A 57,671-nucleotide genomic window follows, 5' to 3' on the forward strand; every position below is an offset into this window, starting at 1 on the left:
ATCTAAAAATCCGTCGTTTGATTGCGCCCATTTTAGAATAATAAATGGTCTTTTTTTTCTATGAAAGGTGAAAAATCTTTTGTTTAATTCTTCACATTCTTGTTCTAAAATTCCGGAAACGACTTCAATTTTGGCGTCTTCTAAAATTTTTTTGCCTTTTCCGTTGACTTTGTCGTGAGAGTCCATTGCGCCAATTACGACTTTTTTAAAATCAATTTCTCTTAATTTTAGCGCGCAAGGTGGCGTTTTACCGAAATGCGCGCAAGGTTCTAATGATACATAAATGGTAGAATCGGGGAGAAGTTCTTTGTTTTTTACAGAATTTATCGCATTTATTTCAGCGTGATTTTCGCCGGCTTTTTGGTGAAAACCTTCACCTATAATTTTACCATTGTGGACTATTACTGCACCAACCAAAGGATTTGGATATGTTTTTCCAAGTGCTTTTTTTGCTAATTCGATGCAGCGCTGGATATAGAATTCATCGGTCATATTTAGTTTTTTTACCATAAAATTTTTATGGATTTTAAAAGGTTGAATAATTGCTTTTTAAAGTCTTAAAAAGGAGAATGTTTTTCAGCACCACTCACAAAAATATTCTTAAAAAATAAAACCCTGAAGTTAGAATTTTGAATATTTAAGAAAAAATATCAAAATTATGTGCGATTAATTTTTTGTTTCATCTGTTGTTGCCAAAGAAATTACAGGTATTTGAAAATCTATAAGTAAACCCATTAATTTGTTGCGCTCTTTACTTAAAGACTTTGCGGCGTATTTCACATCGCCATAACTTCTTTTGATGTACGAGAAAATAATAAAGGATTTTTTGGCGCCATTGGTCATTTTTTTAAATCTATAAATTCCGTATTCTGCGTAAGGATTTCCGTTTTTAGGGGTTTCTGTTAAAATTCCATCTACAATAAATTGCGTTCCATCTGGGCTTTCTGTAACTTGAACGTTAGAATATTTATCACTTTTTTCTCTGTTTTGAAAACTTTCTACTTTTTGCCGCACGGCATCGTCTAAATCTATTTCTTTGTCAAAATAGGAAATATTTATAAGCTGTGTAAAGGTTTTAATTGTTTCATCTCGCGGTAAATATTGCTGTAAATAAAGAGTTGCAGATTTCTGTTTGCTCCAATCTAATAAAAATTCGGTACCATCAATTTCTAAAGGACCAGGAATATTGAGATAATCTTTGGCATTTTGAGCATTAAAACCAAAACCTATAAAGCCTATAATTAGCAGTAAATATTTTTTCATAAAAATTCATTTATTGTTTTCAAAAGTTACTTGCAATCGCCAAATTTTTGAGGTTTTGTTTGTAAACTTGCCCATTGCATTTTATAGTAAACTGAAATTATTCTCCGCTAATGATTTGGTGCAAAGTCACGCGCAAACTTTCTAATTGCGCTTTTTTCTCGTCAATTTTGGCGTAAGTGTCCTTTAAAAGTGGATTACTTCTAGAAGAATCTGCAAAGAAACCCAAGTTGTTTTCCATTTTAACCACTTCAGATTCCATATCAGAAATTTGGTTTTTAATTTTTCTGGCTTTATCTGAAAGTTGCGATTCTGAAAGGCCTTCTTCTTTTAAATCAAACTCATTAATTTTGTTTAATTTCAATTTTTCGCGCAAGGTTTTATTAAATTCTGTGTTTATACCTAGATTTTCACGGGGTACTTTTCCAACTTTGTTCCAGTTATTTTTTAATTCTTCAATTTTCTCAATGCTTCCTTCTTCGTTTGAAATGGTTTTTAATTGTGATAAAATTTCATTTTTTTGTTTTAAATTTTCTTTCCAATTATCAGAAGCCACATCATTTTTCTTACGAAAGTTTTCGAAGAATGTGTTGCAGGCCGCCCGAAAATCCGTCCATACTTTATCTGCTTGGCTTCGTGGAACGTGCCCAATTTTTTTCCATTCATTTTGCAAATTTTTAAATAATGGAACTGCTGTTTCCCAATCTTCGTTGTTCATATTATCGGTCGCAGTTTGGATGAGGCTCAATTTTTTATCTAAATTATCTTGTTGGGAATGTTTTAGACTTTTATAGAATTCGTTCTTTTTGTTATTAAATTGTTTTAAAACTTCTTTAAATTCTGCCCAATTTTGGTTGGATAGTTTTTTCGGAACACTTCCTAATTTTAAAAATTCGCTTCGCAGATCTTCTATCTTTTTGATGGATTGCTGCCAATAATTGTGATTTACCTCTTTTTCTGGCGTTACAATTATTTTCATTTTTGCGATAATCTCGTTTTTCTTCACAAGATTTTCTGCTTGTTCTCCTTCGATTTGTGAAAATAGTTCGGCTTTTCTATCGTGTATTTTATTAGAAATTTCTTTAAATTCTAGCCAAGTTGGTTCTCGAAATTCTTCTGCAACAGGAACGGCTTCTTCTTTCCAAAGTTTGTGTAGAAATTGCAATTCATTTAAGGCTTTTTGTACAGATTTTTCTTCTAAAAGTTCTTTGGCACGGGCGATTATATGTTGTCTCTTTTCCAAATTATGCTCATATTCTTGGCTAAGAAATTCCTTATTCATATCGAGCATTTCGTAGAATTGCGTGAGATGAAAATAGTAATTATTGTTTAATAATTTGAATTCGTTTTTCGCAACTTGCCCCGCGTTTCCCCATTCTTGCTTTATTTCTCGAATTTCTTTAAAAAGATTGGTGCCTGCTTCAGAATTGGTATATAGATTTTTCAGGCGATCAATTATCGCTTGGCGTGTTTTTAGATTTTCATCCTGCGCCATTTCCATTTTTTTATGATAATCATTTTGTTTTTCTCGGTACGTTTGCAGCAATTCGTTGAATTTTGCCGTAAGTGGATGTTTGTAAAATTCTTGCTCTTCTTCCGCAAGTTTACTTTTAGCAAAATCACTTTCTTTGCTAATAACAGTTTGAAGTTGTTCTTTTATTTCGTTGAATTCTTTGTATTGAGAACCGCCATCTTTGGCAAGCGCAATTTGTTCAAGTTTATTTAAAAGTTCTGATGCAGAATTGTTTTTTTCTTGTTTAGAATGCTTTTCTTCTTCGATTATTTCTTCTAATACAGCGTCAGTTTTAATGTTTTCGTCTTTTGGGAAATCTTTTTCCGCAGAGATTTCTTCTATATTTAAAGACTCAACGGTAGTTTGTTGGATCGGATTATCAACCTTGCTAGATGGATTTTCATCAAGATGATTATCATTGTCCGAATTTTTTGAATTTTCTTCCTTTTTTGAAGGTATTTCAGTTTTTTCTTCGGAATTTTCAACTTCTATTTCAGTGGAAGTAGTTTCTTTTAAAGGTTCAAAATCCTTTTCGTTGTGGTCAGAAATTTCATTTTCTGTAGTCATAGCAAATCTTTTTGGTTAAAATAACGCCTTTTAAAAATAATAAAAAATAAATTTATTAAAATAATTTCATTTAAGAGGAAGTTTTTAAGATGATTTCCAAATTTCCCAAGCTTTTTCTGCTTGTTGCTCTAGCATAAAATAGCCGTTGATGGTTTTTGCATGATAAGAGGCAGCATTTTTTATAAATTGGGTGTAAGTTGGATTGTAAATTAAATCTATAATTAAATGTCGATTGCTCAAACCCTTAAATGGGAAATTTAGGCAATCTTGCTCGTTTGGAAAAGTGCCAACTGGCGTGGTTTGGATGATCAATTGGTGATTTTGAACGTCAGTTTCTGTGAGATTTTCAAAGTTGAAATCGGTATTTCTTGCTACAACTTTAAAGGGAATATTCAATTTATTTAAAACAAATTTCACGGCTTTTGCTGCGCCGCCGTTTCCTAGAATAAGTGCACTTTTGTGAAAATCTTTTAGATGAAGTTGAAGTGTTTTTTCGAAACCAAAAGCATCTGTATTATAGCCGATTTTCTTTCCATTTTTTAATTTAATGCAATTTATAGCACCGATTTTTTGGGCTTCTTCACTTAATTCATCGAGAAAGGGAATTATTTGTTCTTTATAAGGAATGGTTACGTTTAAGCCTTTAATTTCAGGGTTGGAAAATAGATTTTCAACCTGATTAATTTCGGGCAAGTCGAAAATTTCGTATTGATTATCGGATAAATGTAGTTTATTAAATTTATCTGTAAAATATTTTTTAGAAAAGGAATAAGAAATATTTTTTCCTATTAATCCAAAAATTTGCTTTCGATTCATACATCAAAAATAAAAAAAAGACCGTTATAAAACGGTCTTTTAGTCATTAATTTGTAATAATAATTAATCTACAATAAATTTAGCAGAAAGATCACCTGCTTTTAGAAGGTAAACGCCTTTGTTTAAATTATGTAATTTTATAACTGTAGAATTCTTAAAAGGTTTTTCAATACTTTGAACCATTTTACCTGTAAAATCAAAAATTTGTGCTTGTGAAATTTCAGATAAGTTTTTTCCGCTTACATTTAATTCTCTGTTTTTAACTGGATTAGGATAGATAATTAGAGAATTTTTCTTGGTATTCGTTTCTTTGGTTGCTGCAGTTGTGTAGCAAGTCCATTTCATATCATCGATAGAAACTCTGTTTTTTGTAATTTCTTTGTTTACAAGCATTATTTCTACATCTCCGGTAACATTCAAATCTGTAACTGTAGTTGTAGTTGGTGTTGCGCTGTAAGGAATTGATTTCCCAGTATCAACACCATTAATGTAGATTTCTAAAACATTATTAGAAACATCAGCCGCAGCAGAATATTGCAATTGCGTTGTAACGGTTAAACTTCCTATACCGTTCGGCGCTGATAGTGCAGTTAAAGAACCGTGTCTAATGGTAATTGCTCGGCCGTTAATGGTTAAATCTGTTCTAGAATCTTCAGAAGTCCAAGAAATACCGTTACTCGTCCAGTTATAGGTGGAATAATTTGACGAAGCAGGTGGAATGGTTTCAAAATTTTCATTGCCGCAGTCTGTCCCAATTGCTAAAGTGGTTCCCATAACGACGTTGCTTTTTGGCGAAGCATTTCCAGCCGCGTCTTTTGCAACTACGTAAATGTTATAGGTAGTGTTTGGGTCTAAATTGGCGATATTAGAATCTGTAGAATCGGACGATCCAAATAACGCATCGTTTACATAAATTTCGTAAGATGTTACTTCTACATTGTCAGTTGCTGCTGTCCATTGTATGGCGATATTATTACTACCGATTGAAGTGATAGTTAAATTTGTAGCAGCAGTTGGTGGTGTAATATCTACTAAGGTTGTTCCCGTAGCGGTGTTGCTTTGCCCCGAAACATTTCCTGCAGCATCTACAGCGACTACATTAAAGTTAAAAGTTGTTCCTTGCGCTAAACCAGAAACCGTTGCAGTAGTGCTAGAAGAGTTGGTTTTAAAGACACCATCTACAAAAATTTTGTAGTAAGCCACGCCAACATTATCAGTAGAAGCCGTCCAAGTTAAATTTGCTGTAGCGCTTGTAGTAGATGTAACAGCTAGATTTGTAGGGGTAGAAGGAACTTCATTATCCACAACTTGTGTGCCCCAGATCTGTTGTACCCATTCTGGATGGTCAATAAATGGGTTTCTGTTACCTTGAAAGACATAGGCGGCATTATTTCTTTCAATTTCACTTGGTGAAACTGGATCTTGTGCAGCCCAAGCTAGTAAAACATCTCTTTCCCAAACTGTTAAACCAGGATAAGTTGTATTTCCTAACATATCGCCACTTGAAAAAGTGGAAAGTTTAGATTCGTATCTTGTTACAAAATAAAAAATCATTCTAGCGATATCACCTTTAAACTCATTTATGGGTTCACATGCTGAACCAGAATAACCTTTGGAGGAACTAGGGCCTACTTTTGTGCCATTTTTTGAGGTAAATGAAGGGCTTGAAACTAATGCATAAGGATAATTACTTCTCATACCATTCACCTTTCCATCAGTGGGACGGATGAAATTTATATCTGACACCATCGGAGAGTTGGAGCCAAATAAACTTTGTGGCACCACGTGTTCTCTATTGTAGCAATCACCTTCTTTGCTATAATTTCCACATTTTTTTGTGCCATGTGTATAATTATATGGATCAGGGCCAGTTGGATTTTCGGAATACATATCTAAAACAGAACCATCATTTTCATAAAAATGATCAGAATCAGTAGTAGGATAACCATTATATAAACCATTATAACCGTTGTCTCTGGATCCGTTTGTGATGATTTGGCTTAATTTTGTTTTTAATGCAGCACCAGTTAATCCTGCCGTTCCATCATAATATCCTGCTGGAGCTTGGGCATTGGCAAAACTTAAAAGTAAAGTAATTGTAAATAGAGTAAAAAGTTTTTTCATAAAAAAGAATTATTTTTTTCGGGCGATAAAGGTAAAAATTAATTTCCGATCAAAATCAATTATTTAAAAATTAACACTATTGTAATACTAAAAACGTCTGTATATTTTAGTTATTGATGATATTTCGTTTATTGATTTTAGAAAAAATGAGGGAAACTAATATTCCGAAAAAACCTGCGGTTAAACTAACAATAAGATAATTTTGCCATATAATTTTCACGGGAAAAGGTAGCGTTGCGCCTGCTTTGAAGAAACCAGTTTCAATTTGTAAAAAAGAAACCAAAGTTCCAAGAATTAAACCAGCAATAATTCCGAATAACACGATTAGTAAACCTGTGTAGAAATAAACCATTCTCAAACTTCTCACTGGGAAACCTAAGGAAATTAAAGATTTTGCCTGCTCTTTTTTGTCTAATTGCAAAATAATAATTGCACCTGCCAAATTAAATGTAGTAATAAAAATAACGAGCGCAAAAATTAAATATATGAAGAATTTCTCCGTATTTATCATTTTCCAAAAAGCAGCATTTTCTTCTTTTTGAGTTTTTATCACCACTTTATTTCCTAATGAATTTTGCAAATCATTTTTAATTTGATCGGCTTGTGATGCGTCTTGTAATTTTATTACAATACTATAGGCCGAATTTTTGGGTAAGGACAAAAGCTCTTGCGCTAATTCTAGAGGTGAAATAATATAATTGTTGAGTTGGTCATTTCCGGGGAAAATCCCTGTTACATAAATATCTTTTTTATTAAAAATATCCGCTTCTTTGCTAATCATGCCAACACCAGATTTTGGCATCATCAAAGTTGCGGATGCGTTTTTAGAATTTACTGGGATTTCTAATCGGTCGTCTAACTGGCTTTCCATCAGCACTTCGTTCACATATTTAAAACTAGGATATGTGCCATAAAAAATACTTTTATTGATAGGATTAACAGAAGTGTAGGCCGAATCTACGCCGCGCAAATAGGCAATTTCTCCTACATCGTTATAATCAATATAGACTTTTTCATCTATCACTTTAGAAAAGTGAGCGATATTTTTATTGGCAGCAAGTTTTTTGGTAATAGTTGCTAAATCAGGTAAAGTTTTTCCAGTTTTACTTGTTATAGTAAGGTCTGCATGAAGGTTTGAAATTAAATCTTGGTTTAAAACTTCGAGGCCAGAAAATACAGAAACGATAATAAACATTGAGGCCACAGCAACCATCATTGCACAGGCAGAAAGCCAAGTTATAAACGTTACTGCTGTACTTCCTTTTTTGGAAAGCAAATATCTGGATGCTATGTAGAACGCTGTGTTTTTCAATTTTTTTTAAAGAATCGGATTGTCGCCTTCACCTTTTAATTCACGTTCTATAGCTTCTACATCATCCAAAGAAGTATCTAGAAAAAATGTAAGTTGCGGAATAATGCGCACTTGCTTGGCCATTTTTTGGCCGATATAATTGCGGTATGTTGCTTTTTGCTCTTCAATTTCGTTCATTACCGCTTTTCTATTTTCTGGAGGGAAAATACTTAAATATATTTTTGCTACACCCAAATCTGCAGAAATTTTCACATCAGAAACACTCACTAAAATCGTTTGCTTACTTTCTGCGGCTTGTTTTCTAAATAATTCTGCTAAATCCTCTTGTAAGATTTGCGCTATTTTTCGTTGTCTGTTACTTTCCATAATGCTGCAAATTTACTAAATTTGTGGGGATGTTTTTAAGGTAAAAGCAAAAAGTAGAAAGGAAAAAGTAAATCTTAAAAAGAAATTGTTTTTAGACATTTGAAAGCAATAGCACATTAAAATAAACAAAAATAAATAAAAACCACACAATTGTGAAACTAGAACATATAGGAATCGCAGTAAAATCTTTAGAAACATCAGACCAATTATTTTCTAGATTACTCGGAAAAGACTTTTATAAGCAAGAAAGTGTGGAAAGAGAAGGCGTAAAAACCAGTTTCTACAAAGTAGGAGAGAGTAAAATAGAACTTTTAGAAGCCCAAAATAATGAAAGTGCCATTGCGAAATATTTAGATAAAAATAGGGAAGGCGTGCATCATTTGGCTTTTGGTGTAGAAAATATTTTAGAAGAAATTAAGCGTTTAGAAAATGCTGGCTTCCAGTTTATTTCTAAAGAGCCTAAAGTAGGGGCAGATAATAAACTCGTCGTTTTTCTACATCCAAAAACTACCAACGGCGTCTTGGTAGAAATTTGCCAAGAAAAAAACTAAAAAATTTTTATTATTTCACAAAAAATATTAGATTTGCACACCAATAAAAACAGAAGCATAACTACTTCGCGTTTTAGGTCCTATAGCTCAGTTGGTTAGAGCACCTGACTCATAATCAGGTGGTCCCTGGTTCGAGCCCAGGTGGGACCACAGCCTAAAAACCTTCGCTTTTTGCGAAGGTTTTTTGTTTTAAAATCAATTTTATTGTTTAGATTATGCTTTGCTGTATTTTTTTAATAAAAAGCCAGTGAAAGAAAATTATTGATTTAAAGCAAAATCGCTTTATTTCGAAACTAATTATTTATAAACCAGAAATAATGTGTTTTTTTTTAGAGATTTAAAATTGCTGAAAAATCAAATCTTTATTTGTAATGGTATGAAAATGTTATTCAATATTATATTTCGTTAAAAAAACCAGCAAATTTTCCTTTTAATTCGCAAAATTTCATTTCAAAAAAAAGTAGTACTTTTGCAACTTGAAAAAACAGTTATGGAATTAAATTATTTAAATCATTTAAGCCCATCATTGAAAGATGGTGTAAAAAATTATTTGATAGATATAGACGGCACAATTACAGATGATGTACCAAATGAAGAGCCAGAAAGAATGGTGGATTGTGAGCCCTATTTAGATGCGCTTCATACTATAAACAAGTGGTACGACGAAGGTCATCAAATTTGTTTTTTTACCTCTCGAACTGAAGATTTAAAGCAAATTACAATAGATTGGTTAGACAAAAATGGCTTTAAATACCACAGTGTTTTATGTGGAAAACCAAGAGGTGGAAATTACCACTGGATTGATAATCATTTGGTAAAAGCGACCCGATACAAAGGGAAATTTACCGATTTGGTAGAAAAAAATGTAAGCATCGAAGTATTTAAAGATTAATAATCTTACTATAATATTTAATAAAGAAATACAGAAAATTAATGAAAATATTAGCAAATGATGGCATCAATCAATCTGGTATTGACGCTTTAGAAAAAGAAGGATTTGATGTAATTACGACAAAAGTTCCGCAAGAATTTTTAGCAGATTTCATTAATAAGGAAGGTATAAAAACGCTGCTCGTTAGAAGTGCCACTAAAGTTCGAAAGGAATTAATTGATATTTGTCCAGGTTTAGAAATCATCGGTCGTGGCGGCGTTGGTATGGATAATATAGATGTAGATTATGCCCGCTCAAAAGGGCTTCACGTCATCAATACGCCTTCGTCTTCATCAGAATCTGTAGCAGAATTGGTTTTTGCGCATTTATTTACGGGTGCTCGTTTTTTACAGCAATCAAACCGAGAAATGCCATTAAAAGGAAACACAGAATTTGCAAAACTTAAAAAATCTTTCGAAGCCGGCACAGAACTTCGCGGCAAAACTATTGGTATTATTGGTATGGGCAGAATTGGCCAAGAAGTAGCGAAAATTGCGCTGGGCCTTGGTATGAAAGTGATTGCCGCAGATAACCAAGTAGGAAGAGCAAGTATAAAGTTGAAATTTTATAATGGGCAATTCATTAATGTTGATATCGAAACTGAGCCATTGCAAGGCATTTTTAAACATGCAGATTTTATCACTTTGCACGTTCCAGCACAAAAAAATGGTTTTATGATTGGTGCACAAGAATTTGCTTTAATGAAAGATGGTGCAGCAATTATAAACTGTTCTAGAGGTGGCGTGATAGACGAAGATGCACTTTTAGATGCTTTAGATTCTGAGAAAATTTCCTTTGCAGGTTTAGATGTTTTTATAAATGAACCAACGCCAAATGAGAAAATTTTAAATCATCCAAGAATTTCGCTTACACCACACACAGGTGCTTCAACTTTAGAAGCGCAAGATAGAATTGGTATTTCTTTAGCCAAGCAAATTGCCAGTATTCTGCAAAATCAGAACCATTAAGTAAACAAATATTCAAAAAAAAACTCGTCTCAAATATGTTTGAGACGAGTTTTTTTTTTTCAATTCAAAAGCAGAAATTATTTTTTTAATAAATCTCTTATCTCCATTAATAATTCTTCCTCTTTGGTTGGGCCTGCTGGAGCCGCTTCTACTTCCGGTTTTTTAGTTTTATTAACCGCTTTTATCACCAAAAATAAAACAATGGCTACTAAAAGAAAACTAATTACTGCGGAAAGAAAATTACCATACATCACACCGTGCCAAGAAAGCAACTCTATTTTGTCTGCACCTGCCGCTTTCAAAGCCGGATTTAGCAATAGCGGTGTAATAACATCTGCCACTAAAGAACTAATTATCTTCCCAAAAGCAGCACCAATAATCACGGCAACAGCCAAATCTACAACGTTCCCTTTAAACGCAAATTCTTTAAATTCTTTTACTAATCCCATAATGTTTTTTTTGTTTTAATGTTATTTGTAACAAATGTATTAATTTATATTAATAATTGAAAAAAATATCAAATTTATCCTATAGAACGCTCCAAAAGAACCATCATCAATAAACTTAAAACCACCAAAGATTCATCATTTTCTGGTATATTGCTAATTTTACTAAGTTGAAACCTACGCCCAAATAAAGAAGGCATCTTTTTTAAGCGAAAAAGAATCTTATCATTATTATCTTTTACCAAATAAGACGGATTTAGAAAATAACCTGTAAACATGCCAATTATAGGGATTTCACCAACCATTCCATCGAACATTTTTATCCATGGGTTTTCTTCTGTAATTTTATAAACTTCATTTTTGTTTGTATCAAAAACATTATAAGTCGCGCGCCAAAAAGATTTCATCCCTTTTCGAGATACACTTCCCAAATTGGTTCCTGAATTTTCTTTAATTGAATAAGATGCATTAAAATCTATCCATTGGTTCGCATTAATATTATATAAAATTTCCGATTTTTTCTCATCCCGGTACACTTGTACATCATCTTTTAATTTAAAAATTTTCGAGCGCACATAAGCCAGATGTTGTCCTTTGCTATCAGTCATGTTAAAATCACTGGCAAGCGTGGTGATTTTAAATTTTAAATCTAAAGGATAGTTTAAGTTTTTCATAGTTTTTTTTTTTTGATTTTAAAACGTTTATACAATCGCCAAAATTCATGCGTGAATATCTCTGAACTATTTTATTATAATCAGAATCGGTGATTTTTCAATTGTTTGCAAACTTGCCAAATGCGATTTTATAATTTATGTTTTGTTTTGAATTAAAAATTGAAAGTACAAAAAATGTGTGAAATCGTAGAGATTTATTTTTTGCCTAAATTTGTCTTAAACCCTTTTATTTTTATGAAACTATTAAACGCCAACCAAATAAAATCTGCTGACAAATTCACACTTGAAGAACAAAAAATATCGTCACTTCAATTAATGGAGCGCGCAGCAGAAACGGCGGTTGAGTATTTAATTTCTAAAATTAGAAACACGCAGAAATTTTGCATTTTTTGTGGAAAAGGAAACAATGGTGGCGACGGTTTTGCGATTGCGAGATTGCTTTATCAAAAATCGTATGATGTTGAGGTTTTTACAGATTTATCAAACATAAATTTTTCTGATGAAGCCAAAACTAACTTTCAGAAAGTGAAAAGCATTTCTGGCATTGATTTAAATGATTTTTCTGAGGTTGAAAATATGAGGTTTAAGGCAAATTCAATTATTTTGGATTGTATTTTTGGAATTGGATTAAATCGGAAAATTGAAGGCAAAATTGAACGTTTGATTCAGGTTTTAAATACCATTAATTTAAAAAAAATTTCTATTGATATTCCATCTGGCTTACTTTCGGATGGCTTCACTCCGAACGACTTTACCGTATTAAAAGCCGATGAAACTTTGAGTTTTCAGTTTTGGAAAAAGGCTTTTTTTTATCCTGAAACTGGCAGATTTTGTGGAAAAATTCAAATTTTAAATATTGGTATTTCAGAAAATTTTATTGCAAGTTCGGAAAGTACGGAATATATTATTGATGAGCATTTAATTAAAAATATTTATCAACCAAGAGAAGATTTTGTAAACAAAGGAACTTTCGGCAAAACGGTAATGATTGCCGGAAGTTATGGCAAAATTGGCGCTGCAGTTTTAGCAACAAAAGCGGCTTTAAAATCTGGAAGTGGTCTCACTTTTTGCGCCGCACCAAAATGTGGCTACAATGTTTTGCAAAATTCTGCGCCCGAAGCAATGTTTATAGAATCGGGTGAAAATTTTATAGAATTTTTAGATTTGCCGGAAGATGGTGTTTTGGGAATTGGCCCAGGTTTGGGAACTGAAGCAGACACAGAAAAAGTGGTTTTAAATTTAATTAAAAATCAAAAAATGCCAATGGTGATCGATGCTGATGCTTTAAATATTTTATCTAAAAATAAAGATTTTTTAAAATATATTCCAACAAACTCCATTATTACGCCACATCCAAAAGAGTTTGAACGATTATTTGGTGCAAGTAAAAATGCTTTTGAACGAACAGAATTGGCCAAGCGAAAAGCAAAGGAACTAAATATTTTTATAGTTTTAAAAGGCCATCACACGCAAATTATTTCGCCAGAAAAAGAAGTTTTTTATAACATCACCGGCAACAGTGGCATGGCAAAAGGTGGTAGCGGCGATGCTTTGACGGGAATTATCACTTCATTTTTAAGTCAGAATTATTCCCCAAAAAACGCCGCAATTTTTGGTGTTTGGCTACATGGAAAAGCCGGTGATTTTGCCGCCGAAAAATATTCTAAAGAATCTATTTTGCCTTCTGATTTAATAGAAAATATAGCTGAAGTTTTTAAGGATTTACAGCCTTAATTTTTAGAAAAAATCATTCAGGTTTTGCAGATTCTTCAGGTGTAATTTTGTTGAATTTTGAATAATACATAATTACAAAACCCGCTATCATAAAGGGAATTGAAAGAACTTGCCCGGTATTTAAACCATCGAAATGTATAAATTCATTACCTTGTGGTTCTTTTAAAAATTCTACAAAAAACCGTATCGCCCAAAGTAGGATGAAAAATAAACCAAAAAGCCAACCTTGTTGGTATTTTTTGTCGGTTTTGCGGTATAAAATCCATAATAAAAGTGCGAGTAAAAGATAGCCAGCCGCTTCAAATAATTGAGTTGGATATCTTGGGACAACCGGTCCGTATTCCGAACTTTGTTGCGGAAAAAGAACCGCGAAAGCAGATCCAGCCGGCGTTGGTTTCCCGATAATTTCAGAGTTAAAAAAATTTCCAATTCTTACGAACGCGCCGCCAAGAGCAACTACAATTCCGATTCTATCATAAACCCAAAACGGATTTTTTTTAATTATTTTGTAGGAATACCAAAGTGTGGTGAAAATAAGCGCAATGGTTGCACCGTGACTTGCCAAGCCAGAAAAACCAGTAAATTCAAAAGTTGGTTTTGTGCGGATTGGTAAAAATACAGACCAAAAATCTTGTTTAAACAATTCTGGCTGGTAAAAAATAACATGGCCCATTCTCGCGCCAAATATCGTCCCAATAAGTGTCCAAGTAAATAATGGTTCTACATATTTTTCGTTTACGTTATCTATTTTATAAATTTTTGTCATTAAAATATAACCCAAACCAAAGGCGATAATGAACATTAAACTATAAAAATGTAGCGTAACAGGACCAAGGTGAATGCCAGTGGATGGATCCCATGTGAAAACTAAAAATTTGATCATTTGAAATTTATTTTTTTAAATTATATTTCGGAGGAACAGGATCATAACCACTTCCGCCCCAAGGATGACATTTTAAAATCCTTTTTACACCCAAATAAAAACCATAAAATAAACCATGAACACGCAGAGATTCAACCATATAATGACTGCAAGTAGGCTCATATCGGCAATTTTTTGGTAACCATGGTGAAATCGCCAACTGATAGAATTTTATTAAAACTACCAGAGGAAAAGTTAAGATTTTATTAAAGGTCACTTTCAAAACAGTGCAAAAATAGTTTAAATTATATTAAATTTGATTTTTTACAATTACTTTTAACTTAATTTTATAATCTTCATAGACTTCCGCGAATGAATTCTAGCACGCCACTTGCCGAACAATTGCGCCCAAAAAATTTAGATCAGGTTTTAGGGCAAGAGCATCTTACCGGAAAAACCGGAACGATTAGGAAAATGTTGGAAAACGACGCCCTAAACTCTCTCATTTTTTGGGGACCGCCGGGAACTGGCAAAACGACTTTAGCAGAAATCATTTCAGAGCATTCTGGGCGAAAATTTTATAAGTTATCTGCCGTTTCTTCTGGTGTAAAAGATGTGCGCGATGTGATTGAAGATGCCAAAAAACAGAATCTTTTTTCGGGTAAATCGCCTATTTTATTTATTGATGAAATTCACCGTTTTAATAAATCTCAACAAGATTCTCTTCTTCACGCTGTAGAAAAAGGTTGGATTGTTTTAATTGGTGCGACGACGGAAAACCCCAGTTTTGAAGTGGTTTCAGCGCTGTTATCCAGAAGTCAGGTTTATGTTTTAAAATCTCTTTCTTATGAAAAATTAGAAGAGTTGGCAGAAATTTCTTTAAATAAATTTAATGAAATTCATCAGAAAAAATTTATTTTAAAAGACAAAGAAGCCTTTATACAATATTCTGGCGGCGATGCAAGAAAATTAATTAATTCGGTTGAATTGGTTTTAAGTCAATTTTTAAATTCAAAAAAGATAGAAATAAAGAATGAAGATGTGCTTTCGGTTTTGCAAGAAACGATGGCGATTTATGATAAAAATGGCGAGCAACATTATGATATTATTTCCGCTTTTATCAAATCAATTCGTGGCAGTGATCCCAATGCGGCCGTTTATTGGCTAGCGAGAATGCTTGTGGGCGGCGAGGATGTGAAATTTATTGCACGGCGCTTGTTGATTTTAGCAGCAGAAGATGTGGGTTTGGCCAATCCAAATGCTTTGCAAATTGCCAATAATTGTTTCCAAGCGGTAAATGTGATTGGAAACCCAGAATCTAGAATTATTTTGAGTGAATGCGCTGTTTATCTTGCTGTTTCGCCGAAAAGTAATTCCACATACAAAGCGATTGATGAAGCGATTTCTTTGGTTAAAAAATCGGGAAATTTGCCCGTGCCACTTCATTTGCGAAATGCGCCAACAAAACTGATGAAGAATTTAGATTATGGCAAAGATTACCAATATGCGCATTCCTACGAAGGAAATTTCGTTCAAGCCGAGTTTTTGCCCGAAGACATTTCAGGAACAAAATTTTATAATCCCGGAAATAATTCTACTGAGAAAAAAATTAAAGAAGATTTAGAAAAAAAATGGAAAGGGAAGTACTTGTAGGAACGCGCCTCTAGGCACGCATAAACGATTAATAAATAGTTTTAATCTTTAATTTTCATCCCAGAAGATATTCCTCATAATGCCCAAGAAGTCGAACTTCTGCGCCAATTGATTTTAATTCTTCCAAGGCATTTTCAGATATTGTTGGGTGCCATTCGCTTGCCACATTAATGTAGAAAAAATAATTTCCTAAACCGGTTTTTAGTGTTCGGCTTTCAATTTTAGATAAATTCATTTTTCGCCACGCAAATACAGATAAAACCTGATGTAATCCTCCGGCGTGATCTTCTGGCAAAGTAACCATCAGCGAAGTTTTTTCTCCCAAAATTTTATGTTTTAATTTTAAAGAATTTTTCACCAAAGAAATTACAATAAAACGGGTGTGATTATGCTCAAAATCGTGAATGTTTTTCTTTAAAATTTTTAAATCATACAATTTAGCAGCGTAAGAATTTGCAATAGCAGCGATTTTTTTTTCTGGATGTTCTGCCACATGTTTCGCAGCCGCAGCGGTGGAAGAGAAATCTTTGCGCGCGCTATTTTTATAATTTTTTTCTAAAGTATGAAAGCATTGCGCCAACGCTTGCGGATGAGAAATAATCATATCAAAGTCAGAATTATTTTTATTCAGCAAAAGATGGTGGGCAATTGGCATGACGACTTCGGCTTCAATCGAAATATTTTTAAAATCATACAAATAATCTAAAGTCATAGAAACTGTGCCTTCTATAGAATTTTCTAAAGGAACGACTGCTTTTGCTACGTCACCATTTTTTACGGCTGTGAAACAATCCAAAATGCTGGATTTCGGAATTAATTTTTCATCATTAAAAATTTGTGACGTGGCAAGTTGGGTAAAACTGGCTTCTGGGCCGAGATATGCAATTTTCATAAAACAAAAATAAAAAAAGCCGCTTAATAAACGGCTTTTAATTAATTTTTATTTAAAACTTTATTTCATTTTGCCAATGTCGGCTTTCACTTTATTGATGGCTTTTAATTGTTCCATAATTTTGCTAACTTCATCCGGATGCGCCACCATAATTGGCACGCTTACTTTCGTTGTATCCCACATAAATATAAGATTTAATGATGTGTCCGTTAAATCATCTAAATCAATTTTAAACCATTCTTGCTTATTTGCCATTTTTATTACTGGCACTTTCGTTTCTACCACATTTTTTTTAGCATCAAAATTATACGCGCCCCATTGCTCAGAATCGCTGTTTAAAATAACCGTCCAATCCGTCGCTGTTGGTAGCACAAAAAGGCCGTAAGTACCTGCTTTTACTAATTTTCCACCAAACATAAAATCTTGCCCAAAAGTAATTTTTGTACAAGAATTTGCGCCCGCACGCCAAACCTCGTTAAACGGAACTAATTTCCCGAAAATTTCGCGACCTTTCATTGCAGGTCTGCCATAATCTACTTTAATGTTTGAAATTGAAATTTGTTGTTCTACAGATTGCCGCGGACTTGCCACTGGAAGAGAATAATTTTGCGCTGTTAAAGATAAACCCGTTGCAAAAAGTAGCGAAAATAGTAATTTTTTCATATTTTAAATTTGGTTAAAGATAAGTATTTTTAGGTAAAAAGTAAAACGTAAAAAGTAGAAAGTAAAATTTCGACTTTAATTGGTTTTTTCTCTTTAATTATTTAATTGAGCGTTCGATAAAAAACCCATCGCAAAAGCGCATCCATAACCAAAATGCCAAGTGCAATTAATAGAAAAATTCTAAAATATTCCGTATAATTATAAAGTTTAGAGGTTTTGATATCCGATTTTTCTAATTGATTTATTTCATTATAAACCTGCGCCAAATTATCTGTAGAAGTGGCTCTGAAATATTTTCCACCGGTCATATTTGCAATATCACGCAATGCAGATTCATCTATTTGTACGGGTTCCTCGGTGAAAATGAGTTCTCCAAAAATATCTCTTTGCGTCGGGAAAAGCGCATAGCCATTAGTACCAATACCAATTGTGTACACTTTTATATTGTTGTTTTTTGCGATTTCGGCGGCAACTTGCGGCGGCATTGCATTTTGCACATTACTCACGCCATCCGTCATTAAAATAATAATTTTACTTTTTGCTTTGCTTTTTAATAAATGATTGACGGCCACAGAAAGTCCGGTTCCAATCGCCGTTCCTTGGGTGAGGTCTGCGCCATTCAAATCATTTATTTCTTGTTTCACCACGTTATGATCGGTTGTAAGCGGCACTTTCGTAAATGCGTCTGCTGCATATTCCACCAAACCAATTCTATCATTTGGTCGTTTATCTACAAAATCTATGGCGATTTTTTTTAACGCAGAAAGGCGATCGGGTTGCAAATCTTTAGCCAACATACTATAAGAAACGTCCACAGAAAGCATAATATCAATGCCTTTGCTCTCATCTCTGTCTTGGGAAATGGTGAAAGTTCTGGGCCTTGCGATGGCGATTATTAAACAAGATAAAATTAAATATTTTGAAATTTTTAGGAAAAACAAAACAGGCTTTATGCTTTGGTTGCCTTTCATATTTTTAATGGAAGGCACATTTACACCGATTTGCTTTTTCTTACTTAAATCCCGAATTAATAGTGGAATAAATAATAAAAACAATAGCAGCAGCCATGGACTGTAAAATTCGAAATTAAGGTTAAACATCGCTTCTCAAATTTTCAAATTCTATATCTTTCGTCGAGCGTTTTACAACCTCTTTTATATTTTTAAAATCGCTTTCCATTGCCTGTTGATCTGGGAAAGTTTTCGCAAATTTCACCAAATCGCCGCGTAAAAACACATCTTCAATCACCGTTTCATTTTCAGGTGAAATGGTATTGTTTTTTTTCATAAAATCAATAAGATCATCGGTCAATAAAACATCTGCGGGAATTCTATATTGTGTCGTTATAAAATCTCTGCTGATGTCTAATAATTCTACATAAAAAGCCCGATAATTGCCGTTTTCAATGTACTTTTTCTTTTTTAATAATTCTAAATCTTTCAGAGTTTTATTGCTGATAACTTTCGGCGTGTTTTTATCGCGTTTGCTGTAACGAATAAAATAATAAATAATAATAATTAATGCGATTAATGCAATTGCTCCAAGAACATAAAATTTATACAACAGCCAATAGTCTTTAAATCCCAAATCAACAGTTTTATTATTCATAATGTCGCTAATTTGATCGTCTTTCTTCGCCGTATTCACCACTTCCACTTCATAAGGAATGGTTTTAAAAACTTTATCGCCAATTTTAAATTCAAGTTCGGGTATCTTAAAAGTGCCCTCGTCAAAAATCGCAAATTCTACCGTTCGGGAGTAAGAATCTGCTTGTTTGTTAATATCATCTTTTATCACATCAAAATGAAATGGCAACAATTCATTTTTAGGCGAAGATTTCACATCTTTTCCTTGCAAATTATCAATCGTTATTTTCAGAACTGCAGGTTCACCTAAAGCTAAAGTAGATTTATTTAAAGTAGATGAAAGGATTTGAGAAAACCCCAAAACCCCGATTAATAGAACGAATAAAAAGACTATTTTTTTCAATGGATTTACTTTCTTTGGAAATATTGGTATAAAATTTTAGAATAATCTTCAGAAGTATTGATGCTTAAAAAAGCAGCCGAAGCATTCTCGAAATTCTCTTTAATATGTCGTATTTTTTGTTTTTGTTTCTCTGCAAAATCATAGCGCCAGCGCGCGCTCGATGTATTTACCCAAATTTTTTCGCCCGTTTCTACATCGCTAAAATGTGCAAAACCAACATCTGGAATTTGCTCATCTTTTTCGTCGTAAATGCGCAACGCCAAGAGTTGATTTTTCTTTGCAGCCACTTTTAAAATCTTTTCGTTGTATGCGTCTTCAAAATCTGAAAACAAAAAAACAAGCGTTTTTTTCTTAAAAACATTCATCAGATAATCCAGCGCAACATCTATTTTACTTTCTGATGCAATATATTCTTCGCTAAAAATAGAACTTAAAATCGCCAAAATATGTTTTCTGCCTTTCTTTGGCGGAATTACTTTATACACTTTATCGGCAAATAAAATTAAACCCACTTTATCATTATTTCCGGCGGCCGAAAATCCCAAACTCGCTGCAATTTCTGTTACAAATTCTTTCTTCAAGGCATTTTTGGTTCCATAATTCATAGAAGCCGAAATATCCACCAAAATCATCATCGTCAGTTCCCGTTCTTCTTCCATCACTTTCACGAAAGGTTCTCGGAAACGCGCAGTTTTATTCCAATCCATTCTGCGGATTTCGTCGCCATCTTGGTAAGGTCGCACTTCAGAAAACGTCATTCCTTGGCCTTTAAAAGCGCTGTGATATTGCCCCATAAGCGTTGCTTCCGTTCGCCGCCGCGTCCGGATTTCAATTTGCTTTACTTTTTTTATAATATCTTTTACGTCCATTTTTTATTACTAAAATTTTTTAGGAGCAAGTCGTTTATTTATTTGTTTGAAGATTAGTCCTGCTTTCCGTTGCAATCTTTTTTTTCAAAAAAGGATTTCCACTTCAATCAGGGCTAAAAATCAGGTTTATTTTATCTGTTCACATGTCATTGTGAGAAATTTTAAACTTTACCAAACCTCATAGGTTTTTAAAAACCTATGAGGTTTAAAAAAATACAAAACCTCAATAACTTAGAAACCCAATCACTCAAACTACGGTGCCTGAACTTTTCCCAAAATTTTCTCAACAATATCGTCTGCTGAAACATTCTCTGCTTCCGCTTCAAAACTCAATCCAATTCTATGTCTTAAAACATCTTTCGCAATTTCCTTCACATCTTCAGGAATTACAAATGCACGACCTTTAATAAACGCAAACGCGCGAGAAGCAACTGCTAAATTTATGGATGCCCGTGGCGAAGCACCAAAACTGATATAATTTTTTAGATCCGACATTCCATATTTTTCTGGATATCTTGTGGCAAAAACCATATCTAAAATATATTTTTCTATTTTTTCGTCCAAATAGATTTGGTTAATAATTAATTTCGCGTCATTTATTTGTTCCAAAGATATCACGGGTTTTATTTGCGGAATATCTTGTGTAGAAATCATGCGCATAATCTTTCTTTCGGCTTCAAAATCTGGATAATCAATCGTGCATTTTAGCATAAAACGATCACTTTGCGCTTCCGGCAAAAGGTATGTTCCTTCCTGATCGATCGGGTTTTGCGTGGCTAAAACTAAAAAAGGTTTCGGCAAATACATGGTTTCATCGCCAATCGTGACTTGTTTTTCTTGCATCACTTCCAATAAAGCCGATTGCACTTTTGCTGGCGCTCTGTTGATTTCATCTGCCAAAACGAAATTCGCAAAAACAGGCCCTTTTTTTATAGAAAAATCATTGTCTTTTACACTGTAAATCTGCGTCCCGATTACATCTGCAGGAAGCAAATCTGGCGTAAATTGTATTCTAGAAAATTTTCCATGTACGGCTTCAGCTAAAGTTTTAATTGCCAAAGTTTTTGCCAAACCAGGAACGCCTTCCAAAAGAACGTGTCCATTGCCCAAAAGTCCGATGAGCAAACGATCTATCATATATTCCTGCCCGATAATGGCGCGGTTGATTTCTTGTTTTAAAAGTGAAAAATAAATATTTTGCTCTTTCACTTTTTCCATTAAAAGTTTAATATCTTCTGCTTGCTGTAATTCTGCCATAATTGCATTATAAAATAATGGGTAAATTTCCTACAAAATTGGGCATTATCAAACTATTTAATGCTAATTTTGAGTTAAACTTTGTTAAAAAAAATCTACTAAAATGGATTCAATTTTAGACGATTCGGTCTATTTTTATTAAAATATGTTAATCTCTTTTTGATAGCAAGCATAATTTTATGCAATTCCATATAATTGAAGTATTTTTGAAGATTAAAATAATATCAATTGAATTATCATTTTTCAGCACATCGGCAAACCAGAAATAATTTATTGCAAATATTACGCGAAACGTCTCACAAAGATTTGCTCACAATTCCGGATGGTTTTAATAATAATATTTATTGGAATATTGCGCATTGCGTTGCAACACAGCAACTCTTGCATTATTATTTAAGCGGAAATCCCTTTAGAATAGATAAGTATTGGGTAGAAAATTATAAAAAGGGAACGCTTCCAAATATGGATGTTCCAGAGTCGGAAATTGAAGATTTGGGATTTTTACTCACAGAAACTTCCAAAATTTTGATGAAAGATTACGATGATAATTTTTTTCCAGATTACACCCCTTATTCCACGAGTTATGGTATTGATTTAAAAAGTATTCAAGACGCCATTATTTTTAATAATTTGCACGAAACATTGCATTACGGCTATATTTTGGCCCAAAAAAGAGCGCTTTTAGCGGAACGAATTTAATTTAAAACTTTCTCAAAGAGAAATTATATGAAAGAAAAAGACGATTTTATATTTGGTTTGCGACCTGTGATGGAAGCTTTAGAAGCAGGGAAAACCATTGACAAAATATTTTTGCAAAATGCTTTGCAAGGGCAAATTTATGCAGAATTAAAAGCCACTTTGGCAAAACATAAAATCCGCGCGAATTATGTTCCTGTGGAAAAATTAAACCGATTTACACGTAAAAACCATCAAGGCGTGGTCGCTTTTATTTCCGATGTTCCGTTTTATAATATTGAGAATGTTTTGCCGCAAATTTTTGAAGAAGGAAGAACGCCTTTTTTGTTAATGCTCGATAGATTGACAGATGTTAGAAATTTTGGCGCGATTTGTAGAACAGCAGAATGCGTGGGAATCGATGCGATAATTATTCCCGAAAAAGGCGGCGCACCTATAAATTCTGACGCCATAAAAACTTCAGCTGGCGCGCTTTATAATATTAAAATTTGTAAAGAAAAAAATTTGGCACATACGGTAGATTTTCTTCAACAATCGGGTGTTCAGGTTTTTGCAGCAACTGAAAAAGCACAAAAATTAATTTACGAGGTTGATTTTTCAGGCCCTTCATTAATTGTAATGGGCAACGAAGAAACAGGAATTTCAAAAGAAGTTTTGCACCATTCTGATGAGAAAATTAAATTACCACTGCAAGGTAAAACCCAATCTTTGAATGTTTCTGTGGCTTGTGGCGCAATTTTGTACGAAGCCGTTCGCCAAAAATTAACCATTGCTTAACTTTAATTAAAAAAAAATTAAATAGATTTATCGGAACCCTTTTTAGCAAAATTCTAAATGATATTAAACTTAAGAGATTTGCGATAAAAAAATACAAGAAAATTAGACAAAACTTTATGAAAAATATTTTAGCCATTGCGCTTATTTCTTTAACAATCGTTTCTTGCAAAAAAGAAACAAAAAAAGTTACAAAAGTAGATCCAGCCACAGGAAAAACCATAACGGTAGAAGTTCCGGTGGTTGATTCTGCAAAAACGACACAAGTAAAAACAGAAAATTTCGCCATAAAAGATTCCGCAGGAATTTATAAACACACATTTCTTTTAGAAAAAGGCAAAACCTATCCCTTCGTTACCTACCAAAAAGATTTGCAAGAAGTTACCGATCCAACTGGTAAAAAAGCGAGTGGAACAAGCGAAGCAACAGACGAAATGTCTTTTACAGTTAATGATTTTAAAAATAATATTTACGATATTTCAATTAATTTAATCAGCAAAAGAAATTCGCAATCTAGCAATGGAAAAACGACGGTGGTTGATACGAAACAAGCCGCACCAAAAGACGAACAATTGAAAACAATGTGGACTATTAATAAGGCTTTGGTGGGAAACAAGCTCGATATGAAAATGAATAAAAACGGCAAAGTCATTTCTATCACTGGTTTTGATGCTGTTTATAAAAAAGTGAATGCTGCCGCGGCGTCAATCATTAAAGATGAAAAAACGCGACAAGGTTTTCTAGAAAATTTTAAACAAAATTTTGATGAGAAAATGTTGAAAGATCAATTCAGCAAAAATCTGTCGTTTTTCCCTGCAAAAGGTGTGAAAATTGGCGAAAATTGGTCGGTTTCAGAAAATGCTTCACCGGATGGAAAAGTAAAATTGACCACCAATTACACTTTAAAAAATGTAAAAAATGGTGTTGTTGAAATTTCTGTAAAAGGTGGGATTCCTACAAAATCGGATAAAAAATCTCAAAATGGCGTTACGCATTCGATGAGCACAGAATTGTCGCAAAATGGAACTATAAAATTTGACCAAAATTCTGGGTGGATTAAAAGCCAAAACATAGGCGTAAATACGACGCAAAAAGAAAGCATTTCTGACGGTAAAAAATCGCAGTCGATGACCAGTAAATCTACGTCGTCTGTAATTATAAATCCTTCAAATAAATAATTGTAATTTTTTTATACTTGATATGTTTAAAGATATTTTAAGTTTAATACTTGCCATCATCATCATTTCTTACGTTTGGAAAATAATTAAAAATTTATTTTTCACATCTTTAATGAAAAATTTTCAGCAGAAAAATCCTCAAAATGATACAACTGTGAAAAATCCACAAGGTTCAAATATCAATCAAAAAGTGCATTGGGACGCTGAAACTGTGGATTTTGAAGAAGTGAAAGAACCCAAAGATCAATCTTAATAAATTCTGCAAAATAATGCTGAAAAACAAAAATTATATTTTCATTGCTGCCAGTTTACTTGTATTTGTAATCTTGGCCATTGTTTACGCAAATCCAGTTCTAAACGGCAAGCAACTTTTTCAACATGATATTGTGCAATACCGTGGCGGCGCAAAAGAATTATTAGATTTCAGAGCCAACAACGGAAAAGAAACCTATTGGAGCGATTCTATGTTTGGCGGAATGCCGACTTACCAAATGGGCGCCCAGTTTCGTGGCGATTTAATCCGCAGCGTGGATGATTTTTTTATGCTTTTGCCGAAACCAGCCAATTATTTATTTCTTCTATTTTCTGGCTTTTTTCTTTTGGGATTAGTGGTGGTTAGAAATTGGAAATATGCACTTTTGGGTGCTACTTTTTTCGGATTATCTACTTATTTTTATATCGCTTTGGCTGCCGGACATAACGGTAAAATACACACAGTGGCTTATTTTGCACCACTTTTAGCAGGTGTTTTACTCGTTTATGTAAGAAAAAAATATGTGCTTGGTTTTATTGTGACTACTTTTTTCATGGCTTTGCAAATTTTTGCAAACCATCCGCAGATGACTTACTATTTCTTTATAGCGCTAGGATTTTTATTTTTATCGGAATTTTTACGGGCGATTTTAAAGAAAATTTCTTGGAAACATTTTGGGATTTCCACAGGAATTTTGGCCGTTGCTTTCACTTTGGGAATCGGGATGAATTCGCAAAGGATTATGGCAAATTCAGAATACATCAAAGAAACCGTGCGTGGAAAACAGATTTTGAATAGCGAAAACCAAGCAAACGGAAAATCTGGGATGGACAAAGAAAGTATGCTGATGTGGAGTTACGGCAAACTTGAAACTTTAAATTTATTTATTCCGCGTTTGATGGGCGGCGGAAGTCAGGAAGAAGGTTCGGAAAAAATGATGGGCGATATTCAGGAGTTGGTTCGGAATAATGCAACGTCACAAGAGGAAGTTAATAATATTGTAAAAGCGCTGCAAAGTCCTACTTATTGGGGCGACCAACCGGGAACTTCAGGGCCGGCTTATCAAGGCGCAGTTGTCATTTTTCTTGCAATTTTAGGCTTTTTCTTCGCATGGAAGAAATACAAATATTGGATTTTTGCCGCATCCGTTCTCACCATATTTTTAGCCTGGGGAAGCAATTTTATGTTTGTCTCAAACTTTTTTATCGATTTTGTACCGTTTTACAATAAATTTCGCGCACCGAGTTCTATTTTAGTCGTTGTAGAATTATTGTTTCCATTGATAGCAATCATCGGGCTTTATCGCTTTTTTAATTCTGATGAAAAGATAGAAACTTCTGAAGAAAATATTTTGACAGCAGAATACAAGCAGAAAATTTTGATATACGTAAGTTCTGCAGTTTTGGGCATTACTCTAATATTATTACTTTTTGGGAAAAGCCTTCTCGGTTTTCATACAGATATTGAAAAAACCTATTTGCCGCCTTATTTGATGGACTATTTGGTAGATGCGCGTTATAAAGTTTTCCAAATTGATGCCTTGAAAGCCATTCTTTATGTAGCGCTTACCGCAGCAGTTCTTTATTTAAGTTTAAAGAAAAAATTATCGCAAAATTTGGCTTTAATTATGATTGGATTAATCAGTTTATTTGATCTTTGGACGGTTAATAAACGCTATTTAAACAATGATAATTTTGTGGATAAAACTTTTGCTTTGCAACCTTTCCAAACCGAAACCTCAGATTTGTTGATTGATAAAGTGGGCGATAATCAAAATTTAAAATCTTTATTAAACAATGTTAACGTCAACAAAACTTTGGAAACCATTGCAGATAAAGACAAAACGCATTACCGAATTTTTAATAATATTTTAGGCACTTTTAGTGAGACCAACACGTCTTATTTTAAATCTTCCATCGGCGGCTATCACGCGGTAAAATTACGGCGATATGATGATTTAATTAATGCCTATTTTTCTACTTTAGACTCTATAAAAACGCCAAAAATTTTAAATTTATTAGATGCAAAATATTTGGTTTTGGGCACGCCAGAAAAGCCACAAGCCGTTCCAAATCCTGAAAGCAACGGAAATGCATGGTTTGTTTCCAACCTAAAATTTGTAAAAACACCAAACGAAGAACTCAATTCTCTTGGCGAAATAGATTCTAAAAAAACAGCAGTAATTTCAGACTCGGATAAAAATTATTTTGATGGAAAAAATTTAGCAAAAGATTCTACAGCAATTATTAATTTAACAAAATACCAACCGAATTCTTTGGAATATAAAACTCAATCTAAAACGCCGCAACTCGCTGTTTTTTCCGAAATTTATTATCCTGAAGGTTGGAAAATGTTTATTGATGACGTAGAAGTTCCTTACATAAAAGCCGATTATTTGTTGCGCGCCGTTTATGTTCCCGCAGGAAATCACACAGTGCAAATGGTTTTTGAACCTAAAGTAATCGCAACTGGAAAAATTATTTCATTGATTTCTCTTTTAATATTTTTAATTTTAAGCGGTTTGGGAATTTATTTTGTTTACCGTAAAAGAGAGCCACGAAGTGGCGAAATAAAATAGCATAGGGTGAAACCCTATGAGCGAAATAAAATGAATGATATATTCAATTTGTTTTTTGAATTATCCTTGTCAAGGTTTTAAACCTTGACAAGGCATAAAAGAAATGAATTTGTTAATGTTAAATTGAGTATTTTTTAAATTATGAATAGTGAAGTGAAAATATTAGCAAGTTATGATGTATTAGATGTTGAAGAGGTAATTACAGATATTGAGAAAAGTTTTAATATAAATTTTGAAGAAAACGAACTTGGGCATATAAAAACCTTTGGCGAATTTCAAGACTATGTAATTCAAAAAATGGAAGGCGATGAAAATTTTGATTGCACTTCACAGCAAATATTTTATAAATTAAGAAAAATAATTTCAGAAAATTTTAATTTTAAATCTGAAAATATAAACCCTAAAACTTCACTTAATGAAATATTCCCATTAAATAATAGAAGACAAAATGTTTCAAAAATGCAGAAGTTATTGAATTTTAGTGGAAATATTTTAATATTGGACAATATTTCGCAAATAGTTCTTATTTCTGTTTTTACTATTTCAATTGTCGTATTTTTCTTTAATTTTTTTAATGGCGCAATTATTTTTGTAATTGGCTTACTACTTTCAGAATTTTTAAAAGCCAATACTTTTAAAGTTAAAAATATAAAAGAATTATCATATTTAATTTTGAAAGAGAATTATGCAAATTCTCGTAGTGTTGCAAAAACATTTAATCCAAATGAAATTAGAAATGCAATTCAAGATATTTTTTCTGATAAACTTCAAATTGAAAAATCTAAACTTATTTACAACGCTCAATTATAATTTTGACCAATCAAAAAATATTAATCATTTAGGTCAGGAAACTTTTATTAATAAATATTTTGACGAATTAGAGTTATAATTTTTGCTTTTGCTAACTTTTGAGAAATAATAAAAGAAAAACTTTGCCACTTTTGCGGTAGAAATTAATGAATCAATCAAAAAAAATATTAATAATTTCCTATTATTGGCCGCCTGCAGGTGGACCCGGAGTTCAGCGGTGGTTGAAATTCACAAAATATTTACCAGAATTTGGTTGGAAACCAACGCTTTTTATTCCCGAAAATCCAAGTTATCCGATTATTGATAAAAGTCTTGAAAACGAAGTTTCACCAGATTTAGAAATTATTAAAACCAAAATTTGGGAACCTTATCAACTGGCAGAAAAATTTGGAAAAGACAATAAAAAGTTCAAAGCAGGGCAGTTTGATGTGAAAGAAAACCAAACTTGGAAATCAAAATTATCAATTTTCGTTCGTGGGAATTTTTTCATTCCAGATGCGCGTGTTTTTTGGGTAAAGCCTTCCATTAATTATTTAAAAAAATATTTAGCGGAAAATCATTTCGATGCAATCGTCACAACTGGACCGCCGCATTCTATGCATTTGATTGGTTTAGGTTTAAAAAAAGAATTTCCGAATTTGAAATGGATTGCAGATTTCCGCGATCCGTGGACGGAAATTTCCTATTATAAACATTTAAAACTGACAAATTCTGCGGATAAAAAGCACAAAAATTTAGAACAGAAAGTCTTTCAAAATGCAGATATAACTTTGGCTACAAGTTTCGCAGATGCTGAAAATTTTAGAAGAAAAGGAGCAAATGCAATTTGCATTACGAATGGTTTTGATAAGATGGAGGTTGAGGTTGAGGTTGAAACTGAAAAATTCACTTTAAGTTATATTGGCGTTTTAGAACAATTGCGAAATCCTGAAAATTTATGGCAAGTTTTAAAAGATTTAATTGCTGAAAATCGAGAGTTTTCAAATGATTTTGAGTTAAAGTTTGTGGGAAAAATTGATGATTTGATTTTAAATAAATTGGAAAATTCTACTTTAAAAAATTCTATCAAAAATGTAGGTTATTTATCTCACGAAGAATCTAATTTGGAAATGCAACAATCAGATTTGTTGTTGATTACCAATTTCCCTGAAGAAAAATCAAAAGGCATTATTCCCGGGAAATTGTTTGAGTATTTACAAACCGGAAATACGATCTTAAGTTTCGGGCCCAAAAACGCCGATGTTGAAAAAATATTGAATGAAACCAATTCTGGGAAACATTTTTCTTTTGAGGATTCTGAAAATTTAAAGCAATTTATTTTAGAAAAATACGAAGAGTGGAAGCGTGGCGAAACTTCATTAATTGAAAGAAATATTTCTCAATATTCACGCAGAATTTTAACTAAAAAATTGGTTGAAGTTTTAGAAAAGTAAATTTTTCACGCAATGACCGCAAAGTTTTTCGCAATGAGCGCAAATCAATATTCGCAATATTTAAAAATCTGCGAGAAACAAAAAAGTTTTTAAAATCTTGATTCTTGTCTCTAAAATCTTGGTTCTTAATTAAACCAGTTCCAATTCATCACCCGAAATATACGTTTTAAAAGCGCTGAAATTTAACAAAAATTTGGTTCAAATTGGAACTTTAACTATTTTAAATATCCAAAAAAACGCAAGTCTTCTTCTGATTTAATTATTTTTGTCGCGCTATCTTTAATTAAATAAATTTTATCCGAAATTGTCATTACATTTTTGTAGTTATGGTCTGTCAGAATTATACCTTTATCTTTTCTGCTTTTCAAGATTTCGTCTTTTACAATATCTATAAATTTTGGTGAAAGTGAAGCAAAAGGTTCATCTAAAATTGCAAATTTGCAATCGGAATAAATTACCATTAAAATTTCTATCAACCGTAATTCTCCGCCAGAAAGTTGCGAAAATTTTGCTTTTAGATGCGGTTTTATCAATCTATTTTCCAATAAAACTTGAGCATTTTCATTATCGCAAAAAACGTTGATGAGATTTTCGATGGAAATATGCCGAGGTAAAAAACTTTGTTGTGGCAAAAGATGAATTAAATTTTTATTGTCAGAAATTGCTTTTATAATTTTTGTTCCAACTTTTACAAATTTGTTTTCTGCTTTTAAAGAACCAAAAATAATTTCTAAAAGTGTGGTTTTGCCACAACCATTTCTCCCAAGAATTCCTACGACTTCACCTTTTTCACAAGAAAGATAAATATCAGACAAAATTTTATGGTTTCCGAAATGTTTTTCAATACTATCAACTTGTAATTTCATGAAAAATAAAATAAAAGAGTTGGTGGCGTGCAAGTTAGAACCCAAAGATTAACTCTACTAAAGCCAAAATTATTATAAAAATGATATTCATTTTTATATAGAATTTCGTAAATGATAAAATGAAAAAGAGGAACTAAAAGAAAAAATGAACGGGAAAAATTTTGAAGATTAAAACCAGTTAAACCTGCAATTATAATGGAGAATATAATTGATGGAATTAAAATAGGGTAGTAAAAATACCAAAATACAAGCACTTTTTTCATTATTTATTTCATTTAAAACCAAACTAGTTTATCACCCGAAATCTGCGTTTTAAAAGTTTTGAAAATCTTGATTCTTGCCTCTAAAATCTTAGTTCTTAATTAAACCCGTTCCAATTCATCACCAGAAATTTGCGTTTTAAAACTGCCATAATTTATCGTCACTTTATTTTTTGAAATCTGTTCAATAGTTCCCACACTTGCTGAACCTTTTATGCGAACGCGTTGTCCGATTTTCATCCAAACGGCGCGTTCTGTAGATTTTTTTTCTTCAATTTTGGTGTTGGTTTCCTCGATCTTTTCTTGAACATCCACTTTTTTTAATTCCTGCGTGATTTTTCTTTTTACGACTTTCAACTTTTTTGTTTCGTTTTTATCACCACCTAATCTGCGAAATTTCTCTTGTTCTAAAATTTTAACAAAATCTTTCACCACATCTTTTCGGGATTTCCCTTTGGCGTATGCTTCTATAAAGGTTTCTACCTTGTTTCCAAATTGCAATTTTCGGTGTTCGTCTTCATATAATTTCTGGAAATTAAAGAGTTTTTGTTCTAATTGCTCGTTTAATTTTTGCAGATTTTCTTTCTTATTTTGGGCAGAATCTTTTTGCTCGGTAAGATTGGTTTTTAATTTTTCTACTTCAAATTTTTCCTGCTGAAGTTTCACGATGGTTTTATCTAAATTCACGATATCGTGTTCCACTTTCGAGCGCGCAGAATCTAAAATAAATTTCGGAATTTTATTTTTTTGCGCCACTTCAAATGTAAACGAACTTCCGGCTTGTCCGATTTCCAGTTTATACAAAGGCAACAAAGTATTTTCGTCAAAAAGCATAGCGGCATTTTGCGCGTTCGGCAATTGTTCTACAACTAATTTTATGTTGGTGTAATGCGTTGTGATAATTGCGAAACTTTTTTTGTCATAGAAAAATTCTAAAAATGCTTCAGCCAATGCGCCACCGAGTTCCGGATCAGAACCAGTTCCAAATTCATCGATTAAAAGCAGCGTATTTTCATCCGTTTTTTTAATCATTTCGCCCATTTTTTTTAGGCGAGAAGAATAAGTGGACAAATGGTTTTCAATAGATTGATTGTCACCAATATCGGTCATAATTTTATCAAAGAAAAACATCTCACTTTTCGGATGAACGGGAACTAAAATTCCAGATTGAATCATTAATTGAAGTAAACCAACCGTCTTTAAAGTGATGGATTTTCCGCCCGCATTTGGACCAGAAATGCAGATAATTCTTTTGTGTTCGGTAAAAGTTAAAGTCTGCGGAAAAATTTCTTTTTTCTCTTCCTGATTGCTTAGCCAAAGCAAAGGATGAAACGCGTTCACCAAACGCATCGTTTGAAATTTGTTGATTTTTGGTAAAACACCATTTATTTTTTCGGCAAATTTTGCTTTTGCGCGAACGATATCTAAATCAAAAATATAGTTTTGATAAGTGGTAAGTTGCGGGAAAAATTCAGAAATTTCTGCGGTTAATTTCCGTAAAATTTTATCAATTTCTTTTTTTTCTTCGTCTTCACTTTCTCTTAATTTAAAGTAATGTTTAACGACAGATTCGGGTTGCAAAAATGTGATTGAACCTGTTTTTGAAACGCCCAAAACCCTGCCGGCAATTCGTTTTTTGTAGGCAGATTTTACGGCCAAAACGCGTTGGTCATCAATGACGGTTTCTTTAATATCATCCAAAAAATCAGTGCCTGCAAAGGAAGATAATGCTTTGCTAAAATTCTGCTGAATGGCTTTTTTAGCGTGATTAATTTCAATTCTTAAAGATTTTAAAAGCGGTGAAGCATCACTTTTAACTTCTTCAAAACGGTTAAAAACTTTGTCAATTTTATCAATTATCGTTTTTTGAAAATCTAATTCAGCAACTTCCTCCGTTAATATTGGAAAATTATCAATTAATTTTGGGAAGAAATTTTGAAGTTTTCCAATTTGCGAGGTAATATTTTTTATTCGAATGAAGGCTTTATTTTCCAGACGGAAATTCTCAATGTGCATGAGTTTTAATTCCGCTTCAATGTCGTCATAATTAGTGAAAGGAATAATATTTTCGCTTTCAAAAGAACTTAAATATTCCGATACTTTTTGCAAAGAAATCTGCGCTTCATCAAAATCTAAAGGTTTAATTTCTAAAATATTTTGCGCAGTTTTGGCCGTGAAAGCAAAAGGCGCAATCTCGGCTAAAAGTTGATCAAATTCTAATTCCTGTAAATGGTCTTTGGTAATATGCACGTGCAAAGATAATTAATTTGAGAATTTTAAAATTGCTTAATTTGAGAATTAAAATTGATTAAATTTGAAAATGAATTTTGAAACCAAAAGATTAATTCTTAGAAGCATTACCGAAAATGATGCGCAAGATATTTTTGAGATTAGAAGCAACGAAATTGTAAATCAATTTATCAAGCGAAAAAAGACAGAATCAATAAAAGATGCTTTAGATTTTATTCAATTAATTAATAAAAATGAAGAAAATAAAAAAGGCTTTTATTTTGGAATTTGTGAAAAAGAAAGTGATAAAATAATCGGAACGGTTTGTTTGTGGAAGTTTTCAGAAGATTTTAAAAAAGCAGAATTGGGTTATGAATTGTTGCCACAATTTCACCATTTAGGAATTATGTCTGAAGCAGTTGGATTTATTATTAATCATGGTTTCAAGGTTTTAAACTTAGAAAGAATTGAGGCTTTCACCAGTAGAAACAATCAAAATTCCATAAAATTATTGTCGAAATTTAATTTTAATAGAAACGAAAAAAGATCCGATGAAAACAATGCTGAAAATCTTATTTTTGAATTGTCCTTATAATAAAGCAACAAGTGTTTGTCATTCTGAAAGAATCTCAGCGCTGAAATTTCTATGGATTAATAAAATTATTTTGAGTTTCGCTAAAATCTAAAATCTAAAATCTAAAATCTAAAATCTAAAAGCTATTTATGACCTGGAAAGAAATTCTCGCCCCAATAAAAGAATCAGATTATTTTAAAAACCTTTGGGAAACCGTAAAATTAGAATACAAAAAAAGTCCGTGTTTTCCGCCACCAAAACAAATTTTCCGAGCGTTGGAATTAACGCCATTTGATGAAATTAAAGTCGTCATTCTTGGTCAAGATCCTTATCATAATGATTTTCAAGCGAATGGTTTGTGTTTTTCTGTGTCTGAAAAAGTGGCAACTCCGCCATCTTTAAGAAATATTTTCACAGAATTGGAAAATGATTTGGGCATAAAAAGAACAAAAAAAGAATTGGATGATTGGGCGCAGCAAGGCGTTTTACTTTTAAATGCTACTTTGACGGTTCGTGCGCATGAAGCCAATTCTCACCAAAAACTCGATTGGGAAAAATTTACAGATTTTATTATTAAAGAAATTTCAGATAAAAAAGAGAATGTGGTTTTTGTTTTGTGGGGAAGTTTTGCTCAGAAAAAGTCTGTTTTAATCGATGAAAGCAAACATTTGATTTTAAAATCGGTTCATCCTTCGCCGCTTTCTTCTTACCGTGGTTTTTTTGGAAGCGCGCCTTTTTCTAAAATTAATGATTATTTAAAATCAAAAAAGAAAGAAATTATTCATTGGTAGCGGGCTTTTGTTTTTCGATTTTTAAAGCAATTTGATAGTGTCCTTTTAAATCTTCTTTTTTATCTTTTTGATTTGGATAAGGTAAAACTTGTTCTAAAGTAATGGTGTAACCAAAAATATCTTGTGTTTTTACTAGATTTTTCCCGTCTAAATTTACAGTGCTTAATTCTATTAACATCGGTCTTGAAGTGGTGGTCATGATTTCTACAGATGCAGTTGCCGCGCCAGACCAAATGCAATTTACGCCAGTTGGACATCTGGAATCTGAAATAATTCCTTTAAAAGTAACATTCATTTGATACTCTTTTAAGAAAATGTTTTCGCCTTCATTTAGATAAATTAAATTTTGAGAATTATCAATTTTTGTTGAAGTTGCAACTTCATTTTTTGCTGAATTGTTTTCAGAATCTATTATTTTTTGAGTTTGACAATTCATCAAAGTACAAAAACCAAGCGTTGAGAAAATTAATTTATTTAACATGATTTTTAAGATTTAAAAAGATTAAAAATAACAACCAATAACATTGCCAAACCAACTAAAAAATTAAAACCAGTTCCATAAAGAAAACCGATAAATGCACCTTTCATACTGTTAAATGCTTTCTTTTTATCTTTAAAATCATGCAATAATTCGCCAAGAAAAACGCCCGCAAACATTCCGATTAAAAACCCAAATGGAATTGGGATAAAAATCATTCCGAGAATTGTTCCGACAAATGAACCAATACTTCCATAACGCGTACCGCCATATTTTTTATTGGTTTTTGCCGGGATGATGTAATTTAAAACCGTAGAAATTATTGTTAGAATTGAAAAAATCCAGATCCACAAAATACTTAAATCAGAATTGGTCCCGAATTTATATATCAACAAACCACATAAACTTAAAAGCAAACCAGGCAAAACTGGGAGGAAAGTTCCTAAAATACCTATAACAAGTAGAATTATGCTTAAAAGCCGAATTAAATTTTCTTCCATTTTTAATATGTTTCGAGTATAAAATTAGTTAAATATAAAGCATAGCCAAAAGTTATTTGGTATTTTTGCAGTTATGGGCGAAGACTTAATAACAACTAAAGATTTACTGCAAAATATTAGTGACCAAATTCACTATTTTGTAAAAGGAAATTTTCCAGATGATTTGGTTTTGTGGGTGCAAATTCTTGCGAAGTTTTTGCTTTTAGCGGCATTAATTTACTTGGTTAGTACTTTTTTTAAAATTATTTTCAAAATCGTTTTCAAATTTTTTGTGAATGAAGATCGGTTTCCTATTTTGATCTCGATTTACAAATCCCGCACTACAACTTCGATTGCGAGATTAATCGCTCTTTTTATCGGTAGTTACGCTTTATATTCAATATTTTATAGACATCCAAAAAGTTTCGATTTTTTAGAAATTATCATTAAAATTCTATTTGTTTTAGTGCTCGGAAATATGATTTTCAGAATGCTTAAAGCGGTTGAATTCTACTATTTACATAAAAAAGATTTTTACATTATAATGGCGCTTCGTGCCATTAACCAAACAGTAAAAATATTCGGAATTTTCATTTTTTCAATTATTGCGATTAGTATTTTATTCAGAATCAGTGGAACCGCAATTTTAGGAAGTTTAGGGGCAATTACGGCTGTTTTGGTCTTGGTTTTCAGAGATACAATTTTGGGCTTTGTAACGGGCATCCATGTCGCGACTTCTAAAAATTTAAAAGTAAATGACTGGATCGGGATTCCAAAATATAATCTTGAAGGAACCATTTTAGACATTAATCTTTTAACCACGAAAATTTTAAACTTTGATAAAACTGTTTCCACAATTCCAACTTATGATTTACTTTCTACGGAAATAAAAAACCTTCAAGTAATGTCCGAAACCAATACACGAAGAATTAAAAAATCGATTTTCTTTAACATCAATTCTTTTAGATTTATTGACAAGGAATTGTTTGATAAATTAAAACAGATCAATCTGATTTCTGATTATTTGGATGAAAAATCGGAAGAAATTAGAGATAGCAAAAAAGAAATGAGCCATTATGAAACCATTATAAATGGCGCGCAACTCACTAATATCGGGGTTTTTCGATATTATGCCATTCAGTATTTAAAACAGAATAAACATGTAGATCAGGCGGGAACTTTGATGGTTAGGCAGTTGGATATTACGCCGCAAGGTTTGCCTTTAGAGATTTATTGTTTCACAAATGATTCTAAATGGGAACATTTTGAGCAAATTCAAGCCGATATTTTTGATCATCTTTTGGTGGCTGCAAAAGAATTTGATTTAGAAGTGGTTCAATATACAAAAAATTAGAAATGACAAAACTTAGCGTTAATATTAATAAAATTGCCACATTGCGAAATGCACGCGGTGGCGAATTTCCAAGTGTGACCGAAGCCGCAATTAAGTTGCAAGAATTTGGTGCACAAGGAATTACGATTCATCCAAGACCAGATGAAAGACACATTACCAGAAAAGATGTTTATGATTTAAAACCTTTAATAACTACAGAATTTAATATTGAAGGCAATCCGCACCGCGATTTTATCGATATGGTTTTGAAAGTAAAACCCGAACAAGTCACTTTGGTTCCAGACGCGGATGATGCGATTACATCAAACGCCGGTTGGGATTGCAAAAAAAATCAGGATTTTTTAACGGAAATTATTTCTGAATTTAAAAATGCCGGAATTAGAACATCTGTTTTTCTTGATCCAAATCCAGAAATGGTAGAATTTGCCGCAAAAACAGGAACAGATAGAATTGAACTTTACACCGAAGCCTACGCAAAAGACTATCCCAAAGATAAAAACTCAGCTATACAATCTTACGTTGAAACGGCGCAAAGATGTGTGGATTTTAATTTGGGCGTGAACGCAGGACACGATTTAAGTTTAGAAAATTTAAAGTTTTTTGCAGATGAAATCCCGAATTTATTGGAAGTTTCCATTGGTCATGCACTAATTTCGGAAGCACTTTATATGGGATTAGAAAACACGGTTCAGTCTTATTTGAAGCGATTGGCAAAATGGTAAAAATTGTGTAAATTTGGGTTATGGGCAAAAAAATTACAGTGCAAGATTTTTCTCAACATCTCTTTTGGGATGTAGATTTAAAGACTTTTGATTTGGAAGTTCATAAAATATTTATGGTCGGTCGTGTTTTAGAATATGGATTAATTCAGGATTGGAAAAACTTAAAAAAACTTTATGGTTTACAGCAAATTAAAGAAATTTCTTTAAATCTTAGAAGTTTAGACGCGGTTACACTCTCGTTTGTTTCCACTATTTTCAATATTAATAAAACAGAGTTCAGATGTTACAAACACAGACAGTTAGTCCAGAATTACTGGAACTCTTAAGAAAAATTTCTAATTCTGATTTTTTTTCTGATTTCTTTTTGGTTGGCGGAACTGCATTAGCACTTCAAATAGGCCATCGTAACTCTATAGATTTGGATTTTTTTGCAAAAAAAGATATTGACGAAAATTTATTTCTTGAAAAATTGTCGGAATTTGGAAAGGTAATTAAATTTAGTTCTTCCAAAAACATTTTAATTTGTTCAGTAAATGGTGTGAAAGTAGATTTTGTTAATCATATTTACAAGTTTTTAGATGAACCATTAATTTTAGATGGAATAAAAATGGCTTCAAAAAGAGATATCTCTGCAATGAAATTGAACGCAATTGAAGGTCGCGGTTCAAAAAAAGATTTTATTGATTTGTATTTTTTATTAAATTATATGTCTTTACCGGAAATGATTGAAGCTTACAAATTAAAGTACCCAAATCATTCAGAATTTATGATGTTAAAATCTCTTACTTATTTTGAAGATGCAGATCATTTTCCACAACCGGAAATGTTTGCAGATTTCAATTGGGAGAATGCAAAACAGAAAATCATTCAAGAATTTTTAAAATTATAAACTATTGGAAAATAATATACTACACTCAAAAATCTACGGAAAAGAAAAAGTCGGAATTCCACTTTTGGTTTTTCACGGTTTGTTCGGAATGCTCGATAATTGGGGAAGTTTTGGGAAGGATTTTGGCGAAATAATGCCGGTTCATTTGATCGATTTAAGAAATCACGGCAAAAGTTTTCATTCAGGTGAAATGTCGCATAATGATTTAGCGGAAGATATTTTAAATTATATGTCTGCCAATCAAATTGAAAAAGCACATTTACTCGGTCATTCTTTAGGCGGAAAAGCCGTGATGCAATTCGCCATGAAATATCCAGAAAAAATTGAAAAATTAATCGTCGTTGATATCGCCCCGAAATCTTATCCGCCACATCATCAGGGAATTCTGAAGGCTTTACAATCAGTGAATTTAGATGAGGTAAAAAGTAGAGGCGAAGTTGAAGATGTTTTAAGCCAATATATTCCGGAAAAATCGGTGGTTTATTTTTTAGCCAAAAGTCTTTATTGGAATGATGAAAAAAAATTAGCGTGGCGTTTTAATCTTCAAACATTAAATGATAAATATGCTGAGTTTGTCTCAAATGCGATTAAATTTGGCGTCTTTGAAGGTCAAACTTTATTTATTGCGGGTGCAAATTCCAATTATATTTTGCCACAGGATTCTTTATTAATAAAACAGCAATTTCCAAATTCAAAAGTAATTACAATAAAAAACGCCGGCCATTGGGTGCAGGCAGAAAATCCAAAAGATTTTTTTAATGCAGTTTTAGAATTTTTAACTTGAGTTTTCATTTTTAATATGTTTGAGTTTTCCTTTTTAAACGCTATTTTTGTAAAAATTCGGAGTTGAATCAATCATCAATTATCAATCATCAATCATCAGTTATTCTCGTAACTGGAGCCACAGGAATTCTCGGAAGAGTCATCGTTTTAGAACTTCTAAAGCGCGGAAAAACCGTTCGTGCAGCGAAAAGAACTTCAAGTAATATTGAAGAAGTCAAACATTCTTTTCAGTTTTACACAGAAAATCCAAAAGAGTATTTCGAAAAAATAAATTGGATCGATGTAGATTTTAGAGATTTAGATTCTATAAAATTAGCGCTAGAAGGCGTTTCGGAAGTCTATCATTGTGCGGCGAAAGTCAGTTTTCATCCCGATGATAATCAAGAAATGCTAAAATGCAATATAAAATTTACAGAAAATTTGCTGTACGCCTGTGAAAATTCGAGCGTAAAAAAGTTTCTTTTCGTGAGTTCAATTGCTGTTTTAGACAACGTAAATGAGCAGGGAATTTTAGATGAAGATTCTAATTTTAATCCTAAAGAAAACCATTCAGATTACGCGCTTTCAAAGCATTTCGCGGAGATGGAAGTTTGGCGCGCTTCCGCAGAAGGTTTAAACACAATCATCGTAAATCCAGGTGTAATCGTCGGTTCTGGAAACTGGAAAAACAGCAGCGGAAAATTAATTGGTGAACTTCTCAATAATAAATTCACGTTTTCTGGTGGAAGCGCTTATGTTGATGTGCGCGATGCTGCGCAGATTTCTATAGATTTAATGGAAAAAAATGCATTTGGCGAACGTTTTATTTTGATTTCTGAATCTAAAAGTTATTCAGAAACCGCCAATTTTTTAAGGGAAAAGGTGGGGAAATCTAAAGTAAAAATTTTACCAATTTGGATTTTGAAAATAGGCGTAGTTTTAAATTTTTTCTTGGGCTGGCTCATAAAACCTTTAAAAATGCTAAACTCTGTAAACGTAAAATCCGTGAGTTACAAATCTGAAATTTCGAATGCAAAAATTTTGAATACATTAAATTTTAAATTTATTCCTGTTTTTGAAAGCTTGAATTTTCATCTTAAAAACTACCTTAAAGACCATACTTCAAAATAAAAATTTTAAATGAATTTAGTAGAATTTCTCAATATAAACACAGAAAAATATTTAAAAAATCCTTCGATTGGATTTAAAAAACGCGAAAATTGGGAAACGATTTCTTGGTTGCAACTTCGTACTTTGGTTTTTAAAACAGCAAATGCACTAAAGAAATCTGAAATTTCAGAAGGTGATAAAGTAGCCATTTATGCCGATAATTCAGCAGAATGGATCATTTTTGATTTGGCAATTTTAAGTTTGGGCGCGGTTTCAGTGCCCATTTATTCTACCAATAATAAAGAGCAAACGCAATATATTTTAGAAAATTCGGAAGCCAAAATCGTGATGGTTGGAAACCAACAACAATATGACGATTGCTTGGAAATTTTACAGAATAGTGAATTTTTAAAGCAAATTGTAGTTTCTAAAAAAGCCGTTTGGATCAAACAAGACAGTTCAATTTTTTTGGAAGATTACATTGCAAAAATTTCTTCCAATTTTGAAATTGTTGCTCGTGAAGAGCAAGATTTGGCCACCATCATTTACACTTCGGGCACAACAGGCGTTCCAAAAGGTGTGATGCTTTCCCATGGTAATTTTTTAAAAACCTTCAAAGCCCATCAAGATTTTTTTAAATTTAAAAATATTGAGTTTGAAAAATCTTTGGCGTTTTTACCTTTAAGCCACATTTTCGAGCGCAGTTGGACTTTATTTTGTTTACACGTTGGCGCAAAAGTTTATTTTTTAGAAGATACCAAAAAAATTGCACATGCCTTGCTAGAAGTGAAACCAACTTTTATGTGCGCAGTTCCAAGATTTTATCAAAAAATTTATTCAGGGATCAACCAAACTGTCAACGAAGGTTCGGCGTTTAAAAAGAAAATTTTTAATTGGGCATTGAAAGTCGGAGGTGAATTTTCGGAATTAAAAAGACAAAATCTAAAAATTCCTTTAGGTTTAAAGTTAAAGAATTTTACTGCCAATCAATTGGTTTTTAATAAAATAAAGAATAAATTAGGCGGTCAACTTTGGTTTATGCCTTGTGGCGGTGCCTCATTGTCAGAAGATATTACGCGTTTTTTTGACGCTTTAGGAATTCACATTACCGTTGGTTATGGTTTGACGGAAACCACGGCAACTTTGACGGCTTTTCCTTTTAAAAATTACAAACACGGCACTGCGGGAAAAGCCATTGGCGACACCGAAATTAAAATTGGCGAAAATGATGAAATTTTAATAAAAGGAAGCAGTGTGATGCAAGGTTATTATAAATTACCAAAAGAAACTTCCGAGGTTTTTACCGAAGATTTTTGGTTTAAAACGGGCGATGCAGGCGAACTCGATTCTGCCGGAAATCTCACAATTACAGATAGAATTAAAGATTTAATGAAAACTTCTAACGGGAAATATATTGCGCCGCAACCTTTAGAAAATGAACTTTCAAATGACGCATTCATCGATCAAATTATGTTGATTGCGGAAGGGAGATCTTTTGTAACAGCGCTTATTGTGCCAGATTTTGAAAATTTAGAAAAAGAATTAGAAAAATTAAATATTAAATTTACAGACTGGAAAACGGTTTTAAAAACAAATGAAATTCAGAAATTTTATAAAGAAAGAATTGATGAAATTCATAAAAATCTGACGGGTTTTGAAAAGATAAAGAAATTTATTCTAATGCCTGAATCCTTTGAAATTAGTTCGGGAGAAATTACACCAACTTTAAAAATAAAAAGAAAAGTGGTTTTGAATAAATATGCTGATTTAATAGAAGAAATGTATTAACAGAAATGAGATATTAGATATTAGAAATGAGAAATTAGACGTTAATGTAAAAAAGTTATTCTTAAAATTTTTAAAAAAATAAAAAACAGTCATACTCAATTCTAACATCTAAAATCTAAAATCTAAAATCTAAAATCTAAAATCTAACATCTAACATCTAACGTCTAACATCTAAAATCTAAAATGACAAACAAAGATTTTTTTGGATCAGAAAACTTTCAACTTTCAACGCAGAAAGTAGAAAATTCCTGTCCTTCAAATATTGCACTGATTAAATATTGGGGAAAATATGAAAACCAAATCCCGGCCAATCCAAGCATCAGTTATACCTTAAATGCATGTCGAACTTTAACGGAAATGCAGTTTTTCCCCGATCAAGAATTTTCAGTTTCAACTTTTTTAGCCGGAAAAGAAGAGAAAAATTTCGCCTCAAAAATTGAAAAATATTTTAAATCCATAGAAATTTATTTACCTTGGATTTTAAAAGGAAGTTACAAAATTTCGACCGTTAATACATTTCCGCATAGTTCGGGAATCGCCAGTTCAGCATCTGGTTTTGGTGCGCTTGCAAAATGTTTGATGGATTTGGATTTGCTTTTTAGCTCCGACAACCGACAACTGACAACTAACAACCAAAAAGCCAGTTTTTTAGCGCGATTGGGAAGTGGAAGCGCGTGCAGAAGTTTGTACAATGGTTTGGTTGTTTGGGGCGAAACGCCAGTTGTGGAAGGAAGTTCAGACTTATATGCCGTAAAATATCCCGATAAAGAAATCCATCCGATTTTTAAAAATTTTAAAGATTGGGTTTTATTGATTCATGAAGGTGAAAAGAGCGTTTCTTCTACTGTTGGTCATGGTTTAATGAAGAATCACCCTTATTCAGAACAGCGTTTTCAGGAAGCAAAAGATCAATTTGTGCCGATGAAAGATATTTTGAAAAATGGTTATTTGGAAAAATTTATCACTTTGGTAGAACATGAAGCACTCACTTTACACGCCATGATGATGATGAGTGAACCCGCATTTATACTCATGAAAACGGGAACTTTAGAGGTGATCAATAAAATTTGGGCATTCCGGAAAGAAACCAATTTATCTTTATTTTTCACTTTAGATGCCGGTGCAAATGTTCATTTACTTTTCCCAAATGACAATGACTGCGCAAAAATAGAAAATTTTATTATGACAGAATTGTTGCCTTTTACCAAAAAAGGTGGCGTAATGCAGGATGAAATGAGGTTTTAAGACTATTTGAATTAATGATTTAAATAGATTTTGTCATTCCGTAGGAATCTAAGCAGCCCAAAATAAAGTGTAAAAAATTATTTCAATTCAAAAAGATGATTTAAAAAATCTAAATTTGGATTTTGTTTTCTAATTAATTCCAATTTCTTGTCTCTCGAAAAACTCTTTATTTCTTTTTCTCTTAAAATAGCGTTTTGGATCCATCCAAACTTTTCATAGTGTATAAGGAAGTGAGCGTTGTATCTACTCGTAAAACTTTTCTCATTTATATTTTTTGAATGCTGTTGCAATCTAATATGTAAATTATTTGTTACGCCTGTGTAAAGAACTGTTTTTCTCTGATTGGTTAAAATGTAAACGTAAAAAGTATAAATTCCTTCAGTAGTTTCATTCATAATTTTTGACTGTGTTAAATTCATTGCTTAGATTCCTACGGAATGACAAAAATTCTGTAAATATTATTGCGCGTTATTCTTTTTTCATTTTCCCACGGAATGACAAAAGGTAGTTTTAAATTTATTTTTATTTAAAATTACATTAATTTTGTACAACTTTTTAAAAATGCAAAAACTCTTCTACGTCATCATCGGTGCAACGCCGAAAGGCAGAACAACAGAGCAACACGATGTTTTCTTTGGAATTGCTGAACATATAAAAGATTTAATCCCCGAAATGAAAACATTTTGGCCGGAAACTAAAGGAAAATTTCATTTAGACGCTTACCAGGAAGTGAGATTTGTTGACGGTTTTGAACTTAAAATTGTTCCGAGAACTTCTACTAATGAAAATATTTCTAAACATTTATTTTTCATTAATCTTGGTGGCTACAAACCTGGCGTTTTTCAAGAATTTCATGAGATGCATTTAATGGCCGGGAAGAAAATGTCAGAAATTATCAAACGTGTCAAGAAAACCGAATTTTATAAAACCTTTGGTTTTACGGGCGCTGAAAGTCACATCGACGATAAATACGCCGTTGACATTGATGATATTTACAAAGTTGATGATTTACTTTCGTTGAAAACAAAAGAAAAATACCAAATTATTTTAGTAAAATCTTCCGCAGAAAATCAGGAAAATATAACGAATATTGGCTATTTCAGTTTAAAAAGTTTAAAATAATTTTGTCTCAAATCTCAAATCTCAAATAATATGAAAATCGGAATTCTTGGCGGCGGGCAATTGGGCAGAATGTTTATACAAAATGCGTTGAATTATGATGAAGAAATTTACACTTTAGATCCATCAAAAGAGTCTTCTTGTGCAACTATTTCGTATTTCACACAAGGTGATTTTAATGATTATGAAACGGTTTTAAATTTTGGAATAGATAAAGAAGTTGTTTCCATTGAAATTGAACACGTGAATGTTGACGCGCTTTTTCAATTGGAAAAAGAAGGCGTGAAAGTAATTCCATCTGCGGAAATTATTAAAATTATTCAGCAAAAAATTATGCAGAAGGAATTTTATTCAAATAATGATATTCCAAGTCCAGATTTTCAAATTATTCAAAATAAATCTGAGTTAAATTTTCCGTTTCCTTTTGTTCAAAAATTAAATACGGGCGGTTATGACGGCAAAGGCGTGCAAGTCATTAAAGATGAAAATGATTTAGAAAATCTTTGGAACGAGCCGTCGGTAATAGAAAGTTTGGTCGATATTGACAAAGAATTATCGGTAATTTTAGCCATCAATGAAAATGGGGAATGCAAAACTTTTCCAGTGACGGAAATGGTTGCCGATCCAAAATTAAATTTACTTGATTTTAATATTTGTCCAGCAGTAATTTCCCAAAATATTGAAGATCAAATTTCAGAAATTGTTGAGAAATTTAAAAATGCTTCAAAATCTGCAGGTTTATTCGCAATAGAATTATTTTTAGATAAAAATGGTAAAATTTGGGTTAATGAAACCGCGCCAAGATTGCACAATTCTGGGCATCAAACGCAGGAAGGAAATGCTAATTCTCAGTTCGAACAAATGTACCGCGTTTTAAAAAATCTTCCTTTGGCAGACACCGATTCATTTGGTTATAGCGGCATGCTAAATTTGGTGGGCGAAGAAAATTGTTTCGGAAAAGTTAAATATGAAGGTTTGGAAGCAGTTTTAAATTTACCAAAAACTTACGTTCATCTTTATGGAAAAAAGGATACAAAACCCGGTCGCAAAATGGGACATATTAATGTTTTGGCAGATTCAAGAGAGGAACTTTTGGATAAATTAATCCATATAAAATCTTTGGTGAAAGTGGTTTCTTTCTAAAAAGAAAATTCCTGATTTTTCTGATTGGGCAGAATTAGAGTTCTTATTTTTAAGTAAAATTAAAAAAAATATTTAATGTAAAACTTTGTCAAAGTTACTATTGCGACGCTTTAAAACTTTGACAAAGTGTAGTTTATACTCCCTAAAAACTTTGTCAAAGTTACTATTGTGACGCTTTAAAACTTTGACAAAGTGAGAGATAGCAAGAAATTTAAGTAAAAAATGAAATTATAATTAATGTAAAACTTTGTCAAAGTTACTATTGCGACGCTTTAAAACTTTGACAAAGTGAAAGAATGTATCGATAAAAAACGAAATCAAACCATTTCAAACCATTTCAAATCTTTAGATTTCCCTTAATTATCCTTAAATTTGTGTTACTTTAAAAAAATAAATGGATTACTTAAAAGGCTTGAACGAGCCGCAACTTGAGGCTGTAACGACTTTAGAAGGCCCTTTAATGGTTCTTGCAGGCGCAGGTTCTGGGAAAACACGCGTGCTTACAATGCGAATTGCACATCTGATTACAAATTTAGTAGATCCGTTTCATATTTTGGCTTTAACCTTCACCAACAAAGCCGCAAAAGAAATGAAAGAGCGGGTTGCAAAAGTTGTAGGGCAAAGTGAAGCACGTAATCTTTGGATGGGCACATTTCACTCTGTTTTTGCTAGAATTCTTCGCAGTGAAGCCCATTACATAGGTTTTCCTTCAAATTTCACCATTTACGATTCACAAGATTCTTTGAATGTGATGAAGAAGGTCATTAAAGAATTAAATATTGATGCTGACCAATATAAAGCGAAAAAAGTACTTTCAAGAATTTCGCAGTATAAAAATAATTTAATTACCGTAAAGGCTTATTTCAATAATCCCGAATTGTTAGAAAATGATGAGCGCGCGAATCAGAAACACATCGGTGCGATTTACCAGAAATATGTGGAAACTTGTTTTAAAAATGGAGCGATGGATTTTGATGATTTATTGCTTAGAACCAATGAACTTCTCACAAGATTTCCGGAAGTTTTGGCAAAATACCAAGATCGATTTCGCTATATTTTAGTAGATGAGTATCAGGATACAAACCATTCTCAATATTTAATAGTGAAAGCTCTCGCTTCAAAATTTGAAAATATTTGCGTTGTGGGCGATGATGCGCAGTCGATTTACTCTTTTCGTGGTGCGAATATTTACAATATTTTAAATTTTAAAAAAGATTATCCAGATGCCGTAACGGTTGCTCTGGAACAAAATTACCGCTCAACGCAAAATATTGTGAACGCGGCCAATGTGGTAATTGGTAAAAATCTTCAACAATTTAAAAAAAATGTCTTCAGTGAAAATGAAGTTGGAGAGAAAATAAAGGTTTATCGAAGTTTGTCTGACGCAGATGAAGCCGCTTTTGTTGCAAGCAATATTTGGCAACTTCATAATTCTGAACAAATGAATTTTGATGATTTTGCAATTTTGTACAGAACCAATTCACAGACGCGTGCTTTTGAAGATGCTTTAAGAAAGAAAAATATTCCTTACAGAGTTTATGGCGGTTTAAGTTTTTATCAACGGAAAGAAGTAAAAGATTTAGTCGCTTATTTGCGTTTATTGGTCAATCCAAATGATTCTGAAGCATTGTTTAGAATCATTAATTTACCAACACGTGGAATTGGTGATTCTACCCAAAATAAATTAATTGTTTTTGCTGATGCACACAATATTCCGGTTTCTGAAGTTTTAAATAATCTCGGGCAATTTGCGCCGAATTTGCAATTGAACAACGGAATCATCACTAAACTTGCTGATTTTTGGGCAATGATAAAAGCCTTTCAAGTAATGTTGAAAGAAGAAAATGCCTATACCGTTGCAATGGAAGTGGCGAAACGAAGTGGTTTAATAAAAAATTTAAAAGAAGATCAAACGCCTGAAGGAATTTCCCGAGTTGAAAATATTCAGGAGTTGATGAATTCTATGCAAGGCTTTATCGATGAGCAAATACAAGTGGAAGATGGCGACCCAAGTTTGTCTAACTTTCTTGAAAATATCGCACTTTCTGCTGATACGCAAAAGGACAAAAAAGATGATGACTCGCCGAAAGTTTCATTAATGACGATTCACTTATCGAAAGGTTTGGAGTTTCCTGTCGTGCATTTGGTTGGTTTGGAAGAAAATCTTTTTCCCAGTTTTATGAGTAGTTCCACACGCGAAGAATTGGAAGAGGAAAGAAGACTTTTTTATGTGGCTTTAACCAGAGCAGAAAAGCGCGCCTATTTTAGTTATGCAATCTCTCGTTTCCAATGGGGGAAAATTACGGATGCTGAACCTTCGAGGTTTTTAAGTGAAGTAGATTCTGAATATTTAGAATTGATAAACCCTGCGATAGAAAGCAGGTTCGTCAATCATTCTGGTTTAAAATCTAATATTTTTGATGAAGCACCTTCAGAAACCCGATTTTTTAAAAAGAAAGAACCAAAAAAATCTTTAAACAGAGATGAACCACAGATTATTCCTAAAAATTTAAAACCAGTTTCTACCGCGAAAATCATTAATCCAAGTGGCAGTTCTTCGCAAGACATTGAAGTGGGAGATAGGGTTCGTCACGATCGTTTTGGTGTGGGCGAAGTTCAGTTTTTAGACGGAACCGATCCGCAAAATATTAAAGCAAAAGTGATTTTTCAACATGAAGGTGAGAAAAATTTAATTTTAAAATTTGCTAAACTTACTAAGATTTAGTTTGCGAGCCAAGAATCAAGATTTATGAAATTTTCATTGATGTTTTTTGTTCTGTTTAGTTGTGCTAAGAAAAGTTCTTCAGAAAAATTCAGTAAAATTGTAATTAATGAAGATATTCAAAAAAATGATACCATAAAACTTTTATCAAAATATCCGGAGCTTCAAAATGTCTTTAGGAAAAATGAAAATGATAAGAAGCGAAGTGCTTACATTCTGCAAACATTAATATTTAATTCAAAAAATTCAAGTCTTTACAATAAAAAAGAATATTTTGATAATTATATTTCGGAAGTCAAGAAAGTTGGCGATACTTTAGAAATAGCACTAAATAATAATAATGGATACTTTGGCAATGGTATTTTAATAAAATGTTTCAATGGAAATTATTTTATAAAAAATTTCGATCCAAATGTTTTACATAATAAACAAAAACTTGTTGATTATGAATTATTAAAAGAAAAATTAATTTTAAATCGTTCAGATTTAAAAAAAGGAGATAGTATTTTCGGTTTTATAAATTATACTTGCAAAGTCAGGAATTATTATTCGAAAAATATGACAGGCTATTTTAAATCTAAAATTGATTAAAAAACTTTGTCTTAATTATTAAACCTTCAAGGTTTTTAAAACCTTGAAGGTTTGAATTAAAGGTTTGAAATTATTAGAAAAAAAACATTGAAGGTTTTTTAAAAGATTTCAAACGAAATAAAACATTTGGAACATTAGTTTTTCACCGGAATATTCGCTAAAATTTCCTGTAAAAATTTCCAAAATTTTTGGGTTGAAGAAATACTTGCGCGTTCGTCTGGGGAATGTGCGCCGCGAATAGTTGGCCCAAAAGAAACCATTTCCATTTCTGGATAATTAGCGCCGATAATTCCACATTCTAAACCAGCGTGACAAGCGACAACTGAAGGCGTTTCTCCAAATTGTTTCTTATAAATTTCTGTCATAATCGTGATAATTTCTGCGCCTGGTTTTGGTTTCCAACCTGGATAAGAACCAGCAAAATCAACATTCATTCCTGCCAATTCAAAAACAGATTTTAATTGGTTTGCAACCGCTGTTTTTGAGGATTCAACAGATGAACGAGAAAGGTTTAAAATTTTCAATTCGCCGTCTTTTAACTCCACGCGTGCCACATTATTAGAAGTTTCTACCAAATCTTTTACGTCTGGCGACATTCTATAAACGCCATTATGAGCGGCATTTAGAGCATAAATTATTTTTTTAGAATCTTCTTCTGAGATGGCTTTTTGTGCAGAACTTGTATTTTCAATATTGATTTGCAAATCTTTTTCAATCGTTGCAAATTCTTCTAAAATTTCAGATTTTAATTGAAGTGCTTTTTCAATAAATTCTACGGAATTTCTCACAGAAAAAACCGCATTTGCCTCTCGCGGAATTGCGTTTCTCAAACCACCGCCATCAATGGAAATTAACTGAATATTTTCATTTTCCAGTCCTAAAAATAATAATCTTCCAAGTATAATATTGGCGTTTCCAAAACCTTTAATGATATCCATTCCGGAATGACCGCCTTGCAAACCTTTAACGGAAATTTTCAAAATTTGTCCGCGAGATTCTTCTAAATTATAAGTTTGCGAAGCTGTAACATCAACTCCGCCTGCGCAACCGATATCAATTTCATCATCTTCTTCAGTGTCTAGATTTAATAAAATTTCACCGTTTAATTCACCTGGTTTCAAACCGATTGCGCCTGTCATACCAGTTTCTTCATCAATGGTGAAAAGTGCTTCTAAAGCAGGATGTGGCAAATCTTTACTTTCTAAAACCGACATAATTGCAGCAACGCCCAAGCCATTATCTGCGCCCAAAGTGGTGCCTTTTGCTTTAAGCCAATCTCCTTGAACTTCCATCTCAATGCCTTGTGTTTCGAAATCGAAATTTACGTCGTTGTTTTTTTGACAAACCATATCCAAATGACCTTGCATCACGATTGGCTTCCGATTTTCCATCCCAACGGTGGCTGGCTTTTTAATAATCACATTTCCTGTTTCATCTACTCGTGTTTCTAAACCTAAATCTTCGCCAAATTTTTTCATAAAAGCAATTACGCGTTCTTCTTTTTTCGAAGGTCGCGGCACGCTGTTTAAAGCAGCAAAATTTTTCCAAATAATTTGAGGTTCGAGTTGCGTAATATTCATATTGTTCTTGTTTTCCGTAAAGGTACGAACTTAGCAAGTTTTTTTTAGTTAAAGAAATTCTAAATTATTTTTAAACATATCAGATTTTTCGAATTTCGATTTCTAAAATATTTCATTAAATCGTAACTTTTACCATTAAAAAAACAAAGGAATAATTGAAAATCTGTGGTTTTCTTGGCTTTTAAACTATTTTTAAAATGTAAGATTTATTTATTGTGTTCTTTGGTATTCTTTTTGTGATTATTTTAAAAACTATTAGATGAAAATTAATTTAAACAAGAAAAAATTAAATATCTGTGCATTTTTAATTTTTTCACTTTTTTTGGTTCAGTGTAAAAAGGAGCGAAATTCGGTTTCTGCGCAAATTCCTTCAGTTAAAAGCGATATAAAAGAAATTCAAAAGCCGAAAAATATTAACAAAGAAGACTCTATAAGTAAGTCTAAAATAGCATATTCCGCTTTTATTTTCCCGAAGAAAAAGAAAGATTCTGCAATGGCTGTTTTTAAAAAAAAATATTCTGAACCGGAACGCTATACCATTTTAGCATTAAATCGATTAGATGAAAAAAACAGTTGGCGTGCAGATACTTTGATGATTCCAAGTAAATTTGAAGACAATTTTTTAAAATATAGCCCATTTCCTGCCCAAATTTCTTTGCTCAAAGATGTAAAGAAATTTGTATTTTTTTCTTATCCAATTCAGGCTTTTGCTGTTTATGAAAATGGAGAATTAAAAAAATGGGGACCGACAAGTATGGGAAAAAAAGCAGCCAAAACCGAAACAGGGTTGCATTTTACCAATTGGAAAAGTAAGGAAGCGACGAGCACGGTAGATGCTAGTTGGAAATTACCATTTAATGTGAATATCGCAAACCGCTTGGGAATCGGATGGCACGAGTACGATTTACCCGGTTTTCCTGCGTCTCATTCTTGTTTAAGATTATTGAGAAAAGATGCGGAATGGTTGTATAGTTTTGCAGACCAATGGATTTTATCTGCTGACGGAAATACGCTGAAAGCAAACGGAATTCCTGTAATTGTGTTTGGCGAATATGACTGGGGCGGACAAAAACCTTGGCGTAAATTGGCGCAAAATTCAATGGCTAATTATTTATCTGAAAGTGAAATGAACAAAATTATTCAACCATATATTGATAGAATTTTAGCAGAGCAAAAAAAACGTGAAGAGGTGATTATGGCGCAGAATTAATTTTTTTTGATTCTAAATGTAAAGTAGATTCTATTGCAAAATTGCGCAGTTCTTCCATTTGTTCTTTTCCTTTTTTTCTTCCAATTCTGCCGGCAATATAAGTAAGAAAGATTAATCCCAAAAATACCATAGATGTTGGAAAAGCCCACCCAAAACCATCGTGTTTGATCTGTTTTGCTACGAAAAATAAAGTGATACAAACCATCCAACAAATTCCGAACGTAAAATAAAGAAACATAAAGAACGTCCAAACTGCGGAACTTGGGCCAAAAACGCCGCGGATACAAGTTTTATTTTCTTCTGCATCAAACTCTGTTCGCAAAGCCAAAAAGGGTTTCCAATAGTTGTCTGCCTTTGTTTTTACTGTAATTAAAGCCGTTTCATTATTGATATTCCCAGCGAAACGGTGTTCGTTTTTTTTAAGAAAACCTTTAAGAAGCAAAGTATATTCTTCTTTTTCAATGCTTGTAAAAAGTTTAAATCTCGGGCGAGAGCGGATTTGGTCGAAAGTAGATTGTTCCATATTAGTCTTGATAGGGAATTGGGTCTTCTAGAGTAAAATTTAACTTTAAAATTTCAAATTTTCTTTGAATTTTAAAACTGATATTTCGGCCTTCAGAAGATTTTAATAAATTTAAAATATCTTGCAAACTAAAAGTTGATGCTTTTCTATTATTAATTTCTAGAATAGTGTCGTCTTTTTTAATGCCTGCACGAAAAGCAGGAGAATTTTCCCTTACAGCAGCGATAGAGAAAATTGGCTTTAATGTAAATTTATATTTGATAGCATTTTCGGCATTGTAAACTTGGATGCCGCCATCGTTTTTTGTGTTATTTTCTGTTTTCACTTGCACCACATCTTTTTCCCACTGCATACCATCTTGCTTAATGTCTAATCCACTCATATTAAAGAGAAAAGGCTCATTGAAATTTCTATTTTTTTTGAGGTATATTTTAGAATTTGGATAATCAAAAATAACGGTAAAACGCCGCAAAACATCGTTTCCAATTGAACCCTTTCTGTCTTTGGCGATAGATAAATGCTGGATGGAATACTCGTCTGGCATTGCGGTAAGTGGTTTTTCTAAAGTAAAATCGCCGATGGATAATTCTTTAATTCTGCTTCTTTTGCCATAAATATCACCATTGAAACCGCGCCCCAAATAATCTTGAATATTTGGTCTGTTATACACAAAATCTTTGATCAATTTCGGGAAAAGCCAAATGGCATCGCTATTTCCTAAATCAAGAAGAAGTTTTGATGGTTTTGCTTCTTTAGACATTTTCACAGAAGCCATCATGTAGGGCTTTTTACCTTCTATTGAGATATCAAATGCTTCAAATCTTCTTTTTTTTCTGTTAAAATAATTGTCATCGTTATAAATCGTGATTTTCTTTGAGATGTAATCAATTTTCACCTGATGATTCTTAAAAAAATTAAAGCCAATAATACCATTCACAGGAATACCCACGTGCGAAGAAAAATTGAACTCTTCGTTTAAAATTAAAAAAATAGTGTGCGCATGATCTTCAAAATCTTTTCCAATTTTCACCTCATTTTTTACAGATTTCAAACCATAAAGATCTACGGTTTCTCCCAAACCTGCAAATTTTACCTTTTCTGTATTTTTAAAAAGCACTTCTTTGTCGTCTAAACTAAACAAAATAGTTTCTGCAACACCCGAATCTAGAAGAAATGTGAGATTTACGCCATTTACATTAACAGGAATAAAAATTAAATTGTTAATCAATTGGAAATGTACAACAGTTTTTTTTTCAGCGCGCGTTGCGAAGCCTAAATCTTGTGCTGAAGTAAGATTTAGAAGTGCTAAAAAAAATAAGATAAACCAACATTTCATTTATTGAAATTACAACTTTTTTTTATAATCTAATGTCATAAAATATATAAAATTCCTCCTTTTTTAAGTAACATTCGATCGTCTTATTCTACTAATTAGAAAAAATTTATAATGCTGAAAGCAGAACATGTTACTAAAACTTATAATGCCGGCAAAAAACTAGCGCTGGAAGATTTTTCAATAGATGTTCCTGAAGCGTCAATCTACGGGCTTCTCGGTCCAAATGGCGCCGGAAAAACGACTTTTATTAGGATTATTAATCAAATTACACAAGCCGATTCTGGGAAGGTTTTTATTGATGGAGAACTTCTAAACGCCTCTCATATTCGCCAAATAGGGTATATGCCAGAAGAGCGCGGTTTGTATAAAAATATGACGGTTGGCGATCAACTTTTGTATTTTGGGGAACTAAAAGGAATGTCTAAAAGCGACGCCTTGAATGAAGCCAAATATTGGTTTAACCAGTTGCAAATAGACCAATGGTGGAAGAAAAAATTAAGTGAACTTTCTAAAGGAATGGCGCAAAAAATACAATTTGTAGTGACCGTCTTGCACCGGCCAAAATTGTTGATTTTAGATGAGCCTTTTTCTGGTTTCGATCCTGTGAATGCCAATTTAATTAAAGATCAAATTTTAAAATTAAAAGAAAGCGGCACCACAATTATTCTCTCCACGCACCGAATGGAAAGTGTGCAGGAAATGTGCGATAAAGTGGCTTTGATAAATAATGCACGAAAAATAATTGACGGAAAAGTTTTTGACGTGCGGGAGAAATTTAAGAAAAATATTTTTTCAATCACGATATCTGATGTTCAAAATGAGGCATTTGAACAGTTTAAAAATAAGTATGGAGTTGATAATATCTTAAAAGATAACCAACTGATTTCCTTTGAAATGAAAAGTGATATTTCCCAAAAAATCATTTTGGAAGATTTGCTTTCTAGCGGAAATATCCGAACTTATGATGAGAAAATCCCAAGTATGAATGAAGTTTTTATTAATGCAGTAAGCGCACCAACAACTTAAAATGAAAAATATAATCCTCATTACCAAACGCGAATTTCTAACGCAAGTCAAAAAGAAATCTTTCGTAATTTTAACCCTTTTAGCGCCGGTTTTGTTTATTGCTTTTGGTGCAATTATCGCGTTTATGTTTAAAGCAAACCAAACGAAAAGCACTTTTGATGTGGTGGATAAAAGTGGTGTTTTTGCTGAGCATTTAAAATCTACAGAAAGTATAAAATATGTTTACGTACCGGAAAGCGCCGAGAAATCAATAGTTTCGGCATTAAAGGATATGAAAGGAACGGATGGTATTTTGATTTTGCCCACTTTAAAAAATAATGATTTTGATACTTTTGAAAAGGAAACAAAACTTCTATTAAATACTAAAATTGGTTTTGATACCAAACAGCAAATTGCTTCTGATATTTCTGGCTTGGTGAAAAAAGTAAAAATAAAGAATTTAGGCCTTACTGAAACGCAACTCGATGCTTTAGATAAGAAATTTGAGTTGAACACCAAAAATGTTTTAAACGACAATAAAAGTGATTCCGATTTAAGTTTTGGGGTGAAATCTGGTTTAAGCATGATTCTAATGTACGCTGTTTTTATGTTTATTATTATTTATGGCGTTCGTGTGATGCGAAGTGTTTTAGAGGAAAAAAACAATCGTGTTGTAGAAATTATCATCTCATCAGTAAAACCATTTGAGTTGATGATGGGCAAAATTTTAGGCGTTACTTTTGTTGCACTCACGCAATTTTTGGTGTGGATAACTATGGCTGTGATTGGCGCATTGTTTTTAAATACAGGATTTTCTGCGATGAAAAATCAAGTTCCAGGCGGGCAAAATTCAGCAGAAATGATGAATAAATTTGATATCCAGCGTATTGCAACACAAATTTCTCATACTTTGCTAGATTTGAACTACGGTTTAATTATCATTGTTTTCATAGTATTCTTTTTACTTGGATATATTTTTTACAGTTCTATGTACGCTGCAATCGGCTCGGCGGTGGATAACGAAACTGAAACGCAGCAGTTTACACTTTTTGCGATTATCCCTTTAATGCTTGGAATGTATGGTAGTTTTACAATTATGAATAATCCCGATGGGCCGCTGGGATTTTGGCTTTCGATGATTCCCTTTACCTCGCCAGTTGCGATGATTGCGAGAATTCCGTTTGGCGTGCCGATTTGGCAAATTATTTTGTCGGTTTTAATTTTACTTGCTACTACTTTGTTAATGATTTTTATTGCTGCGAAAGTTTATCGGATTGGAATTTTAATGTATGGCAATAAAGCAACGGCAAAAGAACTTTGGAAGTGGATTAGAAGTTAGTTTTAAAGTTGTCTAATTTGGAAGTTAATATTTTGACCGCGATAGTTTTATCAAAATAAATTAATATTTTTAGAAAAGAATATCCATTAAAATTTTAGAAAAAAATTAACCATTAATTTAGTTGATTTTTTTTAATTATTTACAAATTTGAGGTCGATTATTAAATAATTTTGAAACATAAATTGGAAAGTGCTAAAGATTGACACAATTAGCTTGCAATTCATTGATAATCATAAAATTAATTTAAAGATCGAAATCAGGCTCTAAAAGTTATTTTTCCACAAAAATTTCTTTTCTGAAACTCCCGTCTTTATTGGGTAATTCTATAACCAAATTTTCGTTTTCCAAATATCCTAAAGTAGTAGTTCCATCTCTTAAAATGATATGATAAACATCTTTTTTAGATGATTCGCGAAAAGTAGCAAAAGGAGTTGAAGTATCAGGAGAAATTAAAATAAATTGGCCACTTCCGATTGGTTTTTTTTGATATTTCGTATTATTATTAAAATAGTTTTGATTTTTGGCGGGAGATATAATATCAGAATACGGTTTTTTTGTCTTATCTTCAATAATTGCTGATTCTTTTTTATTTGTTTTTTCGTTAGACTTTTTATCTAAATTGGCAATTTTTGATGATGAATTTTCATTTGCTAAATCTACTTTAACTTCGGATATTTCTTTAATTGGTGAAGATTTTTGGAGATTTACCATACTTTTCTGAAGCGCTTGCTGATAGCCAATTTCATAATCTTTCTCACTAGATTTACCTTCTTGGGAGAGGAATGCCTTACCATTACAATCTGTGGCTTCAAAAGTTAATTTATTCGTAAATATATTTCCGGATTTTAAAATATTAATTTTTGCCACTTTACAAGGATTTTGTTTCAGTTCTTCTGGCCAGTTGCCTTGCACTTCTTGTAAAACTTGGTATCCTTTTTCTTTTAATTTAGAAACCAATGTAGAGTTTAAATGGTATTGATTGTTTTCAAATTCTTTAAAATCTTTGGGCACATAGACGTATTTGTAGTCAGAAAGTTGCTGTGCCGTGCAGTTTGCAGAACTTATAATTAAAAGAATGTAAAGAAGATTTTTCATTTTTAGATTTTTTTAAAGTCATATGTTATCGCCTTAATCTTCATTTGCGTTGGTTTGCAAACTTTTTAATGGCGATTTCATAATTAAATAATTCTATAAAGATATTGAATTCAAATTTTAAAGTAATCTAGACGGATGATTTTTAGAGAATTAATTTAAAGATAACAAAAAAACCTAAATCTTACGATTTAGGTTTTAATATTAATATTTTGAAATTATCTTTTCGTTCTGCCTTTTCCTTGTGATTTTGCATCTTGTGCTACACGGAAACCGATCCACCCAAAAGCGCGGGTTTCATCTTTAAATCTTCTTTGTCCTGGATCTAACCAGTAAGCCGTATCTAGCCAAGATCCACCTTTCACAACACGAACTTCGTCTGAGATTCTTGTAGTTCTAGAAACAGGATCTTTTTGCAGTATAACACGTCCTTTAGCGTCCACAATAAATTTCTTTCTGTTGGCATTATACATATTGTAATCTGCATTTGTGCTATCTTGCTCGCGTCCGTAACCAGCGTCTAAAGAAGATTGAAAATCACCATCTCTAAAGTTTCTGTCATCGGAGGTTACTTCTCTCGCATATTGACCCGGAAGTCCTTTGTAAACCAATCTTCCATCAGCAAGTGTATCGTATTTTACGGTATTGTCTTCTACTTTTTTATAAGTTCCATCTGCATTTTTTTCTGTAGATCTAGTTACATTTCCTCGGTAATAATTGAAATCACTAGCTTCTTCATCAATAATCGGTCGATAAACATCCGCCGTCCATTCTGCAACGTTTCCAAACATACCATAAATACCTAAATCATTAGATGGAAATTGTTTTACGTCAGATGTCGTCGGTGCACCATCGTTTTTCCAGCCTGGAACACCAGAATAATCTCCTGCGCCCATTTTGAAATTTTCTAGATACATTCCTTTATTACGTCCTTTGGTACCTTTCAGTTTGTCAACTTCTGGTTCTTTTCCTTTAGTTAAATTATAGACTCTATTTTTTTGCTGTCCAAGTGCAGCAAATTCCCATTCCACTTCGGTTGGCAATCTAAATTTTTCTACTAAACCAGCAGAGGCGTTTCTGTTCGCTGCGGCAATTCTTGTGTTGGTGGTTTTTATACCAGTAGATTTTTGCAATTTATTTTTATCTAATAATCCATCCAAATCGGCATCGTTTGCCTTGTATTTGTCTAAATTAAAAGCATTTCCACCTTGGTTGTTGGATTCATTTGTATAATAATCTTTAGGAAGAACACCTTTATCCATTAATGCTTTTTCGTTAGCGCGATCCGTCAGCCA

The 57,671-nt window shown here is 32.5% G+C and carries 56 protein-coding genes and 1 tRNA gene (2 of these 57 only partly in view); 30 read left to right on the plus strand and 27 right to left on the minus strand.

Annotated elements, in window-relative coordinates:
- The 7 genes from ribD to rbfA form a co-directional block, all read right to left on the minus strand.
- Nucleotides 1-492: the start of a bifunctional diaminohydroxyphosphoribosylaminopyrimidine deaminase/5-amino-6-(5-phosphoribosylamino)uracil reductase RibD gene (gene ribD / locus C4S29_RS00310; protein ID WP_103912998.1), read on the minus strand. 540 nt of this gene lie to the left of the window's left edge; 492 of the gene's 1,032 nt are visible here — the first part of the coding sequence; it begins with the start codon at nt 490-492; the stop codon falls past the left edge of the window.
- Between the two features lie 174 nt (nt 493-666).
- Nucleotides 667-1,263 carry a hypothetical protein gene (locus C4S29_RS00315; RefSeq protein ID WP_103912134.1) on the minus strand — a complete coding sequence of 199 codons (597 nt, stop codon included), beginning with the start codon at nt 1,261-1,263 and terminating at the stop codon, nt 667-669.
- Between the two features lie 97 nt (nt 1,264-1,360).
- Complete coding sequence (locus C4S29_RS00320) at nt 1,361-3,340, minus strand: DUF349 domain-containing protein (protein ID WP_103912135.1); 1,980 nt, start codon at nt 3,338-3,340, stop codon at nt 1,361-1,363.
- 84 nt (nt 3,341-3,424) lie between these two features.
- Nucleotides 3,425-4,156: a shikimate dehydrogenase family protein gene (locus C4S29_RS00325; protein WP_103912136.1), complete on the minus strand. Its 732-nt coding sequence runs from the start codon at nt 4,154-4,156 to the stop codon at nt 3,425-3,427.
- A gap of 63 nt (nt 4,157-4,219) precedes the next feature.
- On the minus strand, nt 4,220-6,280 hold the full coding sequence (locus tag C4S29_RS00330) for an endonuclease (RefSeq protein WP_103912137.1): 2,061 nt from the start codon (nt 6,278-6,280) through the stop codon (nt 4,220-4,222).
- A gap of 106 nt (nt 6,281-6,386) precedes the next feature.
- On the minus strand, nt 6,387-7,592 hold the full coding sequence (locus tag C4S29_RS00335) for an ABC transporter permease (protein ID WP_103912138.1): 1,206 nt from the start codon (nt 7,590-7,592) through the stop codon (nt 6,387-6,389).
- A 6-nt stretch (nt 7,593-7,598) separates the two neighbouring features.
- Complete coding sequence (gene rbfA, locus C4S29_RS00340) at nt 7,599-7,958, minus strand: 30S ribosome-binding factor RbfA (protein WP_103912139.1); 360 nt, start codon at nt 7,956-7,958, stop codon at nt 7,599-7,601.
- A 152-nt stretch (nt 7,959-8,110) separates the two neighbouring features.
- Between rbfA and mce the strand changes: the two genes are divergently transcribed.
- From mce to C4S29_RS00360, 4 genes are all read left to right on the plus strand, one after another.
- Nucleotides 8,111-8,509 (plus strand): methylmalonyl-CoA epimerase, encoded by a 399-nt coding sequence (gene mce / locus C4S29_RS00345; RefSeq protein ID WP_103912140.1) that lies wholly within the window; start codon nt 8,111-8,113, stop codon nt 8,507-8,509.
- 76 nt (nt 8,510-8,585) lie between these two features.
- Nucleotides 8,586-8,659, plus strand: a tRNA-Ile gene (locus C4S29_RS00350).
- Nucleotides 8,660-8,999: 340 nt separating this feature from the next.
- Nucleotides 9,000-9,401 carry an LNS2 domain-containing protein gene (locus tag C4S29_RS00355; protein ID WP_103912141.1) on the plus strand — a complete coding sequence of 134 codons (402 nt, stop codon included), beginning with the start codon at nt 9,000-9,002 and terminating at the stop codon, nt 9,399-9,401.
- Between the two features lie 41 nt (nt 9,402-9,442).
- Nucleotides 9,443-10,408, plus strand: coding sequence for a D-2-hydroxyacid dehydrogenase (locus C4S29_RS00360; RefSeq protein ID WP_103912142.1), 966 nt, complete (start codon nt 9,443-9,445; stop codon nt 10,406-10,408).
- 77 nt (nt 10,409-10,485) lie between these two features.
- Here C4S29_RS00360 and mscL read toward each other — a convergent pair whose 3' ends face one another.
- A complete protein-coding gene (gene mscL / locus C4S29_RS00365; RefSeq protein WP_103912143.1) occupies nt 10,486-10,857 on the minus strand; it encodes a large conductance mechanosensitive channel protein MscL in 372 nt (123 codons plus the stop codon).
- A gap of 74 nt (nt 10,858-10,931) precedes the next feature.
- The gene (locus C4S29_RS00370; RefSeq protein WP_103912144.1) at nt 10,932-11,528 is read right to left on the minus strand and encodes a hypothetical protein; all 597 of its coding nucleotides are present in this window, start codon (nt 11,526-11,528) and stop codon (nt 10,932-10,934) included.
- Nucleotides 11,529-11,762: 234 nt separating this feature from the next.
- On the opposite strand from C4S29_RS00370, the gene C4S29_RS00375 reads away from it, so the two are divergent.
- Nucleotides 11,763-13,262, plus strand: a complete 1,500-nt coding sequence (locus C4S29_RS00375; protein ID WP_103912999.1) for an NAD(P)H-hydrate dehydratase — start codon at nt 11,763-11,765, stop codon at nt 13,260-13,262.
- 13 nt (nt 13,263-13,275) lie between these two features.
- Here the strand turns inward: C4S29_RS00375 and lgt are convergent, their stop codons facing one another.
- Both lgt and yidD read right to left on the minus strand, forming a co-directional pair.
- Nucleotides 13,276-14,145, minus strand: coding sequence for a prolipoprotein diacylglyceryl transferase (gene lgt / locus C4S29_RS00380; RefSeq protein ID WP_103912145.1), 870 nt, complete (start codon nt 14,143-14,145; stop codon nt 13,276-13,278).
- Between the two features lie 7 nt (nt 14,146-14,152).
- Nucleotides 14,153-14,407 (minus strand): membrane protein insertion efficiency factor YidD, encoded by a 255-nt coding sequence (yidD, locus tag C4S29_RS00385; protein WP_103912146.1) that lies wholly within the window; start codon nt 14,405-14,407, stop codon nt 14,153-14,155.
- A gap of 89 nt (nt 14,408-14,496) precedes the next feature.
- On the opposite strand from yidD, the gene C4S29_RS00390 reads away from it, so the two are divergent.
- Nucleotides 14,497-15,777, plus strand: a complete 1,281-nt coding sequence (locus C4S29_RS00390; protein ID WP_103912147.1) for a replication-associated recombination protein A — start codon at nt 14,497-14,499, stop codon at nt 15,775-15,777.
- A 55-nt stretch (nt 15,778-15,832) separates the two neighbouring features.
- Here the strand turns inward: C4S29_RS00390 and pheA are convergent, their stop codons facing one another.
- The 6 genes from pheA to C4S29_RS00420 all read right to left on the minus strand — a co-directional run bounded on the left by pheA (nt 15,833) and on the right by C4S29_RS00420 (nt 21,447).
- Entirely contained in the window at nt 15,833-16,669 is an 837-nt protein-coding gene (gene pheA / locus C4S29_RS00395; RefSeq protein WP_103912148.1) for a prephenate dehydratase, read from the minus strand.
- 60 nt (nt 16,670-16,729) lie between these two features.
- Nucleotides 16,730-17,332, minus strand: a complete 603-nt coding sequence (locus tag C4S29_RS00400; RefSeq protein ID WP_103912149.1) for a DUF2911 domain-containing protein — start codon at nt 17,330-17,332, stop codon at nt 16,730-16,732.
- A 101-nt stretch (nt 17,333-17,433) separates the two neighbouring features.
- Nucleotides 17,434-18,432, minus strand: a complete 999-nt coding sequence (locus tag C4S29_RS00405) for a VWA domain-containing protein (protein WP_103912150.1) — start codon at nt 18,430-18,432, stop codon at nt 17,434-17,436.
- Nucleotides 18,425-19,321 carry a BatD family protein gene (locus C4S29_RS00410; protein ID WP_103912151.1) on the minus strand — a complete coding sequence of 299 codons (897 nt, stop codon included), beginning with the start codon at nt 19,319-19,321 and terminating at the stop codon, nt 18,425-18,427. The genes C4S29_RS00405 and C4S29_RS00410 overlap by 8 nt, the downstream gene beginning before the upstream one ends.
- A 5-nt stretch (nt 19,322-19,326) precedes the next feature.
- Nucleotides 19,327-20,190, minus strand: a complete 864-nt coding sequence (locus C4S29_RS00415) for a DUF58 domain-containing protein (protein WP_103912152.1) — start codon at nt 20,188-20,190, stop codon at nt 19,327-19,329.
- Between the two features lie 252 nt (nt 20,191-20,442).
- The gene (locus tag C4S29_RS00420; protein WP_103912153.1) at nt 20,443-21,447 is read right to left on the minus strand and encodes an AAA family ATPase; all 1,005 of its coding nucleotides are present in this window, start codon (nt 21,445-21,447) and stop codon (nt 20,443-20,445) included.
- 228 nt (nt 21,448-21,675) lie between these two features.
- Between C4S29_RS00420 and C4S29_RS00425 the strand changes: the two genes are divergently transcribed.
- From C4S29_RS00425 to C4S29_RS00455, 7 genes are all read left to right on the plus strand, one after another.
- Nucleotides 21,676-22,146: a DinB family protein gene (locus C4S29_RS00425; protein ID WP_103912154.1), complete on the plus strand. Its 471-nt coding sequence runs from the start codon at nt 21,676-21,678 to the stop codon at nt 22,144-22,146.
- Between the two features lie 27 nt (nt 22,147-22,173).
- Entirely contained in the window at nt 22,174-22,920 is a 747-nt protein-coding gene (gene rlmB, locus C4S29_RS00430) for a 23S rRNA (guanosine(2251)-2'-O)-methyltransferase RlmB (RefSeq protein ID WP_103912155.1), read from the plus strand.
- Between the two features lie 116 nt (nt 22,921-23,036).
- Nucleotides 23,037-24,095: a DUF6263 family protein gene (locus tag C4S29_RS00435; protein WP_103912156.1), complete on the plus strand. Its 1,059-nt coding sequence runs from the start codon at nt 23,037-23,039 to the stop codon at nt 24,093-24,095.
- A gap of 22 nt (nt 24,096-24,117) precedes the next feature.
- On the plus strand, nt 24,118-24,348 hold the full coding sequence (locus C4S29_RS00440) for a hypothetical protein (RefSeq protein ID WP_103912157.1): 231 nt from the start codon (nt 24,118-24,120) through the stop codon (nt 24,346-24,348).
- Nucleotides 24,349-24,364: 16 nt separating this feature from the next.
- Entirely contained in the window at nt 24,365-26,926 is a 2,562-nt protein-coding gene (locus C4S29_RS00445; protein WP_449404590.1) for a YfhO family protein, read from the plus strand.
- Nucleotides 26,927-27,067: 141 nt separating this feature from the next.
- Nucleotides 27,068-27,736 (plus strand): hypothetical protein, encoded by a 669-nt coding sequence (locus C4S29_RS00450; RefSeq protein ID WP_103912159.1) that lies wholly within the window; start codon nt 27,068-27,070, stop codon nt 27,734-27,736.
- A 146-nt stretch (nt 27,737-27,882) separates the two neighbouring features.
- A complete protein-coding gene (locus tag C4S29_RS00455; protein WP_103912160.1) occupies nt 27,883-29,169 on the plus strand; it encodes a glycosyltransferase family protein in 1,287 nt (428 codons plus the stop codon).
- Nucleotides 29,170-29,384: 215 nt separating this feature from the next.
- On the opposite strand, the gene C4S29_RS00460 is transcribed toward C4S29_RS00455, so the two are convergent.
- Complete coding sequence (locus C4S29_RS00460; protein WP_103912161.1) at nt 29,385-30,035, minus strand: ATP-binding cassette domain-containing protein; 651 nt, start codon at nt 30,033-30,035, stop codon at nt 29,385-29,387.
- A 362-nt stretch (nt 30,036-30,397) separates the two neighbouring features.
- The gene (locus C4S29_RS00470) at nt 30,398-32,545 is read right to left on the minus strand and encodes an endonuclease MutS2 (protein ID WP_103912163.1); all 2,148 of its coding nucleotides are present in this window, start codon (nt 32,543-32,545) and stop codon (nt 30,398-30,400) included.
- 70 nt (nt 32,546-32,615) lie between these two features.
- Between C4S29_RS00470 and C4S29_RS00475 the strand changes: the two genes are divergently transcribed.
- The gene (locus tag C4S29_RS00475) at nt 32,616-33,119 is read left to right on the plus strand and encodes a GNAT family N-acetyltransferase (RefSeq protein WP_103912164.1); all 504 of its coding nucleotides are present in this window, start codon (nt 32,616-32,618) and stop codon (nt 33,117-33,119) included.
- Nucleotides 33,120-33,247: 128 nt separating this feature from the next.
- Nucleotides 33,248-33,889: a uracil-DNA glycosylase gene (locus C4S29_RS00480; RefSeq protein ID WP_103912165.1), complete on the plus strand. Its 642-nt coding sequence runs from the start codon at nt 33,248-33,250 to the stop codon at nt 33,887-33,889.
- Here the strand turns inward: C4S29_RS00480 and C4S29_RS00485 are convergent.
- Both C4S29_RS00485 and C4S29_RS00490 read right to left on the minus strand, forming a co-directional pair.
- A complete protein-coding gene (locus C4S29_RS00485; RefSeq protein ID WP_103912166.1) occupies nt 33,876-34,370 on the minus strand; it encodes a hypothetical protein in 495 nt (164 codons plus the stop codon). The genes C4S29_RS00480 and C4S29_RS00485 overlap by 14 nt on opposite strands.
- Nucleotides 34,371-34,375: 5 nt before the next feature.
- Nucleotides 34,376-34,867 carry a DUF456 domain-containing protein gene (locus tag C4S29_RS00490; protein ID WP_103912167.1) on the minus strand — a complete coding sequence of 164 codons (492 nt, stop codon included), beginning with the start codon at nt 34,865-34,867 and terminating at the stop codon, nt 34,376-34,378.
- 73 nt (nt 34,868-34,940) lie between these two features.
- Here C4S29_RS00490 and C4S29_RS00495 point away from each other — a divergent pair, with 73 nt between their 5' ends.
- From C4S29_RS00495 to C4S29_RS00530, 8 genes are all read left to right on the plus strand, one after another.
- Nucleotides 34,941-36,200 (plus strand): mechanosensitive ion channel family protein, encoded by a 1,260-nt coding sequence (locus tag C4S29_RS00495; protein WP_103912168.1) that lies wholly within the window; start codon nt 34,941-34,943, stop codon nt 36,198-36,200.
- A 2-nt stretch (nt 36,201-36,202) separates the two neighbouring features.
- Nucleotides 36,203-36,922: a pyridoxine 5'-phosphate synthase gene (locus C4S29_RS00500; RefSeq protein WP_103912169.1), complete on the plus strand. Its 720-nt coding sequence runs from the start codon at nt 36,203-36,205 to the stop codon at nt 36,920-36,922.
- Between the two features lie 20 nt (nt 36,923-36,942).
- The gene (locus tag C4S29_RS00505; RefSeq protein WP_103912170.1) at nt 36,943-37,248 is read left to right on the plus strand and encodes a DUF6922 domain-containing protein; all 306 of its coding nucleotides are present in this window, start codon (nt 36,943-36,945) and stop codon (nt 37,246-37,248) included.
- Nucleotides 37,203-37,811, plus strand: coding sequence for a nucleotidyl transferase AbiEii/AbiGii toxin family protein (locus C4S29_RS00510; RefSeq protein ID WP_103912171.1), 609 nt, complete (start codon nt 37,203-37,205; stop codon nt 37,809-37,811). Before C4S29_RS00505 ends, C4S29_RS00510 begins: the two co-directional genes overlap by 46 nt.
- Before the next feature lie 4 nt (nt 37,812-37,815).
- Nucleotides 37,816-38,595 carry an alpha/beta fold hydrolase gene (locus tag C4S29_RS00515; protein ID WP_103912172.1) on the plus strand — a complete coding sequence of 260 codons (780 nt, stop codon included), beginning with the start codon at nt 37,816-37,818 and terminating at the stop codon, nt 38,593-38,595.
- A 62-nt stretch (nt 38,596-38,657) separates the two neighbouring features.
- Nucleotides 38,658-39,704 carry an NAD-dependent epimerase/dehydratase family protein gene (locus C4S29_RS00520; protein WP_103912173.1) on the plus strand — a complete coding sequence of 349 codons (1,047 nt, stop codon included), beginning with the start codon at nt 38,658-38,660 and terminating at the stop codon, nt 39,702-39,704.
- A 9-nt stretch (nt 39,705-39,713) separates the two neighbouring features.
- Nucleotides 39,714-41,471 carry an AMP-dependent synthetase/ligase gene (locus C4S29_RS00525; protein WP_103912174.1) on the plus strand — a complete coding sequence of 586 codons (1,758 nt, stop codon included), beginning with the start codon at nt 39,714-39,716 and terminating at the stop codon, nt 41,469-41,471.
- A gap of 183 nt (nt 41,472-41,654) precedes the next feature.
- Nucleotides 41,655-42,716, plus strand: coding sequence for a diphosphomevalonate/mevalonate 3,5-bisphosphate decarboxylase family protein (locus tag C4S29_RS00530; protein WP_103912175.1), 1,062 nt, complete (start codon nt 41,655-41,657; stop codon nt 42,714-42,716).
- 77 nt (nt 42,717-42,793) lie between these two features.
- Here the strand turns inward: C4S29_RS00530 and C4S29_RS00535 are convergent, their stop codons facing one another.
- Entirely contained in the window at nt 42,794-43,111 is a 318-nt protein-coding gene (locus C4S29_RS00535) for a GIY-YIG nuclease family protein (protein WP_103913000.1), read from the minus strand.
- A gap of 166 nt (nt 43,112-43,277) precedes the next feature.
- Between C4S29_RS00535 and C4S29_RS00540 the strand changes: the two genes are divergently transcribed.
- The 4 genes from C4S29_RS00540 (at nt 43,278) to C4S29_RS00555 (ending at nt 48,291) form a co-directional block, all read left to right on the plus strand.
- Nucleotides 43,278-43,838 (plus strand): DUF1543 domain-containing protein, encoded by a 561-nt coding sequence (locus C4S29_RS00540; protein ID WP_103912176.1) that lies wholly within the window; start codon nt 43,278-43,280, stop codon nt 43,836-43,838.
- 30 nt (nt 43,839-43,868) lie between these two features.
- Complete coding sequence (locus C4S29_RS00545; protein ID WP_103912177.1) at nt 43,869-44,978, plus strand: 5-(carboxyamino)imidazole ribonucleotide synthase; 1,110 nt, start codon at nt 43,869-43,871, stop codon at nt 44,976-44,978.
- A gap of 394 nt (nt 44,979-45,372) precedes the next feature.
- Nucleotides 45,373-47,703: an ATP-dependent helicase gene (locus C4S29_RS00550; protein WP_103912178.1), complete on the plus strand. Its 2,331-nt coding sequence runs from the start codon at nt 45,373-45,375 to the stop codon at nt 47,701-47,703.
- Between the two features lie 24 nt (nt 47,704-47,727).
- Entirely contained in the window at nt 47,728-48,291 is a 564-nt protein-coding gene (locus tag C4S29_RS00555) for a hypothetical protein (RefSeq protein ID WP_146063236.1), read from the plus strand.
- Nucleotides 48,292-48,425: 134 nt separating this feature from the next.
- On the opposite strand, the gene C4S29_RS00560 is transcribed toward C4S29_RS00555, so the two are convergent.
- On the minus strand, nt 48,426-49,871 hold the full coding sequence (locus C4S29_RS00560) for an aminoacyl-histidine dipeptidase (RefSeq protein WP_103912180.1): 1,446 nt from the start codon (nt 49,869-49,871) through the stop codon (nt 48,426-48,428).
- Nucleotides 49,872-50,130: 259 nt separating this feature from the next.
- On the opposite strand from C4S29_RS00560, the gene C4S29_RS00565 reads away from it, so the two are divergent.
- Nucleotides 50,131-51,081 carry a L,D-transpeptidase gene (locus C4S29_RS00565; protein ID WP_103912181.1) on the plus strand — a complete coding sequence of 317 codons (951 nt, stop codon included), beginning with the start codon at nt 50,131-50,133 and terminating at the stop codon, nt 51,079-51,081.
- Here C4S29_RS00565 and C4S29_RS00570 read toward each other — a convergent pair.
- A complete protein-coding gene (locus C4S29_RS00570; protein WP_103912182.1) occupies nt 51,065-51,604 on the minus strand; it encodes a hypothetical protein in 540 nt (179 codons plus the stop codon). The genes C4S29_RS00565 and C4S29_RS00570 overlap by 17 nt on opposite strands.
- Before the next feature lies 1 nt (nt 51,605).
- On the minus strand, nt 51,606-52,940 hold the full coding sequence (locus tag C4S29_RS00575; protein ID WP_103912183.1) for a PDZ domain-containing protein: 1,335 nt from the start codon (nt 52,938-52,940) through the stop codon (nt 51,606-51,608).
- A gap of 111 nt (nt 52,941-53,051) precedes the next feature.
- Between C4S29_RS00575 and C4S29_RS00580 the strand changes: the two genes are divergently transcribed.
- Together C4S29_RS00580 and C4S29_RS00585 are read left to right on the plus strand one after the other, a co-directional pair.
- Nucleotides 53,052-53,966 (plus strand): ABC transporter ATP-binding protein, encoded by a 915-nt coding sequence (locus tag C4S29_RS00580; protein ID WP_103912184.1) that lies wholly within the window; start codon nt 53,052-53,054, stop codon nt 53,964-53,966.
- Between the two features lies 1 nt (nt 53,967).
- Entirely contained in the window at nt 53,968-55,284 is a 1,317-nt protein-coding gene (locus C4S29_RS00585) for an ABC transporter permease (protein ID WP_103912185.1), read from the plus strand.
- Between the two features lie 270 nt (nt 55,285-55,554).
- Here the strand turns inward: C4S29_RS00585 and C4S29_RS00590 are convergent, their stop codons facing one another.
- Together C4S29_RS00590 and gldJ are read right to left on the minus strand one after the other, a co-directional pair.
- A complete protein-coding gene (locus C4S29_RS00590; protein WP_103912186.1) occupies nt 55,555-56,379 on the minus strand; it encodes a hypothetical protein in 825 nt (274 codons plus the stop codon).
- 215 nt (nt 56,380-56,594) lie between these two features.
- A protein-coding gene (gene gldJ, locus C4S29_RS00595; protein WP_103912187.1) for a gliding motility lipoprotein GldJ crosses the window boundary here: on the minus strand, nt 56,595-57,671 show its 3' portion. Its footprint extends 534 nt past the window's final position; the window shows 1,077 of its 1,611 coding nt (coding positions 535-1,611); the start codon falls outside the window, past its right edge; the stop codon is at nt 56,595-56,597.

The sequence above is a fragment of the Halpernia humi genome, from assembly GCF_900108025.1.
Lineage (GTDB): Bacteria > Bacteroidota > Bacteroidia > Flavobacteriales > Weeksellaceae > Halpernia > Halpernia humi.

Coding starts and splice junctions, on each gene's coding strand:
- C4S29_RS00315 (WP_103912134.1), bottom strand. CDS start 1,263: ATGAAAAAATATTTACTGCTAATTATAGGCTTTATAGGTTTTGGTTTT.
- C4S29_RS00320 (WP_103912135.1), bottom strand. CDS start 3,340: ATGACTACAGAAAATGAAATTTCTGACCACAACGAAAAGGATTTTGAA.
- C4S29_RS00325 (WP_103912136.1), bottom strand. CDS start 4,156: ATGAATCGAAAGCAAATTTTTGGATTAATAGGAAAAAATATTTCTTAT.
- C4S29_RS00330 (WP_103912137.1), bottom strand. CDS start 6,280: ATGAAAAAACTTTTTACTCTATTTACAATTACTTTACTTTTAAGTTTT.
- rbfA (WP_103912139.1), bottom strand. CDS start 7,958: ATGGAAAGTAACAGACAACGAAAAATAGCGCAAATCTTACAAGAGGAT.
- C4S29_RS00355 (WP_103912141.1), top strand. CDS start 9,000: ATGGAATTAAATTATTTAAATCATTTAAGCCCATCATTGAAAGATGGT.
- C4S29_RS00360 (WP_103912142.1), top strand. CDS start 9,443: ATGAAAATATTAGCAAATGATGGCATCAATCAATCTGGTATTGACGCT.
- mscL (WP_103912143.1), bottom strand. CDS start 10,857: ATGGGATTAGTAAAAGAATTTAAAGAATTTGCGTTTAAAGGGAACGTT.
- C4S29_RS00370 (WP_103912144.1), bottom strand. CDS start 11,528: ATGAAAAACTTAAACTATCCTTTAGATTTAAAATTTAAAATCACCACG.
- C4S29_RS00375 (WP_103912999.1), top strand. CDS start 11,763: ATGAAACTATTAAACGCCAACCAAATAAAATCTGCTGACAAATTCACA.
- lgt (WP_103912145.1), bottom strand. CDS start 14,145: ATGATCAAATTTTTAGTTTTCACATGGGATCCATCCACTGGCATTCAC.
- C4S29_RS00390 (WP_103912147.1), top strand. CDS start 14,497: ATGAATTCTAGCACGCCACTTGCCGAACAATTGCGCCCAAAAAATTTA.
- pheA (WP_103912148.1), bottom strand. CDS start 16,669: ATGAAAATTGCATATCTCGGCCCAGAAGCCAGTTTTACCCAACTTGCC.
- C4S29_RS00400 (WP_103912149.1), bottom strand. CDS start 17,332: ATGAAAAAATTACTATTTTCGCTACTTTTTGCAACGGGTTTATCTTTA.
- C4S29_RS00405 (WP_103912150.1), bottom strand. CDS start 18,432: ATGTTTAACCTTAATTTCGAATTTTACAGTCCATGGCTGCTGCTATTG.
- C4S29_RS00415 (WP_103912152.1), bottom strand. CDS start 20,190: ATGGACGTAAAAGATATTATAAAAAAAGTAAAGCAAATTGAAATCCGG.
- C4S29_RS00420 (WP_103912153.1), bottom strand. CDS start 21,447: ATGGCAGAATTACAGCAAGCAGAAGATATTAAACTTTTAATGGAAAAA.
- rlmB (WP_103912155.1), top strand. CDS start 22,174: ATGAAAGAAAAAGACGATTTTATATTTGGTTTGCGACCTGTGATGGAA.
- C4S29_RS00435 (WP_103912156.1), top strand. CDS start 23,037: ATGAAAAATATTTTAGCCATTGCGCTTATTTCTTTAACAATCGTTTCT.
- C4S29_RS00440 (WP_103912157.1), top strand. CDS start 24,118: ATGTTTAAAGATATTTTAAGTTTAATACTTGCCATCATCATCATTTCT.
- C4S29_RS00445 (WP_449404590.1), top strand. CDS start 24,365: ATGCTGAAAAACAAAAATTATATTTTCATTGCTGCCAGTTTACTTGTA.
- C4S29_RS00450 (WP_103912159.1), top strand. CDS start 27,068: ATGAATAGTGAAGTGAAAATATTAGCAAGTTATGATGTATTAGATGTT.
- C4S29_RS00455 (WP_103912160.1), top strand. CDS start 27,883: ATGAATCAATCAAAAAAAATATTAATAATTTCCTATTATTGGCCGCCT.
- C4S29_RS00460 (WP_103912161.1), bottom strand. CDS start 30,035: ATGAAATTACAAGTTGATAGTATTGAAAAACATTTCGGAAACCATAAA.
- C4S29_RS00475 (WP_103912164.1), top strand. CDS start 32,616: ATGAATTTTGAAACCAAAAGATTAATTCTTAGAAGCATTACCGAAAAT.
- C4S29_RS00480 (WP_103912165.1), top strand. CDS start 33,248: ATGACCTGGAAAGAAATTCTCGCCCCAATAAAAGAATCAGATTATTTT.
- C4S29_RS00485 (WP_103912166.1), bottom strand. CDS start 34,370: ATGTTAAATAAATTAATTTTCTCAACGCTTGGTTTTTGTACTTTGATG.
- C4S29_RS00490 (WP_103912167.1), bottom strand. CDS start 34,867: ATGGAAGAAAATTTAATTCGGCTTTTAAGCATAATTCTACTTGTTATA.
- C4S29_RS00495 (WP_103912168.1), top strand. CDS start 34,941: ATGGGCGAAGACTTAATAACAACTAAAGATTTACTGCAAAATATTAGT.
- C4S29_RS00500 (WP_103912169.1), top strand. CDS start 36,203: ATGACAAAACTTAGCGTTAATATTAATAAAATTGCCACATTGCGAAAT.
- C4S29_RS00505 (WP_103912170.1), top strand. CDS start 36,943: ATGGGCAAAAAAATTACAGTGCAAGATTTTTCTCAACATCTCTTTTGG.
- C4S29_RS00510 (WP_103912171.1), top strand. CDS start 37,203: ATGTTACAAACACAGACAGTTAGTCCAGAATTACTGGAACTCTTAAGA.
- C4S29_RS00525 (WP_103912174.1), top strand. CDS start 39,714: ATGAATTTAGTAGAATTTCTCAATATAAACACAGAAAAATATTTAAAA.
- C4S29_RS00530 (WP_103912175.1), top strand. CDS start 41,655: ATGACAAACAAAGATTTTTTTGGATCAGAAAACTTTCAACTTTCAACG.
- C4S29_RS00535 (WP_103913000.1), bottom strand. CDS start 43,111: ATGAATGAAACTACTGAAGGAATTTATACTTTTTACGTTTACATTTTA.
- C4S29_RS00540 (WP_103912176.1), top strand. CDS start 43,278: ATGCAAAAACTCTTCTACGTCATCATCGGTGCAACGCCGAAAGGCAGA.
- C4S29_RS00545 (WP_103912177.1), top strand. CDS start 43,869: ATGAAAATCGGAATTCTTGGCGGCGGGCAATTGGGCAGAATGTTTATA.
- C4S29_RS00550 (WP_103912178.1), top strand. CDS start 45,373: ATGGATTACTTAAAAGGCTTGAACGAGCCGCAACTTGAGGCTGTAACG.
- C4S29_RS00555 (WP_146063236.1), top strand. CDS start 47,728: ATGAAATTTTCATTGATGTTTTTTGTTCTGTTTAGTTGTGCTAAGAAA.
- C4S29_RS00560 (WP_103912180.1), bottom strand. CDS start 49,871: ATGAATATTACGCAACTCGAACCTCAAATTATTTGGAAAAATTTTGCT.
- C4S29_RS00565 (WP_103912181.1), top strand. CDS start 50,131: ATGAAAATTAATTTAAACAAGAAAAAATTAAATATCTGTGCATTTTTA.
- C4S29_RS00570 (WP_103912182.1), bottom strand. CDS start 51,604: ATGGAACAATCTACTTTCGACCAAATCCGCTCTCGCCCGAGATTTAAA.
- C4S29_RS00575 (WP_103912183.1), bottom strand. CDS start 52,940: ATGAAATGTTGGTTTATCTTATTTTTTTTAGCACTTCTAAATCTTACT.
- C4S29_RS00580 (WP_103912184.1), top strand. CDS start 53,052: ATGCTGAAAGCAGAACATGTTACTAAAACTTATAATGCCGGCAAAAAA.
- C4S29_RS00585 (WP_103912185.1), top strand. CDS start 53,968: ATGAAAAATATAATCCTCATTACCAAACGCGAATTTCTAACGCAAGTC.
- C4S29_RS00590 (WP_103912186.1), bottom strand. CDS start 56,379: ATGAAAAATCTTCTTTACATTCTTTTAATTATAAGTTCTGCAAACTGC.